This is a genomic window from Mucilaginibacter sp. (genome assembly GCF_025359345.1).
GTDB lineage: Bacteria > Bacteroidota > Bacteroidia > Sphingobacteriales > Sphingobacteriaceae > Mucilaginibacter.
Genome location: NZ_JANYGQ010000030.1, coordinates 1 through 52342 on the forward strand (window position 1 = coordinate 1; position 52342 = coordinate 52342).

Below are 52342 nucleotides of genomic sequence, written 5' to 3' on the forward strand. Positions count from 1 at the left end.
TTTCCTTTGACCTTAATCTCATATTGCAAAGAATACTTTTATTTCCTTTCGCAAAAAAGCCGCCACTCATCGTGGCGGCTTTTAAATATAATAAATTATCGACTATACTTTCTTATCCATCTTAATTGTATGCACATTCATCGATTGCACTTTAATCTGCTTCTGGATACTGCTGCTAGTTTGAACGGCCTGGTTCAAATGCGGAGCGATAACCAACGAAACGATCGACATTAATTTAATCAAAATGTTCATCGACGGGCCCGAAGTATCTTTAAACGGATCGCCTACGGTATCACCGGTTACCGATGCCTTGTGCGGTTCAGATTTTTTGTAATAGATCTCGCCGTTTATTTCTACCCCTTTTTCAAAGGATTTTTTGGCATTATCCCATGCACCCCCTGCGTTACTCTGGAAAATCCCCATCAACACGCCCGACACGGTTACACCGGCCAGCATGCCGCCCAAAACTTCAGGGCCAAATATAAAGCCTACAAGTATCGGGCTGATCAGGGCTATTAAACCCGGTGCTACCATTTCGCGTAAGGAAGCCTTTGTAGATATGGCCACGCATTTTTCATACTCGGGTTGTGCCTTGTATTCCATAATGCCCGGTATCTCGCGGAACTGGCGCCTAACTTCTTCAACCATGGCCATTGCTGCACGGCCTACTGCCGAAATACACAATGCTGAGAAGATGAAAGGTATCATACCGCCAACAAATAAACCGGCTAACACATCTGCTTTATAAATGTCGATGTGCTCGATACCGGCAACACCTACGAAAGCTGCAAATAATGCAAGTGATGTTAACGCTGCTGATGCAATTGCGAAACCTTTACCTGTTGCTGCTGTAGTGTTACCTACGGCGTCGAGGTTATCTGTACGGTGACGAACTTCTTCCGGTAAGCGGCTCATTTCGGCAATACCGCCTGCGTTATCGGCAATTGGGCCGAATGCGTCGATAGCCAGCTGCATAGCAGTTGTTGCCATCATACCTGCGGCTGCAATAGCCACCCCGTATAAACCTGCAAAGTGATACGAACCGTAAATACCTGATGCTAGTACTAATATCGGCAATACTGTTGATTCCATACCTACAGCCAAACCACCGATGATGTTGGTAGCGTGACCTGTTGATGATTGACGGATAATGCTCAGCACCGGGCGTTTACCCATTGCAGTGTAATACTCGGTAATCATCGACATTAAAGTACCTACTACCAAGCCAACCACAATCGACATAAATACGCCGTTTTTGGTAAACACCAGCGAACCGGCTTTTACAGCGCCTGCTGCATCCTCGTCGCGCACCATGTGGAACGAATCGTTTGGCAACATCCACTGCACCAAAAAGTAAGTTGCAATTGCTGTTAAAATAATAGAAGCCCAGTTGCCTATGTTTAATGCATTTTGTACGCTATCGGTCTCATTTTTAATTCTTACCATGGCTGCGCCTACTATCGAGAAGATAAGGCCCATGCCCGCAATTACCATTGGTAATAAAATAGGTGCAATACCACCGAAAGCATCATGCGATACAATTTCGCGGCCCAAAACCATGGTTGCAAGCATAGTTGCTACATACGATCCGAACAAATCGGCGCCCATACCGGCAACATCGCCCACGTTATCGCCTACGTTATCGGCAATGGTTGCAGGGTTACGCACGTCATCTTCAGGGATGCCTGCTTCAACTTTACCTACAAGGTCGGCGCCAACGTCGGCAGCTTTGGTATAGATACCACCACCAACACGTGCAAACAATGCGATTGACTCAGCACCTAACGAAAAGCCGGCCAAAACATCAAGTGCTTTTGCCATAGCTTCGCCGTTAACGCTTCCGCCAGTATTTTTAACATACATGGTATAAAACACAATGAACAACGACCCAAGGCCGATGATTGCCAAACCGGCAACACCTAAACCCATTACTGTACCGCCTGTAAACGACACCTTTAATGCCTGCGCCAAACTGGTGCGTGCAGCCTGTGTGGTGCGCACATTTGCTTTGGTTGCAATACGCATACCCAGGAAACCTGCAAATGCCGATAAAAAGGCACCGCAAACAAAAGAGATTGCAATAACCGGGCTCGATGTAGCAACCGTTGTGCCCGACCATGCCAAAAGGATGCCTGCAACTACCACAAAGTAGCTCAGTATTTTCCACTCGGCACGTAAAAAGGCCATCGCGCCATCGGCAATGTAGCCTGCTAATTGGGCCATATCGCCGTCGCCGGCATCTTGTTTAACCACCCAGGCAGACTTAATGGCCATAAAAAGAATCCCGACCAGTCCGAATACAGGAATTAAATAAATTAAGTAATTGTTCAAAAAATCCATATTTAAAATTTAGTAAATAGTCCAGTTTATTATTTCAGCGTGCAAATATAATTGGTTGCGCAAAATAGCAAATTAATTTCTTTACAATAGCGTGAGAATTATAAAGTTTTTTGAATAGTTTAGAACCTTTAAACTTAAACTAATTGATGGCAAGGACACCTTCACAACCAAAACTAAAACACGAGCTGGGTTTGCTCGACGGCACAATGCTTGTAGCGGGCTCAATGATAGGCTCAGGTATTTTTATTGTAGGCGCTGATATTACCCGCAATGTAGGCTCAGCAGGCTGGCTGATAGCCGTTTGGCTGATTACCGGTTTTATGACCATAACCGCCGCAGTTAGCTACGGCGAGCTGAGCGCTATGTTCCCAAAAGCAGGAGGACAGTACGTTTACCTTAAAGAGTCGTACAATAAATTGATAGCCTTTTTATACGGCTGGAGCTTTTTCGCTGTGATACAGACGGGAACTATTGCAGCGGTAGGCGTGGCTTTCTCGAAGTTTACTGCTTATATCATCCCGGCAGTGAGTGAGGATAATATATTATTTGGTACGATGATCGGCAGCTGGCACTTTACCATCAGCGCGGCGCAATGCGTATCGATAGTAGTTATTTTGCTGCTAACCTTTATTAACACCAAAGGTGTGCAAAGTGGCAAGTTAATACAAAACACTTTTACCATAACCAAGCTGCTTAGTTTATTTGGGCTGATAATTTTTGGATTATTAGCGATTAAAGGTGATATATGGCACGCCAACTGGACCAATGCCTGGGATATGCACAACCTAAATAAAGATGGCAGTATTGTGCCAGGCGGTTTAGGTATGGCAGCGGCGCTCGGCGCAATAGCGGCTGCAATGGTGGGTTCGATATTCAGCAGCGACAGTTGGAACAATGTGACATTTATTGCAGGAGAAATGCATAACCCTAAACGCAATGTAGGGCTTAGCCTATTTTTGGGTACGCTGATAGTTACTGTTATTTATGTATTGGCTAACGTAATGTATACAGGCGTATTGTCTTTGCATGATATTGCCACTGCCGATAAAGACAGGGTAGCGGTAGCTGCATCGCACGTAATTTTCGGTAATGCCGGTACTTACGTTATCGCTATAATGATAATGATTTCAACTTTTGGGTGTAATAACGGATTGATTATGGCAGGTGCAAGGGTTTATTATACCATGGCAAAAGACGGTTTATTTTTCAAAAAAACCGGTACGCTTAATAAATATTCTGTGCCTGAATTTGGTTTATGGATACAGGCTATTGTTGCCTCGATACTTTGTATGAGCGGCAAGTATGGCGATTTGCTGGATATGATATCATTTGTAGTGGTAATATTTTATGTGCTTACCATAATCGGAATTTATAAGTTGAGGATTACCCGCCCGGATGCTGAAAGGCCGTATAAAGCATTTGGCTACCCGGTTCTGCCTGCTATTTATATCTTAATGGGTATTGCGTTTTGTGTATTACTTTTTATATACAAAAGAACGTACACCGAATATGGTTTGATAATCGTTTTATTGGGGGTACCTATTTATTATATAACAAAATACTTCTCAAAGGATGAGGATACACACGAAGTGCCTGCTTAGCCTTCTTTTTATAACCGGGCAGGCTGCTGCCCAAACATTGGAACAAAAACTGCAATCGGCGTTTAACCGGTTGCAGGCTGATAGCCAGTGTAAATATGCGTCACTATCGCTTACCGTACTCGATGCCAAAACGGGTGAAACGGTTTTTACCGCTAACCCCAACATGGGCCTGGCAACAGCCTCAACCTTAAAAACTATTACCACCATTACCGCGTTTAATTTATTGGGGAAAGATTTTCAATACCAAACCCAATTCGGCTACAGCGGTACTATTACTGCTGATGGCACACTAAACGGCGATGTTATTATCAAAGGTGCCGGTGATCCCACCCTTGGCAGCTGGCGGTATGAGAATACCCACGAAGGGCATGTGCTCAGCTTAATGGTTGATGCTTTGCAAAAGGCAGGCATCAAAAAAATAAACGGCCGTATTATTGGCGACGACTCGGTATTTGGCTCACAATCTATTCCCGAAGGATGGATCTGGATGGACCTCGGCAATTATTACGGCGCAGGAACATCAGGCCTTACATGGCGCGAAAACCAGTTTGATATTAAATTTCATACCGGCAGGGTTGATTCGCCGATCAGCATAACGCACGAGGTGCCTGCCATGCCTTACCTCAATTTTAAAAGCGAGCTGGTTAATGCGCCATCGGGCACCGGCGACAATGCCTATGCCTTTTTACCTGTCGGCGGCAAAACCATGTACCTCCGCGGCACTTATGCGCAGGATCAAAGCAAAAAAAGTATCTCCGCCGCCCTCCCCGATCCCGCTTATGACGCTGCATTTCGTTTAATGGACACGCTTAAACGATTGGGCATTTTGGTAAGCAACGACCCGGAATCGACTACTACATTAACTGCCAAAGGATTGACCTCGCCGCAAGTGATAACAAATTTAACCACCATCCTGTCGCCGCGTTTAAGCCAGATAGTATATTGGCTCAACCAAAAAAGCATTAACCTGTATGCCGAGCAACTGTTAAAAACCATAGCCTGGAAAGCCGGTAAAACACCAAGCACCGGCAACGGCGTTGAGGTTGAACAAGAATTTTGGAAAGCCCGTGGAATTGACCCGCATTCGTTGAACATTGTCGATGGCAGCGGCCTGTCCCCCGGCGACAGGGTGACTACCTTAACGCTGGCAACTATCCTGCAATCGGCCAAAAAGGAAGCCTGGTTTCCTGATTTTTATGCCAGTCTGCCAACGTATAACGATATGAAGATGAAAAGTGGCAGCATATTAAATGTGCTTACCTACGCCGGCTACCACACTTACCACGGGCGGGAGCTTTGCTTTTCGATAATGGTAAATAATTATAACGGAGGCAGTAAAGCGATTAAGGAGAAGATGTTTAGGGTTTTGGATGAGTTGAAGTAGAGGCCCCTTGAACGTGGGGCAGTACCGGTTAGCATCCAAATGCTGTATCGCTGTGGTGACTCACTTGATGATACGGGTGATACAAAAAAGCTCTAAACTTGTCATTGCGAGGAACGAAGCAATCGCTAACTCTACAGGGCGAACTACAAGATGCAGAAATTTTATTATCGGCTAGCATGGCGTGCGGTTGCCGCGCTGCGCTCGCAATGACAAAATGGTAAAAATGCTGTATCGCCTGTATCGCTGTAGCGACTCCCCAGGTGATACACGATACAAAAACCTTTCTATGTGTTTGTCATCAATGAATAAGATAGCTGACGATTTTGACTTGCTGTATCGCCTGTATTGCCAGGTTGAACAATACAGTGATACAGTACAGTAATTAGCTATATCTGTATTTAAAGGATTTATATTGAGTAAATTATATATAAATTAAGATTAAGCTATCTTCAATAAGGTTATGGTGATTATCAATTGTATATATATAATTACCTATAAATTATGATAATATATATATTAATTGAATGTACATAGGGTATCTATATAAACATCCATATCCACTGACATTGATTAAAACTGTTCTGTATCATTGTGTCATTCAGTGTAGCGATACAAGCGATACAATAAGCAAATCTATTCCAGGATTAAGAATAAAATGTAAATTCATATCAGGATTATTATTCAACAAGTGTAAACTCTTTTAGGATGGGATACACCTTCTCAATTATTTAAGCTTTTACCTGGTAATTTAAGCTGTTCTGTATCGCCGTATCATTCAATGTAGTAATACAGGCGATACAGAAACTAACGAAATTTAAAAAAGGCACGAGCCTTTTGTCTCCCCATGGTTTCTCACAGAGTATCCTGTTTGTTTATATTAAATAATTCGTAAATTTGATTATGAACTTACAGGCCGAAAAACTTGAAGTAGTGCGAATGATACTGGATACTGATGATAAAAATATTATCAGTGAGGTAAAATCTTTGTTTAAAAAAAGTCTCAAATCAAATAATAAAACTGCAGAATTAGATAAGTTCTACGATGGGTTTAGGGACGGCATTCGTGATGTAAAGCTATCGTTAGAAGGAAAAATCGAATTAAAAGACGCTGATACCTGGCTTAATGAGCTTTAAGATAATAATTACGAGGAACTTTGAGAAAGAAGCAAAACCTCTTGCCAAAAAATATCCTTCCTTCAAAAAAGACATAACAAAATTAATTAAAGCGCTTAAAATCAACCCCGAAGAAGGAACGCCATTAGGAAACAACCTGTACAAAGTCCGGGTAGCAATTGAAAGTAAAAATCGCGGCAAGTCGGGAGGTGCAAGGGTTATTACCCATCTCATTTTCGAAAACGAAAGAGTGTATTTAGTTTCTATTTACGACAAAGCCGAATACGACACTTCCGACACAAGCCTGTTGCTGAAAATATTGAAAGAGGAAGGCCTTAGATGATGCTGTAGCAATAGACGGAAAGCGTCGTGCATCTCCACGAAAAAAACAACTATATACCCGCCTTTATACTATTAAACGGCACACCCAAACCATCATTGGCAAACTGGGTAAGCACGCTGTCTTTCAGCATCATATAATCGCCGTGCTGCGTTACTATCCATTTTTCTATATTGCCGTCCTTAACTTTTTGTGGGATAGTTTTGGATACCACCTTTGCTGCGGAATCCAGTTCGATAATGTAAACTTCCCTTTTTTCATCCAGCGGGTCATCAAATGGGATGATGACGGTGTGGTTATAGTCGTCAATAAAGCGGCCGAGCACATTTTTAGCAATAATTTCATTGGGTTTAAGTCCTAACAAGTGCTTTGCCTTTTCCTGGTTTAAGCCAAATATTTTTAAGCGAACAACGTTGCCCTCATCATCTTTCAAAGTATCAAATGATGCCACCTGGTTTGCGTTGATGAATTTAGCCGAAGCATAATAACTATGCTCACCGGCGCTGGTTTCGGTATTGCCGGGCAGCAGGAAGCTAATATGCAGATTTTGTATCTGGGCGCTGTCTTTTTTTACTTTGCCGGCTATAAGAATCAGTTGTGCCTGTGTCATCCGGTTGGCGATGTGCACGTTTACAGTTGTAGCGGTATCATTTTTAAAGATTTTTGATACGGTATAATGGGGTATATCCTGCGGTTTTTTGCAGGAGAAAAAAAATGGCAGTGAGCAACAGGCAATTATAATTTTTAATTTATTCATAATTAATTTTTCGTACATTATTATCGTCTTTCTTAGCCCTTTTCATGCCGTCAATAGTAATGCTATTCATAAAATATGTCAAAGGTAATATCTGTCGGTTAAATATTATTTCGGTTTCAAGCAACGGATCCTTAAGCTTGAACAGGTGTATATTAACCTGATAGTTTCCAGCTTTTTCAATTTTTATTTTTTTATCGATAAAACGAGAATCTTCCGATACGCTGGGCCAGGACATCATCGAGAAATCCAAATTTAGTTCTAAAGGGAATATGTTTTTTTTTAAACCCATTAAAGGATGATCGTTGTCAATTTCCCTTCCATTCACCGTCACTGAGGTATAAAAATTTTTTGGGGGATTTGCGCTATCATCAACAGAATTAGTGAAATAAATATGGAATTTTAAAAACACACTATCAGTTGCGTTTGATTTTTCGTCATTAATGCCTAACTCCCGGTACATCGCCGGTATAATGTCAACTTTATTTACGTCGCGTATTTTATAGCTGAAATTTAAAATTAAATTTTTTCCATTTAGCGCAAACTTGCCCTTGCCCACTGCATCATGGATTCTGATCTCGTCGGGAGGAACTACGGTTGCCTTAAAATCACTGTATTCAAATGTACTATCCTTTTTTAATACAAGAGATCTTTTAACTGTTGCTCCCCGAGCCCCACCAACGTAAACATACGAACCAATAAGATTTTTTCTGGAACAGGCGCTAATAAGCATTATCAAACATATACCCGGACAAAAAAATTTATATAATCCCATTTAAACTACCTCCCTTCTCCCCCATCTTATCTACTAATTTCTCAACTTCCGGGTCTTTCACCAACACCGGCGCGTGGTGCGGCTTAATGCGCGCATCAATAATCAGCGGGCCGTTGCAGCCCCAATGCTTATGTTCGGTGTAGGCTTTAATTCCATAAATATCGTGCGAGGGGTTGCTGCGGGTAAAGGTTACCCATACAAAGTTATTGATGCTTTGTGCTGTAAAATCTGCATCATCACAAAGTACCATTAGCGGCAGGCTGTTAAGTTCTGCATCCTGCAAATGCTCATCCAGGATCTCCAGCATCAATGGCATATCGCTGGTGCGGATGTTTTTGGGCACTTCGACAGCCAATACGCCAGGCATTACCATTTTGTATTTTTCGAAAGGTCGCGGTAAGCTGAAATCTGCAGGCAATTCGCTCCATAGTTCCCTCTTTACTTCACCTGCTACTGCTACTGCCACCTTACTTCCGGTGTTTAAGCCGCTGCCACTGTAATCTAAAGTATCAATGGTAGTATTGGTGTAAAAGTGCAGGTCGCGGGTAAGGTGTATCCGTTGCAGGATATGTTTTAAAAATCCGCCGATGTCATTTACATTTAGCGTTGGGTCGTCTTCCTGTGCGGCAATAAACAGGTATTTGGCAAGGCTTAGCTGTCCTTTACCTAATATATGGTTGGCAATGGTTAAGATCTCCTGCGGGCGGCGCTCATTGCTATATGGCGTATAACGTTCGCTGCCAATGGCGAAGAGCAAAGGGTGCACTCCGGCAGCATCAACCGCGTTTACCGCATGTAGTCCCGGTATTTCCTTCGGGATAGCCGAGCCCGTAATCTCGTGGATCAGCGCCCCAAAACTGGTATCCTCCTGCGGCGGACGGCCAACCACGGTAAATGACCAAATGGCATCCTTGCGGTGATAAACATTATGCACTTTTAACAATGGAAACGGGTGCTTTAAACTGTAATAACCCAAGTGATCGCCAAAAGGGCCTTCAGGTTTATTGTCGTGCGGCATAACGGTACCGGTTATCACAAAATCAGCATCCGCCGAAATGCAGAAACCTTCATCATCATAAAAATAACGGAAACGGCGATTGCCCAGCGCCCCGGCGAAAGTCATTTCAGACAGGCCCTCGGGCAATGGCATCACCGCAGCAACCGGGTGCGATGGCGGGCCACCTACAAATATGCTTACCTTTAGCGGCTGCCCTTTCGCGTTTGCTTTGGTCTGATGAACGCCAATCCCCCTGTGCAACTGGTAATGCAGGCCGATTTCTTCGTTCATGATATAATCGTTCCCACCCAGCTGGATGCGGTACATGCCCAGGTTGGCATTCATGATGCCGGGCTTGTCAATATCTTCGGTATATACCTGCGGCATGGTAACAAAGGGACCACCGTCCTTGGGCCAGTTTACTATCTGCGGTATATCGCTTATTTTACATTTAGCAAAGTTAACAGGCGCGCTGCGGCCCACTTTCATAGGTAATGCCGACAGTGCCGTTAACCCCACCCCGGCATATTTAAATGGATTCTTTATTGCTTTTAAAGGGTCAGACTTTAAATCGACTAGCGTTTTAATTTTGTCCAGCGTGTCTCTGAAAATAAACTTCGACCTGTCCAGCGTGCCAAACAGGTTGGACACCGCCGGGAATTTACTGCCTTTTACATTTTCGAACAGGATAGCCGGGCCCTCATGCTCAAACACACGCAGGTGGATGGCGGCCATTTGCAGGTAAGGGTCAACCTCTTCCTTAATACGAATTAAGCGGCCGTGTTTTTCAAGGTCGGTAACGCAGGCTTGTAAACTTTTATAGCTCATGTTTGTGGGTGCAAATGTACAAAATGCGACGGGGATTTACCCTGCCGGCCCTTCCCTATTACTGCCGGCTTTCCTTCATTTTCATGTCATTAAATCAACATATCTTCAAATCGTGTCCTCCAGTAAATCTATAGACAAACATTAAAGTAAGTGCTTAAAAAAAGTTATTATTACTTTAGCGGCGTCCTATTTTTTCAATGGTATGTCGGTAATTTTATTTACAGTAATTATCCTAATTGGCTCCTATTTTGCAGGTTTGCTGGGCTCATTAACCGGGCTTGGCGGCGGTGTTGTAATTATACCATTGCTTACCCTTTTGCTCAATGTCGATATTCATTATGCCATCGGCGCCTCATTGGTGTCGGTTATCGCTACGTCATCGGGTTCGGCGGCAGCTTATGTAAAAGAGGGAATTACCAATATGCGGCTGGGCATGTTTTTAGAAATTGCCACCACCGCCGGGGCTATGGTTGGCGCTATATTGGCGACGCATATCCCAACCCATTATATCGCCATATTATTTGGTGTGATACTAACCGCATCTGCCATATTATCGCTGCGCAAAAAAGCGGAGCACATCGTCACCCAAAAAAGCTACCTGGCCGAAAAGCTGAAACTTAACAGCAGCTACCCTAACGGCGGTGGCACAGTTGAGTATAGTGTTACCAATGTTGCAGGCGGTTTTTTTATGATGATTTTCGCCGGCACCATATCCGGGTTAATCGGTATAGGTTCAGGGGCACTTAAGGTGATAGCGATGGATACTATTATGCGAATACCTTTCAAGGTATCAACCACTACCAGCAATTTTATGATAGGCGTTACCGCATCGGCAAGTGCAGTTGTTTATTTGCAACGGGGATACATCCACCCGGCGTTGGTTATGCCTGTTGTTATCGGGGTGCTGATTGGTGCGTTTACGGGCTCTAAAATATTGGTAAAAACAAAATCGTCGGGCTGGCTAAGGTGGGTGTTTGCCATTGTGGTAACCTTTTTGGCCGGGCAAATGATTTATAACGGAATAACGGGGAAAATTTAACGGGAAAAGTCCATGGACCATAGACGATAGACCATGGCAGGAAGGAAAGTCCATGGACCATAAACGATAGACCATGGCAGGAAGATTGAGATATACTATCAACAATAAAAACACAATATTTACTATGGTCTATGGACCATAGACTATGGACTAAAAAATGAAATTCAAAGACACCGACATACAATCACTCATAGGCAAGGTGCTGTGCGGCGGCATGATTGTATCCATGAGTATAGTTTTTTTCGGGGGGATATTTTATGTTGTACGGCATGGGCATTCTATTCCCGATTATAAAACATTCACCGGCATCCCGTCTTTTATGGGCAGCCTTATAGTCGCGGCAACTAATTTAAAAGGACAGGCAATTATTCAACTGGGTATTGTTTTGTTAATTGCAACGCCAATTTTAAGGGTTATATGCTCAACTATCGGCTTTGTGCTTGAGAAAGATTACCTGTATGTAGGTATCAGTTTGCTGGTGTTGCTGATTATTTTCGCCAGTATGATGGGTGGCCGTGTTGGTTAGTCTGTTTCATATCATATTCGCCCGACTTAAGACTCAGGACTACCGACTCAAGACTTAGAACTCCCCACTAATTTCCTCCCCCGTTACCAATCCTCTTTTGTTCTTCCTCGTTACCTGTACGGTGATCGGCAGCTGCTTTTACAGTGGTTTTGCCAAAGCGGTAACTAAACGTAAGGCGGGCTACCTGGCTCTCCTTTTTATCAACAATGGTTTGATTAATGTTTTGATAGTTAGTTTGCGCTCTGTCTTTCAGCGTGTTAAACACATCAACAACATTTAACCTCAGGGTTCCGTGTTTATTAAATAATTGGGTGCCCAGGCCCGCATCAACCCTGTATTGGGCTTTATTTTGGTTGATGCCATAAAAGTTGGGCGATTCATACACACCTGTAATTGAAGCGTTTACTCCTTTCCCAAGCTTAAAGCTTTGGATAGTGTTAAAAATAATATCCTGCGCCCCTTTGTTAAGGTTGCCGTTTTGCGGGTAAGCCACGTAGCGCTGATACGACGCGTCTATATGGAAATAAGCGTTCCACCAGGCGTTAACTGTTACCGGTGCCGAAAATCTAATACCGTAGTTGTATATCCTGCCGAAATTGGTGTGCGTTAGTATACTCACTTTCGAAGTGTCGTTTTGCTCATAAAAGCCAAAATCGTAAGCATCGCTGATTATCGTAGCATACAATGATGTAGTAATAATTTTTTTGTAGGTATGGCTAAGCTCGATGTTATTCGAATATTCCGGCTTTAAGTTGGGGTTACCGCTGCGGTAATCGTATAAATCAATATAATATAAAAAAGGGTTTATCTCCTCGTAAGCGGGCCGGCCAATACCGCGGTTGTAGCTTAACGAAAGTTCATTTTTATCATTAATATGGTAAGTTACCAGCGTTTGGGGGAACACGCTGAAATAATCCCTGCTTATTTTTGAATTCATGGTGACGGAGTTACCATTACTGGTGGTTTGCTCGCCCCTTACGCCTATTGTTAGGTCAACCTTGTTAAACTTATTTTGATAGTTTAGATAGGCTACGTTTATGTTTTCGGTGTAGTAAAAATGGTTGCTCAAATTTGGGTTGGATAAATACTCATCACCCACCTTAGGGCCAAAAATCAAATCGTTATTACTACTTACGTGACTGTTTTTAATACCGGTTTCCAGCGTAGACGTTTTTGAAAGCGGCGTAGAAAAGTCAAGCTTTGAAAGCCAGATATGGATTGTTGACGGCGAAAGATTTTCTAACAACAGGTCGGCACGATAGGGGCTCCAGTCGGCCTTAAAAAACTGGTTGGTAATATACTCAGACGAACTGCGGTTAAAGGTAGTATAGTTCAGGTCGGCCATTAAAGTTGTGCCGGCTTTGTCGAGCTTGCCGCTGTAGTTTATATTGTAATTTATTTTGGTAACATGCCTGCTTAAAGCAGAATTGGCTGTAATAATTGAGTCGAGGCTGCCCTGGTTACTAATGTTAAGACCGTTATTTTTGGTAAAATCGTCATGCCGCGACATCCCGTTTATCAAAAAACCGATGGTATGTTTGGGCGATATAAAAAAATCAGTCCCCAGGTTAAAACCGCTGTTGGTGCTTTGCTGAACATTCCTGTAGTTAACATCGTAATTGCTTAATACACCATCAAAGTTGATAAACCTGTTGGTCATGATGTTGCGGAAAGTCTTATCTGCCGTAAAGTTGTAACTGCCAAAAACGTTAAACTTGTCCATACGGTCGTTAAACGCAATGCCAATATTGCCTTTGTAGTATTTACCATAGCCGGCTGTGGCGGTTATTGAGCCATTGGCGCCTACGTTAGTGCCTTTTTTAAGCACAATATTCACTATACCCCCGCTGGATGCATCATATTTTGCCGACCCTGCAGTAATCAGTTCAATCCTGTCAATTGCGCTCGATTGCAAACTGCGGAGGTAGGTGGCCAGGTCGTCGCCGGTTAAACTGGTGGCTTTACCGTCGATGGTTACCAATGCATTTTGCCTGCCTATAATGTTTATGTTGTTACTGTTATCAACCCTTACTCCCGGCGATTGCCTTAAGATTTCGAGCACCGAACTTCCTTCGGCAGTTAAGCTATTGGGAATATTGATCGTTATCTTTCCGGGCCGTACTTCAATTTCGGGCCGGGTGCTTGATATGGTAACTTCTTTGAGCTGATTGGAGGATGGCTTTAATACAATCTCCGAAACTCTAAACGTTTTGTCTTCCTCAAGTTCGTAGGGGCCGGCATAGACTTTGTTAAAACCTATCATAGTTGCCAGCAGCAGGTAGCTATCGGCGGGTACATCATCAAACCGGTAACGACCGTTTTTGCCGATAATGGTGGAGCTTACTATCGATGAGTCGCGGGCTTTTAATAAAATTATGGTTGCTGATTCGGCGGGAACTCTGGCGTCTGTTAAAACCTTACCCTGTATAGATGAAAGCGCCACTTGCGCGTGTGCATTATCAAAAGTAACGGCCAGAAGTATAGCCCATAAAAGGCACACCGTGATAAGCTTCATTAACAGTTTTTATACAAGTTTACTATAAATTTACCTTTAAATTAAATTGACTACAATATAGCAACATTAATTAACCCGGTAAACAAAAAAGGCTTTTTACGTATAGGTGGTGATAAAAGTTCGTTACAAATATATCAAAATATTTGTTTTACAGGTTAACATATTACATAAATGTTAATTTAAAATAATTATTTAAGCGTACAGGTTAAATAATTGTATTTCAAACACTTTAAATACCCGTAGGTTATTATTAAAGAATGAATATCCGGCGCAATAAGCGCTGCCATAAATTATGTGTATTAATAATACTTGTAAATTGAGCTCCCTCAAAAGCCGGATTTCGCGAATTTGATTAGCGCAATTGGATTAAATTCGTGTAATTCGTATTAATTATTAATTATGGATTTAAAACCACAGCTGCGTACAGTAAACGTTACCCGTTACGTTACGCCCCTGCGCGAGGGCGGCTCGCTGCCTGCTATTGCCGAGGCCGATGACGGCTTTTTATACGTGTTAAAATTTCGCGGTGCGGGCCAGGGAGCAAAAGCATTGGTTGCCGAATTAATTGGGTGCGAAATTGCCCGTGCCTGCGGTTTAAAAGTGCCTGAAGTGGTATTTGCCAACCTGGATGAAGCCTTTGGCCGTACCGAGCCTGACGAAGAAATACAGGATTTATTAAAGGCCAGTGTTGGCCTTAACCTCGCCTTGCATTACCTGTCGGGGGCAATAACCTTTGACCCTGCTATTTCGCCCATTGATGCAACGCTGGCATCGCAGATTGTTTGGCTTGATTGCCTGCTGACAAACGTTGATCGCACACCACGCAATACTAATATGCTGATATGGCACCGCGAATTATGGCTGATTGACCATGGTGCGGCTTTATATTTCCATCACTCGTGGCACAATTGGCTCGAGGCCGCTAAAAAACCATTTTTACAGGTAAAAGACCATGTATTATTATCACGCGCAACGCAGTTGACCGAAGTTGACGCTGCATTTAAGCAAATACTTACCGCCGAACGCATACGGGCTATTGTGGAGGTGATACCTGATGAATGGCTCACCGGTGAATCCACGTTTGAAACTCCCGCACAATACCGCGAGGCTTATATTGAATTTTTAACTACGAGATTGGAGCATTCATCAATTTTTGTAAACGAAGCACAACATGCAGCAGAAAACATTATTTGAGTATGCCGTAATACGCGTTGTGCCCAGGGTAGAACGCGAGGAGTTTTTAAATATTGGGGTGATAGTATATTGCGCCAAACAAAAATTTTTGCAGGCCCGCTACCATTTAGATGAGGCCAGGCTGCAGTCGTGCCATAAAGATTTGGATATTGAAGAGCTGAAGCAACACCTTTGCTCATTTGAGCGCATTTGCAATGCCGATAAAGATGCCGGGCCAATTGGTAAGCTTGACATGGCCTCGCGCTTCAGGTGGTTAACCGCCACGCGCAGCACAGTGCTGCAAACGTCAAAAGTGCACCCCGGAATGACCGATGATGCTTTGGCGACTTTGGAAAGGTTATTCGCACAGCTGGTATTGTAACGATGTTAATTTGAAGATGTGTTGATTCGATGATTTGAAAATAGGAAAAGAGGCTACTGCCAACTGAAAACTGCCTCCTGCCCACTATTTCTTCTGCTCCTCATGTTCAGCTTCCAGGCGCACTTTCTTTAAGTCAACGCGTACCAAGGCAAAAAGGCTCATGTACACATTGGCTACAAATACCAGGGCAAAACCAGCTATAAGGTAGCCACGCCAATCAGTAAACCACAATTTGTATTGGGTGATGAACAGCATGATAACAGTTACATAATGGCTGAAACAATACTCGCAGGTAAACAGGTAAAAAAACTTACGCTCGGCTATGGATTTGCCGTTGTGGCAGCGTTTAAGGCAATACTCCCTCGGCTCGCGAAAAACCTCTTCGTGGGTAACCGTCCATGCTATACAGGCAATGGGGATAGCCAGTAAAAACAACCATGCAACCTGCGTGCTTAATTCCATGGTGTTATAAGTGCCGAAGCCGTAAAAAAGTTTTATCTAAATTCCGGATTTAGTGGCCCTTTATAAAAATTTCAATCATCACCTGATTGCCGTTAGTGGGGAACTTGCGTCGGTCCTATCGTATTCTTCACCCTCATTCATTTTCCACTCCGAATTCTTTTTTTAAAGTTGCTATCAAAGCTATTGCATGATTCTTTAAAGTGTCCGCCCCCGCTACCTGGTTTTTCAGGAACCGCGACCGCACGGCCTCGATATATTGATTAAAGAGCACCTTATCATATGATAGCAATGGCGGATTGGTTTTCATAAATGAATCAATTAACGACCGCCGGTATTTGACATAAATTTGCTGAGTAACTGCATTGGCTGCCTCGTTATATTTAAAATTAAACAATAGTGAACGGCTCTTCCGCACTTCGTTGTAAATACCCTGCTGGTGTTCGTCGTTTGTCTTAAACACCTGCAGCAGTTGGTCGTATCCGGCTACCATGCGGTTAACATACGATTTTGAGAAAAAACGCAGAGAGCCCGAGCTTTTCATCTCAAGCAAGGTGGCATCGTGCGGGACAAAGGTGCTGGGGATGCCACCGAAAAGTCCGTACCAGTATAATTTACCTGAGGGTATATGTTCAGCATCGTTGGCCGACAATAGTTGCATCAAGGTATCTACATTATTGGCAGCAAACTTAACGCGGGTAATATACTTTGCCAGGCTTGCCGTGTCCTCCTTTAAATCGACATACATTGATGCCGCAAACTCTTTTGAACGTTGGTGCTCACTGATATTCTCCCGCAGGCTTTCGGCAAAAAAACCCATAGTTACTGCCAAAAAGATCATCAGGCCTTCAAGCAGGTATTCTTTGAAATTCTTTTTTTCTACATTGGGGTGATGGTGTACTTCCATAGTTTCGGTTTGCAATTGTAAATCAGGGTGATTAGCAGAAGTTGCGGGTAGTTCTTTCGTTTCTCTCAACGGTGTGTTAACAACCACGCCTGACCGGGCCTTTGGTTTTCGGGCAGCTGTTGGTTGTTTTATTGCTTTGGCTGGCGGCAAGGGACCGCTTTGAGGCTTTTTGCTCATCTGTTCGGCTTACACAATACGAATGTGTTAATCGTTATGTTCTGGAAAGATTTGGAAACACAAAATTGTGGGGTTGTACTATAGGTAAACACTTGTAATTTACCCAGGGGTTGCGGGGAAATATTCATTAAAGATCGGATAATATTTTAATCCCTAAATATATTTAAAAATCTAAAGACTAATTACTTAAATAATCAGTTATTCATTTTTCGGTATCGCACCAAAAGTGATTTTATTAAACCCGGCAAACTGTGCCCTATTTTTACTAATTTCGAAACTGCAAGTTTTTATTCCTGAAAATCCTTAAATGAAGAAAACAATATTTTTTGTGGTTACCCTGCTTTTAGCTGTAAAGGCTATTGCGCAGGCCGAACCTGCCAACTATTTGGCTGCTGTTACCCGGTTTACCCAATATTATAACCATGACCAGCCCGACAGCATTTTTGCCATGTTTAGCACCGAGATGAAGGCATCGCTGCCACTCGAGACTTTTAAGCCCACTACCATCCAACTAAAATCGCAATATGGCAACCTGCTTAAAACCGAGTTTGTAAAAGTCACGTCGCAATTGGTGGTGTATAAGGCTACGTTTCAAAACAGCACATTTTTGCTGAACCTGGCCCTTAATCCACAAAATAAGTTGACCGGCCTGCTGCTAGGACCCTACAAACCCGAAGATAATGCAAAGACCGGTGTAACGCTCGACCCATCGCTTGATGAAACACCTATTGTACTAAAGACTTTAACCGGCACCATTTCGGGCTCGCTGGTGATGCCAAAAAATCCATCTGGCAAGATACCGCTGGTACTGATTTTAGCTGATTCAGGACCCACCGACAGGGACGGCAATAACGCTAAAACAGGCGCAGCCGGCAACACCTACAAAATGCTTGCCAACGATCTGGGCAAAAACGGCATAGCAACGGTACGTTATGACAAGCGCCTGGTTGGCGCCAGCGTTACCAAAAGCAAGGAGTCGGAATTACGGTTGGAGGATTATGGCGATGATGCACTGGGCCTCACCAATATGCTGAACGACGACCAGCGTTTCTCGAAAATTATATTGTTTGGCCATGGCGAAGGCGCACTGGTTACTTCGCTTATTACAAACGACGTGCCGGCAAAAGGCGTTATTGCCGCCGAATGGGCAGCCGACCCGGGCGACAAATTATTAAGGGATCAATTAAAAGGTAAAGCCGGCTTTTTACAGGACGAGTTTAAAGCTTTTATGGATAGCCTGCGTAAAGGCAAGCTAACGCCAAACATCGACCCGGCATTGTATTACATTGCCAGGCCAAGCATACAGAACTTTATAATGAGCTATTGCCGCTACGACCCTTTACGCGGGGTAAAACGGATAAAAGTGCCGCTGCTGCTGATACAGGGAACTACCGACAAAATGGTTAACGTTGAAAATGGCCGCAGGTTTAAAAAATCAAAATCAGACGCTACACTGGTGGAGATAAAGGGCATGAACCATATTTTAAAAGATGCCCCCGACGATGACGAACAAAACGTTGCTACCTACAGCAAACCCGACCTGCCATTAAGCCCCGGACTGGTGCCGGCAATTGTAGAGTTTGTGAATAAGGTGAGGTAAAAACATCAGTTATCGTCATTGCGAGGAACGAAGCAATCTTTACGCGTGCTGATCAAGGAGCAAAAGCTTTGTGGCGACCTGTCAGCCGCATTTTGATCTTCACAAACATAACGGTTCATTGATTGTCCTGTGCAGAGATTGCTTCGTTCCTCGCAATGACGAATGTCGCTTACTTCCAATCTCCCAGCAATCTTCGTATCACTATAATCTCACCGATATGATAGGCATTATGGTCGGCAATTTGCAGGGCTTCGCGCAGGATGGATTGGCCTTCGCCATGTTCAAGGGGTTGGTAAATATCGCTGTGCTCAAGCAATTCAATAAACTCGTCTAAATCATCATCGATCTGTTTAAGGGCCCCATTCCAGGCATCATCATCTTCGGGGGCAACTTCGTTCGGCCAGTATTCGTCGGGCCACTTTGGCGATTGGTGATCGGCATCCTTACAAAAACGCATCATGTCCCACTGGGCAATGCGGATATGCTCAACCAGTTGCCATATGGTGTAAGGCATGTTGTCGGGCTTAACGCCGCGCAATTTGGGGTTTAATCCCTTTATTGCTTCGTGAAACGAGGCGTGGGCACTGCCGCCCTGCAGCAGCTTTGAGATTTCGTTGATTAATATTTTATGCTGATTTTCCATCGGGGTTGTTTAAGAGGTTAACAAATATAGGAGGATTTGGTTGGGGCGTTTGGAAAAGACTGAAAGCTCGCCAGATCACGGGCATCATCCCAGTCCGGCCAGTTTAATATTTGGCCTGGTACGGCCATTAAACAATTATTTTGCGTTAGTTTAGCGGTGCAAAGGCCTTCACAAATGAAAAACCAGGTAATTTATATTTTGATGCTTTTGATACTTGTTGCTTGCGGGCAGACAGGCAGCAAAGTGGTTAAAAAAGAAAACATCCGCCTTAAAAATGATACCAGCCACGTTATTGCGGGGAGTATCTCGCCGGCAAGCGATACGCTGGCAATCCCGGGTGATACCATTCCTAAAGTGGCAGTCCCGGCGGATGCTATACAAGTGGTAACCAATGCCAATGCCATTACCGATACTACTGATGGAATAAAAACCGTACAATGTGCCAGTTACGGCGCGGATGATGTTGATGCAAATATTGCCAAACTAAAATGGAAGGGCCTGTTTGAAACTAAAGGCAACTATTTTATAAATGATACCCGGGTAAAGTTTACACAACAACATTCTGACTTAGATACCGGCAATGCCAATACCGGCTGGCGGATTAACAGCAATATTAAAGCTAACAATGTAATTTTAATATCGGGCGCAAAAGGCCTTGTGAATGGCCCTGTTAAAATGGCCCTGCTGTCGAAAAGATTACCTGCGGCTGGCCAAAAGCTCCAGTTTACATACAACGGCGTTTCTTATGTGCTTTACACAACAGGGCGAAAGACCGGCGGGTTAGTTTACAATTACAAGTTACACCTGCTGGCAAATGTTAAGGGCAAGTGTTTTAACCAGGTGCTGAAAGCATTACCGGCCGACGTATCGTTTGGTGGCGTGGGCGACATGTCGGAAGATATAGCGATTGATTTTGCGGGCGATATCGACGGAGATAATATTCCTGATTTTATCATCAGCCGTTCGGGTTATTCTTATGGTTATACCGAATTGTATTTATCGCGACCGGCCGGGAGCAAGGCCATTTTAAAGTTGGTCTCCGAGTCGGGGGTTTCTGATTAACAACGCGTAGTCTGTCAACAAATACCATTTTCTCCATAGCTAAAAAAGCTAATGCTGCCGTTTTTCCCAATATTTTTAGTACATTGTAACTTTTACGGTTATTATTTGTTAAGCAACAGTTAATAAACCGTTTTATTTAAAAATTCATTTATCAAATGGCAGCCAAAAACTCTACCCCGGCTACGGCAGTAAAAAAGGAAAATTTCGTTACAAAATTTGGCGAAATTGTAAAAGACAACGAAAAACTAAGGGATAATTATAAAATCCAGTTTTTTGATACAGCAGCAAAAAGCAACTATGTTATCAACGGACTCAACGGAAAATCAATGAACGTGCTTGAGGCTTTAACGCTGGAAGAACGCGAGGAATACAAGGTTTTGAAGAGCAGTTGGCAGGATTGACCTGGATTAAGCAGATTTGTGGGATTTATGGGATGCCTTATTGATGTCCGTTTGTCCGTCCGTTTTTCGGGATGACAGTATGCGGACAAGTTTCCGGACACTGCTCGCTTAACTGCTGCCTCATTTCTGATTTTGGTACCCTATTGGGGTTCAGACACTGACAGCCGTAAGTAATCTTGAAAATCTTTTAATCAGCCAAATTATGGTTCAAACAATTAGGATGCCTGGTTGCATTTTCTACGGATCGTGTTACACAGGCATTTGCAACAGCGCAAAAGTCCCATCTTTATAATGCGCCGGCAGGTCGGGGGTGTAGTCGATACCTGTGTTCCCGGTATGGGTAAAACCGCTGCTCACATAGTAGCTAATCAGGCGGTCGTTGCCGCCGCCGGTATCCATCCGGATGTATGACAAATCATTAGCTTTCGCATACTCCCTTGCCCAATCTACAATATGCTTCAGCAGGTTGTGCCCCCGAAAAAACTGGCTGGTGGCTATGCGGTGAATATAAACGGCAGCAACGGTACCTGAGTCTTTCCAAATAAGCGGGTCGCTGAGCGTGATGCAAAAAGTAGCGACAATTTCGCCTTCAGCAATAACTTTGTAATGCCGGTGCTCGTCAATTTCTTTCGCTATTAGCGCCGGTTCAAAGCCCAGCCAATGGTTATTGCCCACTTTTTTCTGATAGGCGATAGCATCATCATAGAGCTTAAAAATGATTCCAGAGTCGGTATGTTGGGTGTTTTGTATTTCGATCTGCATAGGTCGTATAGTGCTCAAATTTAGCAATAAAGCCCTTCTTGTTTAACTTAAAGTGTTATGTGCGGCAATATTTGTTTTATTACAACCTGTTGCATTAAGACGGGCTCGGTAACCGGCACCAGGTGCCCCGATTTGTAGAACCAGAAAATGTTCTTTTTTGGCGCAGCCAGTTGTTTGTAATACTTTTCTGAAAGCAGGTAATTGGTTTGATGGTCATTACGGCCCACAAAAAAATAAACCGGGCAATTAACTTTGGGCATCGAAACCGTTAGATCAATATAGTTAGCCTCTTTAAAAAGCGCCGTCATTTCCGAGTTTTCGGTGAAATACTTTTTAAATTCCGTGGTGTCGCCAATGTCCTCACCATTCAAAACCGACAGCCATTTGCGGTCGTAATAATTTTGCAATCCGTTTTCAAACGGGATCTTCACTTTTGCAAGCTCAGCAATAGCCCTTTTATTTTTTTGTTGCACGGCCTTCTGCTTTAATTCGTTTAACGATATCCGCTCACTTTCCCACTGATTTACCGCCGGACTTACCGCCATGTAAGCGTACACTTGTTCGGGATGTTTATCGGCCATGTAAAAACCCAGCACGGTGCCCCACGACCAACCCATAATAAACAGCTTTTTTTGGTGGAACTGCTTCAGCAGGGCCGTTACCAATTGGTGGGTATCATTTTCATACAGCTTAACCGTTAATTTTACCGGCGAAGGGTTAAGCTTCAGTGTTTTCCCGCAGTTACGCTGGTCCCAGGCGACAACGACGAAGTGTTTCTTTAATTCATCGAGGTAAAACTTATTTTCATCATATATCCCCTCCGAACCAGGTCCGCCGGTTATAAACAGGAACAACGGTTTCGAGCGGTCCTTTCCTTCAATTTTAACTACCTGCTTAATGCCGCCTGCGGGGATAGCTTCGGTGGTATCAATTTTGGTTTGGGCGAGGCATTGACTGCCCAAAAGGATGGTTACAGAGAAAAGGAAGATGCTGCAGAATGCTTTTATCATTATTAAATATTAAACAGATTTTGATTAGATGACGTTTGGTACCAGGAGTATGTTACAGTGGTGAACCTTGATTTGTTTGATTAAAGATTACCTCCCCCTGTCTGCCCGTAAGTTACAATGAAAATCTGTTAATCGTGTGAACGGCGACGCCCTCTTGAACGCCACTAAAAAACAATTAACAGGTGAAAAATCAAGGTTCAAACAAATGGGCGATGGTTTTGTCCGTCCGTTTTCCGGGACGGGTGGTAGCGGACGGTTTCGGACAGGTATTAAAACTAAGACATTTTGAGCGCTGTACACGCACGGATAGCCGGCTTATTAACCACGAATAATCCATCAAAATTATTTATAATTTAGCTTCAGTTAGCCGGGTGTTCATAGCTAAACAGCTGACCGCTTTAAAAAAACATTTTATGACTATTAAACGAAGAGATTTTATCGGCCTCACTACTGCAACCCTGGCAGCCGGTATGTTAACAGGCATGGCCTCATGTACCGAAAGCCCGAAAAACGAAGCTGCCGGTGCAACGGCTACCCTGCAATCTATCACCGGCGATGTGGTGCCGATATCGCCGGCTGAAAGGCAGGCCAGGATTGCAAAGGCCCAGCGCCTGCTATCCGAAAACAAAATGGATGCTTTGGTGCTTGATGCGGGCACCGGGTTGCATTATTTTACCGGTATTACCTGGTGGCCCAGCGAGCGCACTATGGTGGCCATTATCCCTGCCAAAGGGGAGGTAAAATACGTGTGCCCCGGCTTTGAAGAAGCCCGCCTGCGCGAGCAGGTAATTATTGGAAAAGATGTGTACGCCTGGCAGGAAGACGAGAGCCCCTACCGGCTTATTGCCAATGCCATTAAAGATGCCGGTATTGTTTACCGGGCTGTTGCCATAGAAGAAAGCACCCGGTTTTTTATAGTTAATGGCATAAAGAAAGAGTCCCCGGATTTAAACTATTTAAGCGGCGACCCGGTAACCATCCCCTGCCGTTTAATAAAATCAGCCGCGGAAATTAAGCTTTTGCAAAAGGCAAATGATATTACCCTTGCTGCCATCAAACACGCTGCGGGCCAGTTAAAGGAAGGCATGTCGCAGGGCGAACTTTCGTCGATAATTATGTCGGCACAAGGCCAGCTGGGCGGCGCACCCGATTTTGCTTTATGCCTGTTCGGTAAGGCTTCGGCTTTTCCGCATGGATTGAAAGAGCCGCACCAGCTTAAAAAAGGGGATATGGTGCTGATGGATTGCGGCTGCGTGATTGAGGGGTATAATTCAGACATTACCCGTACCATTGTTTTTGGCGAACCAACCAAACGGCAGCAGGAAATATGGTCGCTCGAAAAACAGGCGCAGGCCGCCGGGTTTGCCGCCGCAAAGATCGGGACGCCCTGCGAAGCCGTGGATGCCGCTGCCCGTAAAGTAATTACCGATGCAGGTTTCGGACCGGGCTACAAATTACCGGGACTGCCACACCGCACCGGTCACGGCATTGGTATGGACGGGCACGAATGGGGCAATATGGTAAAAGGCAACAAGCTATTGCTGCAGCCGGGCATGTGCTTCAGTATAGAACCAAACATTTCAATTGTAGGCGAATTTGGCGTGCGCTTAGAGGACTGTGTGTATATGACCGAACAAGGCCCGAGATGGTTTTCGCAGCCAAGTAAATCAATTAGTGAGCCGTTTGGGTAGGGGCTTAAAGTTAATTATTTGTGCGGTATAACGGTATCGGTGTGGGTTCTATCCGTCCGTTTTGTGGGACGGGTGGATGCGGACAAGTTTGCGGACAAAGACGGACGGGGGTTTAAACAACAGTATTTATTTACATAGCATGCTGGCTACCTAAACGCGGACACCCCGATAAATCGGGGCGGTCGCGGGGAAGGCTGTTCAATTTGCACACTGCCACATTAATTATAAATTTATGAGGAACTATTATTATTTATTTTGGAGTGATGCTACACAACGTTTTATTAAGCATAATCCTAAAGAAAGAGGTTGGGAACAGAAACCATTAATTCTAATTTCCTGGGTATTTACACTAGCTGTGCTTAGCACGATGCTTTGGCTGAAATATTTCCATATTTATCACAGTAAAATTGGAACATTTGGAATTTTTACGACAGTCGGAGAAAACATATCTTCCATTTTAGATATGGCCCTGGTATTCGTATTAATTTATATCATAAACTATGTTTTGATATTTTGGCGGAATAGATATCTTTTGCTCATTGAAAAGTATCCTTTGGGGCTATTTAAACACAGCGTGTTTGTTCCAATGATTATGTTGGCATATTTTTTATTTACTATTTTCTTATATGGCTATTTAACTGGTCAGATGTAGGGCCTCATTTGGCTTAAGCATTTTCTATCACAAATGCGTGTGTTCTCGCGCGAGTATAAGGTTTGTCCGTCCGTTTTGTGGGACGCGGGAATGCGGACAAGTTTGCGGACAGTGGCGGACGGGGGTTTAAACAATAGCATTTGTCTACATAGCGTGCTGGCTACCTAAACGCGAGGGCACGAGAACTCCACCTCCTTGGGCCTTTGGCTGCATTCTCGCGCCAGATGAGGAAGAACGCTTACGGCAGCTGGGGCATTAATTACAACAACTTATTCTTACATTAGGCCACCTAATAAGTACCTTTATTCATGAAGAAAATTTACTTTGTCTTTTTAGTTGGGTTATTATCTTGCAATAGTACACCTCAAAAAATTGCTGATAAAAACATAGAAAATTATATCAAAAGCAAATTAAATGATCCGAATTCGTTTGAGTTGGTTTCAGTAGATACAATAATCAAATCAAGAACGAAAGTCATGTTGGACAGCATGCTTTACCCCGAAAATATTAAAAATGAATTTGATTTTCATGGTTATGAAAAGTATGTTGACAGCGAAAACCGTGTAAGGCCGGAGCTTAAAGAGGAAAACCTCAGCAACTTACGTAAAATAAAAAGTGGCGAACTTGTTTTTTATTATACCAAATGCACTTTTAGAATTGAAGAAAATAACCGAAAAAAGCTTGTTAGGTATTATTTTGAATTAGATACCAACTATCAAGTGAAGAATTTTAGGAACATATCAGATGAAAATAGTATAATTAAATAAATTTCAAGTCGAGACAGGACATTTTTTATTGTTGACATCGATGCCATTGCAATTATTGCAGTGCGGCTAGCATTTCAAACGTAAAATGTTACCGATGGTGGATTTAGTAATGGAATGCAAAAAATAGCTTTTGGTTATGGATGAATTAATAAACTACTTTAGTGTAAACGCTTGGCGAGATAATAATGATGGTTCTTTCGTGCGAGGCAGATCAGATGGTCGTTATATGATTATCAAAATTGATTTAGACTCTGCAACTGCCCAAAGTGTCATCTATGGGCGCCATCATGCTACTATAGTCCCCCCTAGCAACTGGCTCACTGCGAAATATATGCTACAATACGCACAAATGTTTGACGCAGGCGATTAAATTCCCCGCTGCCCCAAGCCTCCCTGCTTGTGGCCCGCCGACAGGTAATAACGCGCAGATAGCCCGCGTGCTAAGCACGTCGTACCGGCCACTGCGCTGATGCCTCGAGTGCCTCAGCATGACACCCTTTTTTTCATTTCCTTTTAAGATGCCAGATAATTTTATGCCTCAGCATCACACCCGACCAGTTGGCAGACAGCTTTACAGTCTTTTAAAATCAATCGACCATAATCAGTGTATCAAAGGCCTCGCTTCGGTACTTTATAATAGTATCCACACTGCAGTCTTTCGACTTATACACACTATCCGGGCCGATTGGGCTACCGGTTTCTTTGTATATCCCTATAATCCGGTTGCTGATTGCAGTGTCCCCGTGTTGGTAGATCTTGCATAAACAAAGGGCGAAGTTGTTTTGAGCCGCCCGGTAAATGTCATAGTCGGGTGAATAACCATTGTGGTAATTAAAATGAACCGTGCAGGACCTGAACTGTAAAGTCTGCGTTTTCCGCTCGTTGATATAAGGGATGATCACCGTAAAAATTACCACCGCCAGGGCAAGTATGCCCAGTACTATTGCAGCTGTTTTGCGTTCTTCCATAATTGTGAGATTGTTTTAGTTTAATACGTTTTTTTGGGGAAAGGTGACCCTTCCACGCCGCTGCCGCAAGCCTCCCCGGTCTTCTCGCGCGAGTATGACGCGCAGGCCCCAGGCGAAAAGGCTACTCGTGCGCCGCTGACAGGTAGCCAACTTGCACGCGGCGCCTTACCCCACAAAATCATTCCGGTTCATTGATTGTCCTGTGCAGTCCGCCAGCTGGCGGATCGTTCCTCGCAATGACGCGCGGAGAGGGCGCTCGTTCCTCAATGGCGCGCGGAGAGGGTTTGCCGCCTACACATTACCAACGTCGTCATTGCGAGGAACGAAGCAATCTTTACGCGTGCAAATCAAGGAGCAAAAGCTTTGTGGTGACCTGTCAGCCGCATTTTTGATCTTCACAAATATTACGGTTCCTGATTGTCCTGTGCAGGGATTGCTTCGTTCCTCGCAACGACGGGTGGAGAAGGTTTGTACGTAATTTAAGATAATTTTATAATTTGCGCAATGGTATTTATACAAGGTGGCTGCGTTTACATAATGACCAATAAGCGGCATACTGTTTTATACGTAGGTGTTACTTCTGACCTCACAGGGCGGGTTTGGGAACATAAAACGCATTTTTACCCGGATAGCTTTACTGCAAAATATCAATGCGAAAAGTTGGTTTATTATTGTTTCTACCCACGTATTGAAGAGGCAATTGCTGTTGAAAAAGCCGTTAAAGGTGGTAACAGGAAAGCTAAAATTAAATTGATTAACGAGTTAAATCCTGACTGGATTGATTTGTATGATAAGTTAATTGAGGAATAAAAAACAATCACAACCACCAACACCGTCATTGCGAGGCTGGCTGCTTGCAGACGGCTTCGAAGCAATCTCTGCGCCGTGCTGCATTGGGATAAAAAGCTTCGTGGTTACCTGCAGGCGGATGCAAGGTCTCCATTGGCTTCGCGGTTCGTTGATTGTCCTGTGCAGAGTTTGCTTCGTTCCTCGCAATGACGCGTGGTGAGGGCGTTTCGTTCCTCGCAATGAAGCGCGGGGAATGGCGCTTCGATACCTTCTTTACCTCCCCCCTTCCACCTCCCATTCCAACAACTTATTATCAATCCATTTATCAGCAATATCAACGCCGCGCTGCTTGTCGTAAGCGGTGGGATTTTGGGTTAGAGTATTGTCAATTACGAAGGTGGCGGTTGGTATTCGGGCGTTTAGTTCACGTGCTTTGGTATGCCATTTGGCATAGGCGTTAACATCGGGATAGAGGCGTACGGTGCGGTGTTTTAGTACCTGGCATTTTTCGGCGGTTAGCCCTTCCAGGCTACCGGCTGCTAACCAGATATAATTGGGCAGGTACATGCTGGCTATAATGGCGGTTTTCTCGCTTTCGGCTATAGCCACCGTTTTGAAGGGTTCGAGTTTTAATAAGTGTTCGCCAAACAGGCATTGTTGGAGTTTGTAGTCCGCAATTACAGTGTGCAGGATGCCCTCCGGATGTTTCGTGTAATCTGAAAGCGTATTTTTAGATTCAACGGGGCTGCTTGCACAGCCATTAACGCCAGCCGCAGCGCCTTTCCGACTTTCCGGACTTTTCCGACTTTCGGACTTCCCAACTAACCTGTGCACCCACGCAATATGGTTAAACGGCTCCTTCACTCGCTTACAATCCTTACCATTATAGAGCATTATTTTGCCGGTGCGTACCTTGTCGTCGTAGTCGATCTGCCAGAAGATGGTGGCGCCGGGCCAGTGTTTGGCGCAGCCTATGCGGTATTTTTCAATGAGGTGTATAGCGCCATCGGCACCAAACATGCGGGCCAAAAACATGCTGAAATTGTTTTTATCGTAACCGCGCATGGTGCCGGCGACTATTGATTGGGGGATGGTATCGAAATACTGGGGTTGTGTTGGGGTTTTCATTGTGTTGTTGTTTAGAGGTTTGTGGCCGGGGTTGGCCTTAAAAAATTCGCGGGGCGGATAGTGGTAGCCACATTGGTCGAGCCAGTCGCATTTGCCTACATCGTCGGCAAGGTAGTCGCCGGTTTGTGTGTCGATGTAGCGCTTAAAGGTTTTATGCCTGCTATTACAATTGGGGCAAACATAGCGGGTGCCCGGCCCGCGGTAGGGTTCGAGGGTGTATCTGTGCGGAGAGTTCATGGCTCATGGTTGATAGAAGGAGATGGAGGTAGTCTTGTCTATTGGTGTTTGGAAGATTGTTTTAAAAGCAGTGGCCGGTGCGATTCCTTCCCTGGGGAAGGGAAGGTAGGGGTCTGTTGAACTATGATACCACAGACAACCAAGCGTACAAGCTTGGAGCAGAACCCCTCCCTTCGCCCTCCCAAGGGAGGGAATCGCACATTCCCGCGCTTTTTTTAACCTTCCGAATGTGTAGTCGTGTCCGTCCGTCCGGTTTACCTGTAGTCCCTGCGGACGGACGGACGGGCAGTTACTGTGCTGAGGCTTTAATCAGCCGGTCGACTTTTTGGTGGGTGATGTTCATTTTTTTGCCGATCTCCCTCAGGGATAACCCTTCATTTCGCAATTGCACGGCCTGGTCAATTTCGTCCTGGTTCATGCGGTCGTTTGGTTTTTTCAGGTGGTCGAGTTCGTTGCCGTAGCCTGCAAATTCGTACTTCAAAAAGTTGGATGGCTTGGTAATGCGGCAAAGGCAAACATTGCTATAACCGTATACCTGGTTGGTATTACGCTGTTTTATCTGCTTTAAATAGCGCAAATCTTTATCGACGTTGCTTTGACCAATGGTAAAGGCGCTGTCACAAAAGTTCATCAGCATTTTACTGCCCTGTAAATCGTTAAGGGTTATCTGCTGGCTCAAATCGCGCTTGGGGGTATGGGCAAGTATCAGCATTGATAGGTCGTACTTGTTTTTTAACGCTTTAAGTTGCTTCATTAACGGCAGGGCGTCTTTGGCCTGCTCGGTTTCATTACGCAGGTAAGTAAGGTTATCAACTATTACCACCTTTATTTTTTTCTGCACAATATCACGCTCCAGTGCTGCAATAAGGTATTCGTCGAAGTCGCTAAAACCTGGTGGCACGGCGTTGTCAGGATTTAATTCTGACCGGGAAAAATCCTCCCTGAAATTGTAGTGATTTTCATAGTTTTCGGAGTACCGTGCTTCAAACTGTTTATCGCTCAACTCAAAATCTAAATACAATGTTGGCTGTGCTTTGGCCTCAACCTCAAATGGCTGCATGGCCTTGCCGGTATTTATACAGTTGGCAATTTGAACTGCCAGTATTGATTTGCCCAGGTTACTATCGGCAAACAGTGTGCAGATTTCGCCCTCGTACCAAAGCCTGCCAAACAGCATTTTGGGGATTGGTTTGGCGCTTGCCTTTTTGAGCCAATACCCTGCCGAATGGGTTATGAGCAAGCCCGGCGGTGTTTCGGGTTCGGGCATAACTTTGGCAAGAAAAGTGTCGAGTTGTTCGGGTTTGGTGTAATAGATGGTTTTTGATGGTTGGTTTGTTTCCATGTGTTTATTTATTGTTGAAATGTTGCAGGGTTGGAATGTTGTAAGGTTGTTTGGGTGAATTGAATAGCTGAGTTGTTAACCGCTCACTTGATAAACCAATTCATGAAATGAATTTTAGAAAATACTCCCCTGATAACCCTTTTTAATAAAGGGCCTTGTTTTCCGTTTAATAGGATTACCTGTTTGCTATGGTTTTGCGTGGGTGTCCGTCCGTCCGGGGGGACTGTTGCTCCTGCGGACGGACGGACACTTTGGTTTTATGCTTGAAAAAGCGAGGGGTTTATGTTCACTACAAATGTACAGAAATTTATTTGATAAACAAGAATAATCTGTGATATTTTTTAGTAAAATACTTGAAAATGACCAAATTTACTGTTAATAAGCAAGATAATTTTTATTTCGAGGATAAATAAATTCAAGAATAAAAATAAAGATAAAACAGATTGTTCTGTAAGTTAGTTTAAATCATTTACAGTACAGACTTGTATTAGTGATGGCAGCGGATACCGGCCGGGCGTGGACCTAAAGTTATCAAGCTAAGCTTTTTTAGCCCTCTTTACGCGCAGCGAAGAGGGCGGTCCAGCGTAGCGTCGACCGGGTGAGTCCTCTACAAGCGGCGTTAACGCAAATGATTGGCGTAAATGCACGACGTAAAAGCATGGCGGAGAGGACTCACCCCGACCTCGCTTCGCTGGTCGACCCTCTCTTCGCTGCGCGGAAAGAGGGTAAGCTGCAATTTCCCGATAACTCAATATCCCTACCATACAGCACGGCCCCGGTTTCTACCAACCGGGGAATGCCCTAATTAATCAATATGCGGGTTCCATACGCCCAATTTGTAAAACTTCCATATCCATATTTACAATCGTTCGCTTATTTCGGGTAAATGTTTTAAGTTTATCCATCAAATTATAAATGATACCCCGGTGATAAAAAAACTTTTAATTACATCGTGCCTGGTTTACTGCGTGCTGATTGGCTGCAAAAAAGATGGCTCGTCTGTAGGCGAACAATTGGGCAAGGATGACGGCGCGTTCAGCATCTACGAAAATAACTTTTTGGATGGCTTGTGGAAGCTGAACCCCGACTGGGCCACCAGCGTGGGTTACCACAAATACGACAGCCTGCTGCTTATACCCGATGACAAACTGCGCGACAAGCAGATAACCTTTGCCAAGGTGCAGATCGACTCGATGAGCCGCTTTGAGGTGAACACGCTGAATGAAGGGAACCGGGTTGACTACCGAATGATGCAGAACCAAATGGAAGAAATTGAGTGGCGCCTGCAAACGCTGAAGGACTGGCAATGGGACCCGTCCGGATATAACGTTATCGGCAGTTTCGCTTATATTTTAAATGAGCACTATGCCCCGCTGGATAAGCGCATGCGCAACTTTTACCAGAAAATGGCCAACATACCGGCCTACTACAAAGAAGCCGAAAAGCACATTAAAAACCCGGTTGCCGAACTTACCGCGCTGGCCATAACCCAGCATGAGGGCGGCCTGGGCGTTTTTGAAAAAGACTATGCCGATTCGCTTAAAAAAACGAACATTTCGCAGGCCGAACAAAAACCAATGCTGGAGCGGGCAAGGCTGTCTGCCGAGGCCATAAAGGCACATGTGGCCTGGCTAAAAGCGCTTAAAAACGACAAACCCCGCAGTTTCAGGCTGGGCAAGGAACTTTACGAGGCTAAGTTTAAATATGATATACAGAGCGAAGCCACGGCGCAGCAGCTGTTTAACTCGGCGGTTGAGCGTAAAAAGTACCTGCACCGCGAGATGGCAAAAATAGCCCGCAAAATTTGGCCCAAATATTTTGGCACGACCAAACCACCGGCAGATTCGCTGGATATGATTGCCAAACTAATTGATACCCTGAGCAGTAAACATGCTGCACAGGGCGAGTTCCAGTCGGCCATTGAAAAGGCGATACCGAAGCTAACGGCTTTTGTAAAAACGAAGGAAATGGTGACTATGGATCCGTCAAAACCACTGGTAGTACGTAAGGAGCCGGGCTACATGGCGGGGGTCGCCGGTGCATCGATGAGTGCGCCGGGACCATACGACAAGGGCGGCAACTCGTACTTTAACGTTGGCAGCCTGGCCAATTGGAGCGCCGACAAAGCCGAAAGTTACCTGCGCGAGTATAATAACTACACGCTACAGATATTATGCATGCACGAGGCCATACCGGGCCATTATGTGCAGCTGGTGTATGCCAACAAAGCACCAGGTATAGTTAAAGCGATATTTGGCAATGGCGCCATGGTTGAGGGCTGGGCGGTTTACAGCGAAGAAATGATGCTGGATAACGGCTACGGCGCCGATGAGCCCGAAATGCGCCTGATGTGGTATAAATGGCACCTGCGCTCGGTTTGCAACGCTATATTGGATTATTCGGTGCATATCCAAAACATGCAGAAGCCGGATGCCCTGAAACTGCTTACCCGCGAAGATTTCCAACAACAGGCCGAAGCCGAAGGCAAATGGCAGCGTGTTACGGTTAGCAGCGTACAGCTTTGCAGCTACTACTCCGGCTACCGCGAAATAACCGACCTGCGCGAAAACTGGAAAAAGAAAATGGCCGACAAGTATAAACTGAAGGATTTTAACGAAAAGTTTTTAAGCTATGGCAGCGCGCCTGTAAAATTGATTAAGGACGTGATGATGGCGAAGGGGGTAGTGAGTGGAAGTGGGAATTAGTTGATGGTTCATAGTTGATGGTTCATAGTTCATAGCCGCTGCAATTGCGATGAGTCCATGGTTGATAGTTGATAGTTGATAGTTCACAGCCGCTGTATTTAGCGCTTTGCCTGGCCTTTGATTCACGGCTCGTTGCTCTCTTCACCATGAACCATCAACTATGAACCATGAACTAAAACAAAGCGGTATAACAATTGCTCGGTAACAAGCGCAATGTCGCGGTAATTAAAAACCGAACAGAATTATTAATTCTTGCTAAATTATTAATTTTAGGTTATATTGCAGTAGAAACGGTGGAAATGCCACTTTTTATCAACACCTGTTGATAACCCACTTAATTGGCACGATTTTATTATTAATCAATAGTGTAATTTATTGCCCAATTTGGGTAATTTCTTTCACACATTCCCCAATCATGCAATCCCCATTTTTTCTTCATTAGAAAATTATTAATTCGACCAACAAGCAGGGGCCACTTTTAATGAAATAGGTACGATTTTTGCAATTCTAATGGTACAATATCATACATTTCCCGTTCACTCTCAAATTAGTATTATCATGAGCACACTTGCATATATCGGCATTGCCATACAAGCTATCCCGGTATTTTTTATTATCAAAACAAGCATCAACATGATAAAAAATAAAACACTGTATTAATTATTAATATAGCCAATATCTTTTATTAGTTGTGGCAAAATACCATAGTTTAACTCCCGCACTCTCAGCGGGAGTTTTTTTTTGACTTTTTTATTTTTTTTGAAACTCTGCCAGCCCCGTTTCCGTATACAACCGTGAGTGAAAATTTAATGATAATGCTAATTTGAGAGTAGCCGGGGTTGAGAGACCGGCTATTCTTGTTTTATCCCCCTTCCCCCCAATTTCTGCTATAATATTAATGCGCCATCAGTGCCGCTACTTTGTTACCTTAGCCTTACAAATAAAACCATGAAACAGCTATTATGTCTTTTGTTTTTGATGGCAGGCACAGTTTATTGCAACGCGCAAAAATTCAAGCCAGCGCTAAATCTTGTAAAAGATAGCAGCTATTATTTAAACTTTACCGTGAACTCGCAGGCAGGCGAAGTAGTGGACGGCCAGCATAATACAATTAACATAGGTTATGTTTACAAAATGGCCTTTAAAGTGCTTGCCGTATCCGATTCGGTTTATAATATGGAAGTGGCTATCCGGTCGGTTAGCATGAAAATAGAAATGGCGGGATTTACCACCGAGATAGATACGAAGAAAAACGATCCGCAGGATACGCTGTCGACCATAATGTCGGGCATAATAAACAAGCATTTTAATGCAGAAATCACCAAAAAAGGCCGGGTAAAATCGGTCACTAATCTTGACAAATTATTAGATATCCTGTTAAATCAGGAACCTACTAATGCAAAACGGCAGCAGGCCAGGGCGTTGTTTACACAATCGTTCGGATTAAACGCTTTCAGGGGTAGCCTGGAGGCGGGCATTGCCATCTTCCCGGATGCACCCATTGCTAAAGATGATAAGTGGGTAATAAACACGGCGTTTGAAAACACGGCCAGGGTAGCCGTGCGCGTAAATTACCAGCTGACCGACATAGCCGCCGGGCTTTATATTATTCACGGCGAAGGCACCTTAACCAGCGATAAGGATGCCGCGCCATCGCAGGTAAACGGCATGCCTGTAAAATATGATCTGAATGGCTCGGTATTATCCGACATCAGGGTTGATAAAAAAACCGGCTGGATACGCGAGGCTAAAATGAAACAGATAATGATGGGCAGCATGCAGATACTTGACAACCCCAAGCTGCCCGGCGGCATGACCGTTCCGATAACTTATACTACCAACGGCATTACAACCAGTAAATAATATCCCCCCTGAAGCCGGAGTTTTCAAGCTCCCCCTTCAGGGGGTTGGGAGGATTGTTATCTCCAATACCCGCCTACCCAAACGTAACCGCGGTGATGGTGCCTCCACCTGCCTGGTACCCAAACGGCACGGCGGCGTGGCGGCTCGGCCCAGTAGCCTTCTTTATAAACATAAGTGCCACCGCTGGGCACCCACTCTTCAGCCACCCAAACATGGCGCGGGGTTGGGCGCACAGGACGTACAACCACAGCTGTGCGCGGACGGCCCAAACGTGCCCTGACAACAATTTGCGCCTGGCTGCTTGCTGCCGCGAACAAGGTTAGCGCCGAAAATAGCATCAAAATTCTTCCGTACTTTTTCATGGTAAAATTTATTTTGTTTTTTTGGTATGACGATCAAGAAGAGCAAGGGTTTAAAAAATATTTGAAACTTCCCCGTTACACACTTTCAAATCTTCAAATTTCCGCATCTTCAAATCTTCAAATTTCCCCATCTTCAAATCATCAAATTATAGCATTTTCAAATTAAAACTTATCTTCGCTTATATGTCACCGGCTGAAGCAAAAACCCGAATAGAATCGTTAACAAGCGAATTAAAGCAGCACAATTACAACTATTATGTGCTGGCAATGCCTACCATTGCCGATTACGATTTCGATAAAAAACTGGAAGAATTAAGCGCACTCGAAAAGCAATACCCCGAGTATGCCGACCCTAACTCCCCTACCCAACAAGTTGGCGGCGATATCACCAAAGATTTTGTGACCGTAACGCACCGCTGGCCAATGCTGTCGTTGGGCAATACGTATAACGAGCAGGAACTGCTTGATTTCGACCAGCGCATCCGCAAGGCTATCGGCGATAATTTTGAATATGTATGCGAGTTGAAGTTCGACGGGCTTTCAATGAGTCTTACCTATGAAGATGGTGTGCTTGTACGTGCCGTTACCCGTGGCGACGGCATACAGGGCGATGATGTAACCACCAACGTGCGCACTATCAATACCATACCTAAGCGCCTTAAACATGGCGATTATCCCGGCCAGTTTGAAATACGGGGCGAGGTTTTTATGCACCTCAAAGCCTTTGAACGCTTAAATAACGAACGCATTGAGGCAGGCGAAGTGCCTTACGCCAACCCGCGCAACTTTGCATCGGGCACTATAAAAATGCAGGACTCGGCCGAGGTGGCACGCCGCCCGCTGGATTGTTTCCTGTACTTCCTGTATACCGAAAGGCTGCTGTTCAGAACACATTGGGAAAGCCTGCAGGCGGTAAAAAACTGGGGCTTCCACACCAACGAACATAGCAAACTTTGCAGCACCATTGACGATGTTTTCAAGTTCATCAGTTACTGGGACAAAAACAGGTTCGACCTCAGTTACGACATCGATGGGATTGTGATCAAAGTAAACAGCTACGCGCAACAGCAGGAACTGGGCTTTACCGCCAAATCACCACGCTGGGCCATAGCCTACAAATTCAAAGCAGAGCAAGTGCAAACTGAGTTACTGGCAGTTACTTACCAGGTTGGTCGCACCGGGGCTGTTACACCTGTTGCCAATTTAAAACCCGTGCTGCTGGCCGGCACCACTGTTAAACGGGCAACGCTGCACAATGCCGACGAAATTGAAAAACGCCTAAAACTGCATGAACATGATTGGGTTTTTGTGGAGAAGGGCGGCGAGATCATCCCGAAGATCATCAGCGTAAACCTTGATAAACGCAGCCCGGATGCCAAACCTATAAAATATTTGACTCACTGCCCCGAGTGCGGGACAGAACTTATCCGTAAGGAGGGCGAGGCTGCCTCCTACTGTCCTAACGACGAGGGTTGCCATCCGCAGATAGTGGGCAAAATGCAGCATTTCATCAGCCGCAAGGCCATGAATATTGATGGGTTGGGTGACGAAACTATCGAGACACTTTATCAAAATAAATTCATCAGTCGCATAAGTGATATTTATGACCTGGAGCAACATAGCGAAGAGTTAAAAAAGATGGGCCGTTTCGGCGAAAAATCCATCAACAACATGCTGGCTGGTATTGAAAAATCGAAAGAAATGCCTTTCGAAAAAGTGCTGTTTGGCCTGGGCATCCGCTATGTTGGCGAAACAGTAGCTAAAAAACTGGCCGTCCATTTTAAAAACATCGACAGGCTGGCGTCCGCTACGTTTGATGAATTAATTACGGCCGAAGAAATAGGCGAACGCATTGCACTAAGTATTATTGAATATTTTAGCGACGAGAAACATAAGCAGGAAATTGAAAAGCTACAAACACAAGGCCTGCAGTTTGTTATCATTGAAAAAGAAGTAAAACTTGCCAGCGAAAAGCTTAGTGGTCAATCATTTATCATCTCCGGTGTATTTGAGAAATTCTCGCGCGATGAGTTGAAGGACATTATCGAGCAAAACGGGGGCAAAATAGTGAGCAGCATATCAGCCAAGCTAAATTTCCTGGTTGCGGGCGATAACATGGGCCCCGCCAAATTGGAGAAAGCCCAAAAGCTAAATATCCCAATAATCAGCGATGCAGAACTGTTTGAAATGATAGCTTAATAGTATATATATTCCACGTTAATTTAACTTTAAGTTATCGATTTAATATATAAATATATTTGTGCAATAAGTTGTGTCATTTTAACACAAAAATTTTTATTCTATTATAGAAACCCCTATATTAGTTGCTTCATATGGTGGGCATCCTGCTCACCTATTGTGATAAGGTTTAGGTTAAAGCCTCCAAGCAGCGAGTGTGAGGAGGCTTTTATTTTTTGCAATATTTCATATAATATTTTTTAATATTTAGAAATGACCTTATCATTCATACTAATTCAATAATAGCATTAGCCAGCGTTAATTTTCCTGATTAAATATCTTTAACAATTATTAACAAAACCAGTCTAACAGGTTCAATAAATTTGTTTCACCTTCGTACAAAAGCCTGTTAAATGAAATTAACCCTACCTTTCGCTTTCTTTATCATCATCAGTTTTAGTGCATTTTCGCAAACGTTTACCGTAAGCGGCAAAATTACCGACGAGCAAAACAAGCCTGTTCCGTTTGCCAGCATCTATATAAAAAATACTACCAGGGGTACGTCGGCAAACAGCGAGGGCGAGTATGGCCTGCTGTTAAAGCCCGGTACTTATGAAGTGCAATACAAGGCTGTCGGCTATAAGCAGCAAAGCCGTAAAGTTGAACTGACAAAAAACCAGGCCATTGATATTGTTTTACAAACCGAAACCTACCAGCTAAATGACGTGGTGGTAAAATCGGGCGGTGAAGACCCTGCTTATGCCATTGTTCGCAAGGCTATTAAAGCCCGTAAGGGCCATCTTAACGAGGTTGATGCTTACACCTGCGAGGTTTATATAAAGGGCCTCCAAAAGCTATTGGCTGCCCCTAAAAGATTTTTGGGATTTGATGTGCAGAAAGCTACCCGCGAAATGGGCCTGGATTCGAACCGCAGGGGCATTGTCTACCTGTCGGAGTCGGAATCGAAATACAGCTTTAAGCGACCAGATAACGTACATGAGGAATTGATATCATCAAAAGTATCGGGCAGTAACCAGGTATTTAGCTATAACCGGGCATCGGATATACAGGTTAATTTTTATGAGAATATTCAAAATTGGGGTGGCTTAAGCCTGCGCCCGCTGGTATCGCCAATTGCCGACAACGCGATGTTTTACTACAACTACAAATACATTGGCTTTACTACCGAAAATGGCGAAACGGTTGACAAGATAAAGGTGATGCCAAAGCGTGGCTATGACGCCTGTTTCCAGGGGTATATTTATATTTTGGAGGATAGCTGGCGCCTTTACGGGCTCGACCTCTTTATCACCAAAAAGCAAAACATAAACTTTGTTGATACCCTTAAGGTTAGTGAGCAGTTTTTCCCGGTGAGCAGGCAGGCATGGATGCCTTCATCAGTTAAGTTTGAATTTACGGGAGGCCTGCTGGGTTTCAAGATCGGCGGCTATTTTATATCGGTTTATAAGGATTATGACCTTAACCCAACGCTCAATAAAAAAGAGTTTAAAGAAGTGATGCGGGTTACCAAGGGCAGCAATAAAAAAGATTCGACCTACTGGGCAAATGAACGGCCGGTACCATTAACAGATGAGGAAAAAACGGATTACGAGAAAAAAGCTATACTGGCCAAAAAACGGGAGTCAAAGCCATACCTCGACTCGCTGGATAAAGTGAACAACAAATTCAGCCTGCTTGATTTGACTTATAAGAACTATCGTCACGTCAATCGTTATGAGCATGAATATTATAACCTTGATGCTATTTTACCTTCGATAAGGTTTAATACGGCACAAGGGTTTAACCTTAATTACGGTGCATCATTCAGTAAATTGGTCGACAGCACCAATAATAAGTATTTAACGGTTGGCGCAAGGGCAGGTTATGGCTTTAGCAATAAGAAATTTACCGGCAGTATTTATGCCGGTATACCTGCCGGTGAATACAACCTGGGTTTTAGCGCAGGCTCTGAAGTTGTTGATTTGAATTATTATACGCCCATGTCGCCGTTGATTAATACGGTTTACAGTTTGTTCGAAAGGCAGAATTATGAAAAGCTTTATCAAAAGCAATACCTTTCGGCATCGGCAAGCAGGCGCATAACCGGTGGATGGATGGCCAGCGGATATGTTGAATGGGCCGACAGGAAAGCGCTCACCAATACATCAAATTACAGCTTTTTCAGCCCTGGCAACCACAACTATACCTCGAACAATCCTTTTACGCCAAATTTAGATGTACCGATGTTTGCTGACAATCAATCGTTTAAAATTGGTTTGCGTACAACTTATGATTTTAGCGACAAATACGAGACCTACCCTACCGGGCGCCGTTATTTGCCATCAAAATATCCAACAATCGGCCTAAGCTATACCAAAGGCATCAAAAGCATATTTGGCTCCGATGTTGATTACGATTTGCTTACTGCTGATGTATCCAAATCGAATATTAACGCTGGTGTTTTAGGGCAAACGTCGTTCTTTATTGGCGCAGGCAAGTTTTTGAACAATAACAGCCTCTTTTACCCAGATTATAAACAATTCCAGGGTAACCAGGTATTATTTTCGCATACCGGCATCAACAGCTTTTTATTGCTAAACTACTATACCAACAGCACCTATACCAAATATATCGAAGGCCATATCGAGCAAAATTTTTCCGGCTTTTTCCTCAACAAAATACCGCTGATCAGGAAGCTTAAACTGCAGGAAATACTGGATATTAATTACATCTCTACCCCTGCCCTTAAAAACTATACTGAGCTGGGCATTGGGATACAGTATTTAAACTTCAGGCTGATGTATGGCAAATCGTACAATAGCGGCAGCAATACAAATTCGGCGGTGCGGATTGGGGTGAGTTTTTAGCGTTTGCAGTTCATGGTTGATGGTTCATACCTTATTTTTCTTAATAGTACCATAACATGGCAAATGCTATCTTAGCAGTGCCATGAAAGCAACGCCGCTTAAAGAAATTGCCTTATTGTTTTTGAAACTAGGCACTACCGCCTTTGGTGGCCCGGCCGCCCATATTGCAATGATGCGCCAGGAGGTAGTTGTTAAACGTGAATGGTTAAAAGAACAACACTTTCTTGACCTGATTGGAGCGACAAACCTTATCCCGGGCCCAAACAGCACCGAGATGGCTATACATATTGGCCATGAGAAAGGCGGGTGGAAGGGCTTAATAATAGCAGGTTTGTGTTTTATTATGCCGGCAGTATTAATTACCGGTACCCTGGCATGGCTTTATAAAAAGTATGGCCAGCTGCCTCAAATTCAACCATTTGTTTATGGCATTAAGCCTGCAATAATAGCCGTTATCCTGGCCGCAATTTATCCGCTGGCAAAAAAATCGCTACAAACATTTGAGCTGGGTGCCATTGGCATTGTTGCATTAGTGCTAAGCTTATTGGGATATTCAGAAGTGCTTATTTTGTTTGGTTCGGGCTTTTTGGCAATGGCGTTGTATGCTATTCGCTTAAAACCCAAAGACAAATCATTTAGTTTATTACCTCTTTTTATCTTAGGCGGCGATGACTTTTTCAGCCGGACCAATATCAGTTTATTTTTGTCGTTTTTAAAAATCGGCGCCATACTGTATGGCAGTGGCTATGTGCTATTTGCCTTTCTTGATTCTGAACTGGTGGCACATGGCGTTATAACCCGGCAGCAATTGGTTGATGCTATTGCAGTCGGACAATTTACACCCGGTCCTGTTTTTTCATCAGTAACATTTATAGGTTTCCAGGTTAACGGCATTAACGGGGCCATTATATCAACCATCGGCATTTTCCTGCCGTCGTTTGTATTTGTGGCGCTGCTTAACCCGCTTGTGAACAAAATGAGGGGTTCCAAACTATTTGGCGCGTTTTTAAATGCTGTTAATGTTGCATCAATAGCGCTAATAGTGGTTGTTTGTTATCAATTGGGGAAAGATAGTATAAACAATTGGCGCGGCATGCTTATTGCAATCGTCAGTATCTGCATACTCTTAAAATTCAAAAGTATCAATAGTGCATTCATCGTGTTAGGCGGGTCAATTGCCGGCTATATTTTACTGCTCATTTAAGTTCGACAATTGACTTCTTCTAAATGCCAGTAGGTCATCCGCAAAAAAACCATGAACTATCAACCATGAACTATGAACTATTCTTATCTTAGCGCCTTTTAATACTAACATGAACAAATTTTATGGAACCGGGGTTGCAATTATAACTCCTTTTCAAACAGACGGGCAGGTTGATTACGAGGCTTTAGGAAAGCTCATCAACCATTTAATTGACGGAGGTGTGGAATACATCGTTTCATTGGGTACAACCGGTGAAAGTGCCACCCTGAGCAGTGATGAACGAAAGCAAGTTTGGGAATTTACTTCAAAAAGTGTTAATGGCCGTGTTGGATTGATTGCAGGCCTTGGTGGTAACAATACGCACGAACTGGTTGAGCAAATAAAACAATTTGACACAACCGGTTACGATGCTATTTTGTCGGCAAGCCCACATTATAACAAACCAACCCAGGAAGGTATTTACCAGCATTATAAAGCAATAGCGGCAGTTTCGCCGTTGCCAATAATATTATACAACGTACCCAGCCGTACCGGCAGCAACATAAGCGCCGAGACAACCGTAAGGCTGGCACATGATTTTAAAAACATCATCGGCATAAAAGAAGCTTCGGGCAATTTCGACCAGCTTAACCAGATAGCGCGTGATAAGCCGGAAGACTTTTTATTAATTTCGGGCGATGACCCTATCAGTTTGCCAATGATCGCTTTAGGCGGTGTTGGGGTGATATCGGTTGTGGGCAATGCATTGCCTCGGCGAATGTCGGATATGATAAGGACCTGCCTCGCAGGAGATTTTAAATCGGCACAAAAAGGCCATTCAGATTTAATCGATTTTACCCGCCTGATGTTTATTGAAGGCAGTCCCGCCGGTGTAAAAACTGCTTTGAAGCAACTGGGTATTTGTGGTGATACCATACGTTTGCCACTGGTGCAGGTAAGCAGTGAAATTGCCGATAAAATTATAGCGGAGACGAAGAAGTTGTCATAGCTTTCTTCATTCAGTAAGATAAAATAACAAGTACGGGCTGTCATGATGATGATAGCCCGTTTTTATTTATACCCTGATAATCTTAAGTTTGTAAACAAACCATTTACGAACTATGAAACGCTTACTACACCTCTTATTGCTACTTCCATTTGCCGTTCAGGCGCAAAACCCGGTAACCAATCAACGGGTGTACGATACCATACCATTTATCCCTGAGCATACCACAGACAAGCTGGCACAATTTCAGAAGGAACCGATAGTGACCGGTCACATTATTTTCCTCGGCAACAGTATTACCGAAATGGGTAACTGGAAAAAGGTGCTGAATGATACAACCGTGATAAATCGCGGCATTGGCGGCGACATAACCTACGGAATTTTAAGGCGATTGAAGGATGTTACCGACCGGCAGCCATCCAAACTCTTTATTTTATGCGGTATAAACGACATTGGCAAAGATATACCGGATGCGGTAATTGCTGATAACATGTTAAAGATTGTAAACCGGGTGCATGCAGCCTGCCCGCAAACAAAAATTTATGTGCAAAGCGTGTTGCCGCTAAACCCAACTATGCCCAATTTCCCACAGCACTACGATAAAGAGGAACATGTTTTGGCCGTAAACAAACTGTATAAAGCAAATGCAGCCGCGGGTAATTACACTTTCATTGATATCTTCCCCCTGTTTTTGGATAAGGACAAGCGCCTTGATGCGCAGTACAGCTATGAGGGACTGCACCTTAAACCGCCTGCTTATGATATTTGGGTAGCCTTCCTTAAGAAACAAGGGTACCTTTAGGCCAATAAAAAACCCGTACCTGAGATGTGGGTACGGGTTTTAATGATAAAGTAAAGAATATGCTTCTCTCTTACTTATGCTTTGTTTTTCGCATCCTGTACTTCAAGGCGAATTGCTTGCGCTAAGTTTTTAAGGTCTTGCATCCCTTTTCTAACGCGGGTGCCAGCAGCGCTGTTACCCTTGTTATAAAATTTGTCAGCATCTGCTTCCAACGATGCTACCAGTTCTTTTACTTCAGTAAATTTTTTCATTTCAGTTACTCCTTTTTTAAATAATTATGAGGTTTATTGTTTTATGAAGCTAATCTAAAATGTTTTTTCTTAATTAAAAACTTTTGGTAAAGAAAAATAATGCCTTTAAAGTGGTTTTTTTCAACATTTTTAGCTTAAATAGGATATTAAAAAACTATTAAATATCCCATTTAATATATTTAATAAAATGTTGATATTATTACAATCGACACTTAATTTTACGGTATTTTAATACATAGTTCACAATTATTGAAAACACTAAAACAATACGGCTGTTTTGTGCTAAATATTTCAATTCGCTTCCGCTGGAAATATTACAACTAACATTTTAGTGTGTCATTATTACAATAATTCCGGGTGATATTTATGCACTTTAATTATTAATTCACCGAATAAAGTATTTGCCCACGCAAACCATTTACGCGTAAAATCTGCTGCATTATCCTTATTAAACGACTCGTGCATAAAGCCTGTTCCGGCATGCGTATTTTTTAGCCACTTAATACATTTCGCAATTTCAGCTTTGTCTATAGATGTTAAGGCGCGCATAATAATACTCATCGGCCATATATAATTCAGCCCCACGTGTGGTCCGCCAATACCTTCAGCTGCCTTGCCTTTAAAAAAGTAAGGATTGGCTGTGCTCAACACCATTTTACGGGTGTTTTGATACAGCGGATCGTGTTCGGATAAGGCGTTTAAGTATGGTAAGGCCAACAGGCTTGGTACATTGCTGTCGTCCATAAACAATTGGTTACCATAGCCGTCAACCTCGTAAGCCAGCACCTTACCGTAAACCGGGTGTTGTGCCGTGGCATATTTTTGCAGGGCATGGGCAACCTCAGCGGCTAATGCTTTACAATCTATCGCAGTAGCTGAGTCGTTTGCTATCTTTTGATACATCTCAGCCATTTGGTAAAGGCTTACCACAGCAAAATAGTTTGAGGGCACCAGGAACGGATAAATGGTAGCATCATCACTCGGCCTGAAGATAGAGCAGATCAAACCTACAGGCTTTACGGGGTTACCATACCCGCTTAATGGCGCGGTATCTGTAGACACCTCGGTTTTACGCTGAAAATGGTAAGGTCCCTTATTATCTTTACGCTGTTGCTCTTTGAAGGTATTTACTATTGATTTACCTGCTTTTTGCCAGTTAGCATCGAAAAAGCTACTGTCGCCGCTTATTTTCCAATAATTATAAGCCAGTCGAACGGGATAACAAAGCGAGTCAACCTCCCATTTGCGTTCATGCAGTTCGGGTTTCATATCGGTGCGATCGCTGTCCCATTCACTACCGGTCGGGCCTGCGTTGAAAGCATTTGCATAAGGATCGATCAAAATACAGGCAGCCTGCCTGTTAAGTACGCCTTTTATTACGTTTTTTAATTCAGGATCATTTTTTATCAAAGGCAAATACGGCCAAACTTGTGCCGATGAATCACGCATCCACATAGCGTCGATGTCGCCGGTTATTACAAACGTATCCGGGCGACCGCCTTTTTCGGAGTAATGCACGGTGGTATCAAGAGTGTTGGGATAGCAATTTTCAAACAACCATGCTAATTCGGGATCTTTAATAGCAGCCTTTACACTTTTTATAGTGGCCTCAACGGCTTTGCTGGTAAATTTGCGATCGGCCAGCTTTGGTCGATTGCTTTCAAAAGCTGTTGCAGTTGCAAACCAGGCGGGCCTTAAGCCCAGGCCGATACCGGCAGTTGTAACACCATTAATTTTGATAAAGTTTCTTCGGGATAGCATGTTGTTTTCAATTGGTGAGCGGTAAAAATAAAAAAGCCCTTCGGATAAATGAAGAGCTTCTTAAATTAATTTAAAAACAATGAAAAACTTTGTCATTGCGAGGAACGAAGCAACCGCGAACTATGCAGATTCGCCCTGTAAAGTTCGCGGTTGCCTCGCTCGTTCCTCGCTCGCAATGACAAAGTTTAATATTAAGATGCAGCCTATTATGCCACCACCAATTTATTCTCTTTATAAAAACCGGCCTTCAATTTCTCAGCCATTTCGCTGTAGGCATCCAGCGTGCGCTGTACATCTTCCAATGAATGTGTCGCGGTTGGTATTAACCTTAGCAGGATTAATCCTTTAGGGATAACGGGGTAGATAACTATAGAGCAAAATATGCCGTAGTTCTCGCGTAAATCGCGGGTTAGGGCGGTTGCTTCGGTTAACTCACCTTCCAGTATCACCGGGGTAACCATGGTATTGGTAACGCCCAGGTTAAAGCCACGCTCGCGCAGGCCTTTTTGCAGGGTGTTTGATATTTCCCAAAGCTTTTCGCGCAGTTCCGGTTTTGATTTTAATAGTTCGAAACGTTTTTTCAATCCTATTACCATCGGCATGGGCAATGCTTTGGCAAATATCTGCGACCGCATGTTGTAGCGCAGGTAGTCAACAATAACTTTATCGGCTGCCACAAAAGCACCTATGCCTGCCATTGATTTGGCAAACGTACCGAAGTACACATCAACCCCGTCCACACAATCCTGTTCTTCGTGAGTCCCGGCTCCGGTTTTGCCCATGGTACCAAAACCATGCGCATCATCAACCAATATGCGGAAGTTAAATTTCTTTTTAAGGTCGATAATTTCTTTCAGCTTACCCTGCGCACCCGACATACCAAAAACGCCTTCGGTTATGAGTAATATACCTCCACCGGTTTCGCCGGCAAGTTTGGTGGCACGCTCCAGCTGTTTTTCGCAGCTTTCAATATCATTATGCTGGTAAACGTAGCGTTTACCCATGTGCATCCGCAGACCGTCTATTATACAGGCGTGCGATTCGGCATCATAAACAATAACATCGTTCCTGTCAACCAGCGTATCTATTATAGATACCATTCCCTGGTAACCGTAGTTCAATAAAAATGCGTCTTCTTTGCCTACAAAAGTGCCGAGGTTTTGTTCCAATTCCTCGTGATGGATAGAATTACCCGACATCATCCTGGCACCCATCGGGTAAGCCATACCATAGTCGGCTGCTGCCTGCGCGTCTGCTGCTCTTACTTCGGGGTGATTAGCCAGGCCCAGATAGTTGTTAAGGCTCCAAACCAAATGCTCTTTGCCATTAAACATCATATGTGGCCCGATTTCGCCTTCCAGCTTTGGATAAGAGAAATATCCGTGCGACCATTTTTGGTGCTGCCCAAGCGGGCCGCCCATGTTTTTCGATATTTTGTTAAATATATCCAAACTGCTATTTTTTATTGTGTTTAAAAATACAAATATAGCCGTTAAAACGCGCAGAAACAACCATTATTACTTTTTATAATAGGCTATAAATTAGTGATTGGAGATTAGTTAATTGGAGGTTAGGAAAACTGTTCTACAGCACAAAAGCCCCTACTTTCGCGGGGGCTTCATTATCTAAATGTAATTAGGAATTATTCTACATTATCATCGGAGACTTACCGCCAACCAACTAATCTCTAACCTCTGGTCTCTAATCAACTAACTCAATCCACATTATCATGCAGGAACGAGTTGTTATTCCTTATCTCGGTGTTGCCTTCATTGTCTGGCAATAACGAGAAACGAGATACATGGCTTTCGTCGGAGGCAGGGGTTTGCTGAAGGGCAATTTCCTTGCGTTTGTAAGCAGGCACACTCTCCAGTTCCTGGATGTTGCCGCTACGCAGTTTCATACTCAGGTCCTTCAGTCTCATAATGCGCTCGCGCGATTTGCGTAACTGCTCTTCAATCGACTCATTAGTTTTATTATCGTCGGCACCAACCACAATTTCCGGTTCCTTTACTGGCTCAGGCTCAGGCAGTCTTTCTTCTTTTGGCTGCATGAATGTTGTAACCGGCTCAGAAATTTTGAAAGTCATTTCAGGCACGTCAGATGGCTCTGCTTCAGCAACAGGCTCTTCCTCGGCCGAAAGGTCGTATTTTATCACGGCCGGCTCTTCAACCCGCGGCGCAAATAAATCAAACAAACCGGTTTGCTTAGGTTCCTCCTTAGCCGATTTCATGTAGGGCTCTGTAACCGCATCAGGCTTAACTGCAGTTATAAATTCATTTACAACTTTAGTTTTCGGCTCAACTTCGGGCACCAGCATCGATACGATCTTCTTGGTGCTTTGCTCTTTTTCGCGCTCATCCTTGGTTTGGAAACCGGTAGCTATTATAGTTACCGATATTTTCTCGCCCAGGTTTTCGTCAATACAGTTACCCCAAATCAGGTCGGCAGCCAAACCGGCTTCTTCCTGTATGTAGTCGGTAATTACGCTTACCTCATCCATGGTAACTTCTTTACTTCCTGAGCTGATATTCAGCAGGATATAACGCGCACCTTCAATCTCGTTATCCTTTAACAACGGCGACGATAAAGCACCTTCGACAGCTTTCAAAGCACGATTTTCGCCTTCGGCAGCCGAACTGCCCATTATACATACACCGCTTTCTTTCATTACGGTGCGCACATCTTTAAAGTCGACGTTTATATAGCCGGGTAGTGTGATTATTTCGGCAATGCCTTTTGCGGCAGTGGTCAAAATATTATCGGCCTGTGCAAATGCCGACCCTAATGTTAAGTTGCCGAATATCTGGCGCAGCCTGTCGTTACTGATTACCAGAAACGAGTCGACGTGCTTTTTAAGTTCTTCCATACCGGCATCGGCCTGTAACTTACGGCGCTTGCCTTCAAATGCAAACGGGGTGGTTATAATGCCAACGGTAAGTATATCCAGCTCGCGGGCAGCTTTGGCAATAATCGGGCTTGCGCCAGTGCCTGTGCCACCACCCATACCTGCTGTAATAAACAGCATTTTGGTATTTGAGCCCAACATTTGTTTGATATCATCAATATTCTCGATAGCCGAGTTTTTACCAACTTCAGGTATTGACCCTGCTCCCATCCCCTCGGTAAGGCTTGCACCCAGTTGTACCTTGTTAGGTATCGGGCTAAGCTCAAGTGCTTGCGCATCGGTGTTACAAATAATAAAGTCGACACCCGTGATGCCTTGCCTGTACATGTGGTTTACCGCGTTACCACCACCGCCGCCAACACCAATTACTTTTATGATGGACGACTTTTCTTTTAACATCTCAAACTGCATAATCCTTATAGTGAGTTATATGTGATTGACGAATAAACAGATTTCTCTATCGTAATATTAGCACTTTTTAAACAACACTTATCCACAATTGTCAATATGTGGAAAGAACGAACCAATGTGGAAAGTTTACTTTAAAAAATCCTCATCGTTTATATCATCCTTGATAAAACGCTTGCCGCTTTCCAATAATTTTCCTAGTAAACCAAATTTTCTATCCTCGGTGTAGCGTGGTTTTGCCACCTTTACTTCCTCGGTTGCCGGTACAAAATCATTGTATTCCATTTTTTGTATACCCTTTATTAACAGCCCGATACCTGTAGCAAAAGTTGGGCTTTGCAGCTCCTCGTAAACATTTTTAGGCAGCATTTCATTTTTTGCCAAGTGCTCGTTAGGATAGCCTACACGGCAATCCAAACCGGTAACATATTCGACCAATTGCGACAAATGTTTCAATTGTGCGCCACCGCCTGTTATTACTATGCCTGCTATCAGTTTCTTTTCGTAGCCCGATGATTTTATTTCGTAGTACACGTGCTCCACAATCTCTTCCATGCGGGCCTGTATTACAAACGCCAGGTTTTTTACCGATATTTCCTTTGGTTCGCGGCCACGTAATCCGGGTACGCAAACTATCTCGTTCTCCTTATTCTCATCAGCCAGCGCCGAACCAAAACGCACTTTTAACTGCTCCGCTATGTTGCGCATTACCGAGCAACCTTCGCGTATATCTTCGGTTACACTATTACCTCCAAACGGGATAACAGCCGTATGGCGTATAATTCCTTCGTGAAAAATGGCCACATCTGTTGTACCACCACCTATATCAACCAAAACCACACCGGCTTCTTTCTCCTCGTCGCTCAATACCGATTCGGACGATGCCAGCGGCTCCAGTATAAGTTCTTCGCTTTGTAAACCGCCTTTATTAACACACTTCACAATGTTTTTTATAGCAGTAACCTGGCCTGATATGATGTGAAAGTTGGCTTCCAATCTCACTCCTGCCATACCTATAGGGTCTTTTATACCCGGCTCATTATCAACAGTAAACTCCTGTGGCAACACATGGATAATCTCCTCGCCCGGAGGCATTACCAGGTTATACATGTCTTCAACCAGTTTATCGATATCCTTGCGCGATATCTCGTTCGACATATCACGACGGGTTATTAAACCGCGGTGTTGCAAGCTTTTTATATGCTGACCGGCAATACCAACGTTTACTACTTTAATTTCAACGTTTGATTGTGTGCCCGCAATGTCAACAGCCTGCACAATGCCTTGTACTGTTTTATCTATGTTCGAAACCATCCCGCGTGTTACCCCGGCCGATTCGGCCTTGCCGATACCCAACACCTCGATTTTCCCGTTCTTGCTTCTACGTCCAACAATGGCACAGATTTTTGTAGTACCTATGTCCAATCCCACTACAATTGGTGAGGTTTTTTCCTGAGTTGAAGTTTTGTCCATATTAATTCAATTTTATAGATGTATCCCTGATTGTTTTTGTTGAATCGTTACCCCCCGGTTTTGCATTCAACGAATCTATTTTTAAAATTCCGTTCCGTATACCAACCACCTGGTTGGCATATTTTATGTTTATAACTTTATAAGCCTCCCAACCAACTAACGGCAGCGCTTTTTTGTAAAACACCAGCAGGTTATGAAACTTATGCTCCAGCGAGTCGGCAGTACCGAGTAAAATTCGGTTATTACCAACGCGGGGTATCAGTTCAATTTCGTGGTCTTTGTTCACATAAAGCTGTGCTATCTGCGCATCCCAAAGCGAATCGCGCCTGATAAAATCAGCAGTCTTAAACAATTGCATTGCCATTGGCGAATGAAGGCTATCCACATGATTGGCAAAAGCTTCATCGATATAACCATTTGCCACCAATACCCTGGCAGTAAAATTTCCCGACAGCGGGATTTTTAAGCCATGCTGATCGACATAAAAATCCTGGTCGAACCTGTTCATCATTCTTAAAATTGGCTGCCGCTGGCTTATTTCTACACTTATAACGCCATCCATGTCTGTGTACACCTTTGCAAATTCTATAAATGGGTTAGCGCGCAACTTATTTTCCAACTCGTGTATGTTAATACTCGCCATCCGGCGACCAACCAACGCACGGCTGTTTACCTGTATAATATTGTCAACTTCTTCCCGGTCGATAAAGTACTGGTTGCCCGGAATGTATATTTTCACGTCCTTGCAAACCACTTCGTTTTTCTTGCCCTCAATAAAACTCATCAGCACCACCAGGCCGCCAAAGCATATTAACCATGCAAGGCTTATCAGTAATGGTTTCCAGATTCGTTTTTTAAACATTTTGCAAAGCTTGTTTTAATGGTTGCACCAATGTATCTATATCACCGGCCCCTACTGTTAGTAACAGTTCCGGCTTTTTTGCTTTAATTTCGTTCACTACGGTTTGCTTACTGCTCAAACGCTTGTTGGAAAGCTTCATCCGTTGCAATATCATTTCAGCATTTACACCTTCAATTGGCAGTTCGCGCGCCGGGTAAATGTCCAGCATTATCAACTCGTCCGAAAGATCAAGCGCTTCGGCAAAGCCGTCAGCAAAATCGCGGGTGCGGGTAAATAAATGCGGCTGAAAAATGGTAGTCAGCTTTTTATTAGGATATAATCTTTTTACCGATTTAATAGCTGCCTTTAATTCTTCAGGATGATGTGCATAATCATCAATGAATATTTGACTTTCATTTTTGATGATATACTCAAACCTGCGATGCACCCCCCTGAACGAGCCTAAAGCACTTTTTATAGCATCGGCATCAACCTTCAAAATCAAACAGGCCTCGATAGCTGCAACCGCATTTTCAATATTGTGTGTGCCCGCAATACCCATCCTGATATTGGTAATACTGGTGTTGCCGTTTTTAAAATCGAAATAGAAGTCGCCGTTTTCTATTTTTATGTTCGATGCTGTTGCGTCGGCGTCGCCTTCAACCGCGTAGGTATAACCAGTGTCAAGCGGTAATCCTTTTTTGTGTATCAGCGTACCGCCGGGCTTTATCTGCGATGCAAACAATTTAAACGAATCGGTTAAATGTGAGTGGTCGCCGTAAATATCCAAATGGTCAGCGTCCATTGATGTAATGATGGCAACATCAGGGTGTAGCGTTAGAAACGAGCGGTCATACTCATCGGCTTCAACCACTACCACATTATTTTTGCCATAGAGCACATTACTGTTATAGTTTGATGACAGGCCACCAAGGAATGCTGAACAATCATTACCCGAATCCTTTAAAATATGTGCCACCATTGTTGAGGTGGTGGTTTTGCCATGTGTACCTGCAACAGCCACAGTGAACATGCCCTGGCTGATGATACCCAATACCTGCGAACGTTTATACAGCCCAAAACCGTTATCCTTAAAAAAGTTCAGGATAGCCGAATCTTTCGGAATTGCGGGCGTGTATATAATAAGCGTACTGGCATCAGGTGTTTGAAAACTGTAGGGAATCCAATCAATACGGTCATCAAAAATTACCCGTATGCCTTCGTTGTGTAAATCGTTGGTTAAATCGGTGGATGTTTTATCATAACCGCAAACAACACAGCCCAGGTGATGAAAATACCGGGCCAGGCCGCTCATCCCGATGCCGCCGATTCCCACTAAATAAACCCGTTTTATATTGCCTAATTCCATTTT

Annotated in this window: 44 protein-coding genes; 23 read left to right on the forward strand and 21 right to left on the reverse strand. The window is 43.8% G+C overall.

Annotated elements, in window-relative coordinates; all coding sequences use genetic code 11:
• Positions 1-102: 102 nt before the first annotated feature.
• A complete protein-coding gene (locus Q0R52_RS19880; RefSeq protein ID WP_295797501.1) occupies positions 103-2340 on the reverse strand; it encodes a sodium-translocating pyrophosphatase in 2238 nt (745 codons plus the stop codon).
• A gap of 146 nt (positions 2341-2486) precedes the next feature.
• Here Q0R52_RS19880 and Q0R52_RS19885 point away from each other — a divergent pair, with 146 nt between their 5' ends.
• The 4 genes from Q0R52_RS19885 (at position 2487) to Q0R52_RS19900 (ending at position 6781) form a co-directional block, all read left to right on the forward strand.
• Positions 2487-3941: an amino acid permease gene (locus tag Q0R52_RS19885; protein ID WP_295797503.1), complete on the forward strand. Its 1455-nt coding sequence runs from the start codon at positions 2487-2489 to the stop codon at positions 3939-3941.
• Positions 3913-5325, forward strand: a complete 1413-nt coding sequence (gene dacB / locus Q0R52_RS19890) for a D-alanyl-D-alanine carboxypeptidase/D-alanyl-D-alanine-endopeptidase (protein WP_295797505.1) — start codon at positions 3913-3915, stop codon at positions 5323-5325. Before Q0R52_RS19885 ends, dacB begins: the two co-directional genes overlap by 29 nt.
• Before the next feature lie 900 nt (positions 5326-6225).
• Positions 6226-6459: a hypothetical protein gene (locus Q0R52_RS19895; protein WP_295797508.1), complete on the forward strand. Its 234-nt coding sequence runs from the start codon at positions 6226-6228 to the stop codon at positions 6457-6459.
• Positions 6449-6781 (forward strand): addiction module toxin RelE, encoded by a 333-nt coding sequence (locus Q0R52_RS19900; RefSeq protein ID WP_252793973.1) that lies wholly within the window; start codon positions 6449-6451, stop codon positions 6779-6781. The genes Q0R52_RS19895 and Q0R52_RS19900 overlap by 11 nt, the downstream gene beginning before the upstream one ends.
• A gap of 49 nt (positions 6782-6830) precedes the next feature.
• Here Q0R52_RS19900 and Q0R52_RS19905 read toward each other — a convergent pair whose 3' ends face one another.
• From Q0R52_RS19905 to Q0R52_RS19915, 3 genes are read right to left on the reverse strand one after another with little or no spacing between them, the layout of a single operon-like run.
• Positions 6831-7535, reverse strand: a complete 705-nt coding sequence (locus tag Q0R52_RS19905; RefSeq protein ID WP_295797511.1) for a hypothetical protein — start codon at positions 7533-7535, stop codon at positions 6831-6833.
• Positions 7528-8265, reverse strand: a complete 738-nt coding sequence (locus tag Q0R52_RS19910; protein ID WP_295797514.1) for a hypothetical protein — start codon at positions 8263-8265, stop codon at positions 7528-7530. Before Q0R52_RS19910 ends, Q0R52_RS19905 begins: the two co-directional genes overlap by 8 nt.
• Positions 8266-8293: 28 nt before the next feature.
• Positions 8294-10132 carry a UbiD family decarboxylase gene (locus Q0R52_RS19915; protein ID WP_295797518.1) on the reverse strand — a complete coding sequence of 613 codons (1839 nt, stop codon included), beginning with the start codon at positions 10130-10132 and terminating at the stop codon, positions 8294-8296.
• A 202-nt stretch (positions 10133-10334) separates the two neighbouring features.
• Here Q0R52_RS19915 and Q0R52_RS19920 point away from each other — a divergent pair, with 202 nt between their 5' ends.
• Both Q0R52_RS19920 and Q0R52_RS19925 read left to right on the forward strand, forming a co-directional pair.
• Entirely contained in the window at positions 10335-11171 is an 837-nt protein-coding gene (locus Q0R52_RS19920; RefSeq protein WP_295797522.1) for a sulfite exporter TauE/SafE family protein, read from the forward strand.
• A gap of 157 nt (positions 11172-11328) precedes the next feature.
• Positions 11329-11697 carry a DUF1634 domain-containing protein gene (locus tag Q0R52_RS19925; RefSeq protein ID WP_295797524.1) on the forward strand — a complete coding sequence of 123 codons (369 nt, stop codon included), beginning with the start codon at positions 11329-11331 and terminating at the stop codon, positions 11695-11697.
• Between the two features lie 67 nt (positions 11698-11764).
• On the opposite strand, the gene Q0R52_RS19930 is transcribed toward Q0R52_RS19925, so the two are convergent.
• Positions 11765-14212: a TonB-dependent receptor gene (locus Q0R52_RS19930; protein ID WP_295797527.1), complete on the reverse strand. Its 2448-nt coding sequence runs from the start codon at positions 14210-14212 to the stop codon at positions 11765-11767.
• A 399-nt stretch (positions 14213-14611) separates the two neighbouring features.
• On the opposite strand from Q0R52_RS19930, the gene Q0R52_RS19935 reads away from it, so the two are divergent.
• Positions 14612-15406, forward strand: a complete 795-nt coding sequence (locus Q0R52_RS19935; RefSeq protein WP_295797530.1) for a HipA family kinase — start codon at positions 14612-14614, stop codon at positions 15404-15406.
• Complete coding sequence (locus tag Q0R52_RS19940) at positions 15384-15767, forward strand: DUF3037 domain-containing protein (protein ID WP_295797533.1); 384 nt, start codon at positions 15384-15386, stop codon at positions 15765-15767. The genes Q0R52_RS19935 and Q0R52_RS19940 overlap by 23 nt, the downstream gene beginning before the upstream one ends.
• An 84-nt stretch (positions 15768-15851) precedes the next feature.
• On the opposite strand, the gene Q0R52_RS19945 is transcribed toward Q0R52_RS19940, so the two are convergent.
• Positions 15852-16229 (reverse strand): hypothetical protein, encoded by a 378-nt coding sequence (locus tag Q0R52_RS19945; protein WP_295797535.1) that lies wholly within the window; start codon positions 16227-16229, stop codon positions 15852-15854.
• 133 nt (positions 16230-16362) lie between these two features.
• The gene (locus Q0R52_RS19950; protein ID WP_295797537.1) at positions 16363-17310 is read right to left on the reverse strand and encodes a hypothetical protein; all 948 of its coding nucleotides are present in this window, start codon (positions 17308-17310) and stop codon (positions 16363-16365) included.
• A 307-nt stretch (positions 17311-17617) separates the two neighbouring features.
• Between Q0R52_RS19950 and Q0R52_RS19955 the strand changes: the two genes are divergently transcribed.
• Entirely contained in the window at positions 17618-18910 is a 1293-nt protein-coding gene (locus tag Q0R52_RS19955) for an alpha/beta hydrolase (protein ID WP_295797540.1), read from the forward strand.
• 169 nt (positions 18911-19079) lie between these two features.
• Here the strand turns inward: Q0R52_RS19955 and Q0R52_RS19960 are convergent, their stop codons facing one another.
• On the reverse strand, positions 19080-19553 hold the full coding sequence (locus tag Q0R52_RS19960) for a DinB family protein (RefSeq protein ID WP_295797542.1): 474 nt from the start codon (positions 19551-19553) through the stop codon (positions 19080-19082).
• Positions 19554-19727: 174 nt separating this feature from the next.
• Here Q0R52_RS19960 and Q0R52_RS19965 point away from each other — a divergent pair, with 174 nt between their 5' ends.
• Both Q0R52_RS19965 and Q0R52_RS19970 read left to right on the forward strand, forming a co-directional pair.
• Entirely contained in the window at positions 19728-20615 is an 888-nt protein-coding gene (locus Q0R52_RS19965) for a hypothetical protein (RefSeq protein WP_295797546.1), read from the forward strand.
• 155 nt (positions 20616-20770) lie between these two features.
• Positions 20771-21016 (forward strand): hypothetical protein, encoded by a 246-nt coding sequence (locus tag Q0R52_RS19970; protein ID WP_295797549.1) that lies wholly within the window; start codon positions 20771-20773, stop codon positions 21014-21016.
• Between the two features lie 249 nt (positions 21017-21265).
• Here Q0R52_RS19970 and Q0R52_RS19975 read toward each other — a convergent pair whose 3' ends face one another.
• The gene (locus tag Q0R52_RS19975) at positions 21266-21796 is read right to left on the reverse strand and encodes a GNAT family N-acetyltransferase (RefSeq protein WP_295797552.1); all 531 of its coding nucleotides are present in this window, start codon (positions 21794-21796) and stop codon (positions 21266-21268) included.
• A 29-nt stretch (positions 21797-21825) separates the two neighbouring features.
• Complete coding sequence (locus tag Q0R52_RS19980) at positions 21826-22788, reverse strand: alpha/beta hydrolase (protein WP_295797555.1); 963 nt, start codon at positions 22786-22788, stop codon at positions 21826-21828.
• A gap of 413 nt (positions 22789-23201) precedes the next feature.
• On the opposite strand from Q0R52_RS19980, the gene Q0R52_RS19985 reads away from it, so the two are divergent.
• The 3 genes from Q0R52_RS19985 (at position 23202) to Q0R52_RS19995 (ending at position 25898) form a co-directional block, all read left to right on the forward strand.
• Entirely contained in the window at positions 23202-24479 is a 1278-nt protein-coding gene (locus Q0R52_RS19985; protein ID WP_295797558.1) for a Xaa-Pro peptidase family protein, read from the forward strand.
• A 232-nt stretch (positions 24480-24711) separates the two neighbouring features.
• Positions 24712-25131 (forward strand): hypothetical protein, encoded by a 420-nt coding sequence (locus Q0R52_RS19990; RefSeq protein ID WP_295797560.1) that lies wholly within the window; start codon positions 24712-24714, stop codon positions 25129-25131.
• 308 nt (positions 25132-25439) lie between these two features.
• Entirely contained in the window at positions 25440-25898 is a 459-nt protein-coding gene (locus Q0R52_RS19995) for a hypothetical protein (protein ID WP_295797563.1), read from the forward strand.
• Positions 25899-26485: 587 nt separating this feature from the next.
• Here Q0R52_RS19995 and Q0R52_RS20000 read toward each other — a convergent pair.
• Positions 26486-26866, reverse strand: coding sequence for a hypothetical protein (locus Q0R52_RS20000; protein ID WP_252793993.1), 381 nt, complete (start codon positions 26864-26866; stop codon positions 26486-26488).
• A gap of 504 nt (positions 26867-27370) precedes the next feature.
• Here Q0R52_RS20000 and Q0R52_RS20005 point away from each other — a divergent pair.
• On the forward strand, positions 27371-27676 hold the full coding sequence (locus Q0R52_RS20005) for a GIY-YIG nuclease family protein (protein WP_295797568.1): 306 nt from the start codon (positions 27371-27373) through the stop codon (positions 27674-27676).
• 252 nt (positions 27677-27928) lie between these two features.
• Here Q0R52_RS20005 and Q0R52_RS20010 read toward each other — a convergent pair whose 3' ends face one another.
• Together Q0R52_RS20010 and Q0R52_RS20015 are read right to left on the reverse strand one after the other, a co-directional pair.
• Complete coding sequence (locus Q0R52_RS20010; RefSeq protein ID WP_295797570.1) at positions 27929-29020, reverse strand: DUF6371 domain-containing protein; 1092 nt, start codon at positions 29018-29020, stop codon at positions 27929-27931.
• Between the two features lie 289 nt (positions 29021-29309).
• The gene (locus Q0R52_RS20015) at positions 29310-30362 is read right to left on the reverse strand and encodes an AAA family ATPase (protein WP_295797574.1); all 1053 of its coding nucleotides are present in this window, start codon (positions 30360-30362) and stop codon (positions 29310-29312) included.
• A gap of 658 nt (positions 30363-31020) precedes the next feature.
• Here Q0R52_RS20015 and Q0R52_RS20020 point away from each other — a divergent pair.
• The 3 genes from Q0R52_RS20020 to Q0R52_RS20030 all read left to right on the forward strand — a co-directional run bounded on the left by Q0R52_RS20020 (position 31021) and on the right by Q0R52_RS20030 (position 34930).
• The gene (locus Q0R52_RS20020) at positions 31021-31167 is read left to right on the forward strand and encodes a hypothetical protein (RefSeq protein WP_295797577.1); all 147 of its coding nucleotides are present in this window, start codon (positions 31021-31023) and stop codon (positions 31165-31167) included.
• Positions 31168-31288: 121 nt separating this feature from the next.
• The gene (locus Q0R52_RS20025) at positions 31289-33067 is read left to right on the forward strand and encodes a DUF885 domain-containing protein (RefSeq protein WP_295797580.1); all 1779 of its coding nucleotides are present in this window, start codon (positions 31289-31291) and stop codon (positions 33065-33067) included.
• 948 nt (positions 33068-34015) lie between these two features.
• Complete coding sequence (locus Q0R52_RS20030) at positions 34016-34930, forward strand: DUF6263 family protein (RefSeq protein WP_295797582.1); 915 nt, start codon at positions 34016-34018, stop codon at positions 34928-34930.
• 56 nt (positions 34931-34986) lie between these two features.
• On the opposite strand, the gene Q0R52_RS20035 is transcribed toward Q0R52_RS20030, so the two are convergent.
• Positions 34987-35292 (reverse strand): hypothetical protein, encoded by a 306-nt coding sequence (locus Q0R52_RS20035; protein ID WP_295797585.1) that lies wholly within the window; start codon positions 35290-35292, stop codon positions 34987-34989.
• Positions 35293-35475: 183 nt separating this feature from the next.
• Here Q0R52_RS20035 and ligA point away from each other — a divergent pair, with 183 nt between their 5' ends.
• The 5 genes from ligA to Q0R52_RS20060 all read left to right on the forward strand — a co-directional run bounded on the left by ligA (position 35476) and on the right by Q0R52_RS20060 (position 43328).
• A complete protein-coding gene (gene ligA, locus Q0R52_RS20040; RefSeq protein ID WP_295797587.1) occupies positions 35476-37491 on the forward strand; it encodes an NAD-dependent DNA ligase LigA in 2016 nt (671 codons plus the stop codon).
• Positions 37492-37883: 392 nt separating this feature from the next.
• Positions 37884-40337 (forward strand): DUF5686 and carboxypeptidase regulatory-like domain-containing protein, encoded by a 2454-nt coding sequence (locus Q0R52_RS20045; protein WP_295797591.1) that lies wholly within the window; start codon positions 37884-37886, stop codon positions 40335-40337.
• Positions 40338-40419: 82 nt separating this feature from the next.
• Entirely contained in the window at positions 40420-41541 is a 1122-nt protein-coding gene (chrA, locus tag Q0R52_RS20050; protein WP_295797593.1) for a chromate efflux transporter, read from the forward strand.
• Positions 41542-41650: 109 nt separating this feature from the next.
• Positions 41651-42529 carry a 4-hydroxy-tetrahydrodipicolinate synthase gene (dapA, locus tag Q0R52_RS20055; RefSeq protein WP_295797596.1) on the forward strand — a complete coding sequence of 293 codons (879 nt, stop codon included), beginning with the start codon at positions 41651-41653 and terminating at the stop codon, positions 42527-42529.
• Positions 42530-42641: 112 nt separating this feature from the next.
• Positions 42642-43328, forward strand: a complete 687-nt coding sequence (locus Q0R52_RS20060) for a GDSL-type esterase/lipase family protein (protein ID WP_295797599.1) — start codon at positions 42642-42644, stop codon at positions 43326-43328.
• Positions 43329-43402: 74 nt separating this feature from the next.
• Here Q0R52_RS20060 and Q0R52_RS20065 read toward each other — a convergent pair whose 3' ends face one another.
• From Q0R52_RS20065 to murC, 7 genes are all read right to left on the reverse strand, one after another.
• Positions 43403-43579 (reverse strand): histone H1, encoded by a 177-nt coding sequence (locus tag Q0R52_RS20065; RefSeq protein ID WP_252793047.1) that lies wholly within the window; start codon positions 43577-43579, stop codon positions 43403-43405.
• A gap of 342 nt (positions 43580-43921) precedes the next feature.
• Positions 43922-45340 carry a glycoside hydrolase family 125 protein gene (locus Q0R52_RS20070; protein WP_295797602.1) on the reverse strand — a complete coding sequence of 473 codons (1419 nt, stop codon included), beginning with the start codon at positions 45338-45340 and terminating at the stop codon, positions 43922-43924.
• A gap of 206 nt (positions 45341-45546) precedes the next feature.
• Positions 45547-46791 carry an aminotransferase class I/II-fold pyridoxal phosphate-dependent enzyme gene (locus Q0R52_RS20075; RefSeq protein ID WP_295797606.1) on the reverse strand — a complete coding sequence of 415 codons (1245 nt, stop codon included), beginning with the start codon at positions 46789-46791 and terminating at the stop codon, positions 45547-45549.
• Positions 46792-47054: 263 nt separating this feature from the next.
• On the reverse strand, positions 47055-48659 hold the full coding sequence (gene ftsZ, locus Q0R52_RS20080; RefSeq protein ID WP_295797608.1) for a cell division protein FtsZ: 1605 nt from the start codon (positions 48657-48659) through the stop codon (positions 47055-47057).
• 126 nt (positions 48660-48785) lie between these two features.
• Positions 48786-50129 (reverse strand): cell division protein FtsA, encoded by a 1344-nt coding sequence (gene ftsA, locus Q0R52_RS20085; protein ID WP_252793041.1) that lies wholly within the window; start codon positions 50127-50129, stop codon positions 48786-48788.
• 1 nt (position 50130) lies between these two features.
• Complete coding sequence (locus tag Q0R52_RS20090; RefSeq protein ID WP_295797612.1) at positions 50131-50991, reverse strand: cell division protein FtsQ; 861 nt, start codon at positions 50989-50991, stop codon at positions 50131-50133.
• Positions 50984-52342: UDP-N-acetylmuramate--L-alanine ligase (murC, locus tag Q0R52_RS20095; RefSeq protein WP_366520927.1), on the reverse strand; the 1359-nt coding region annotated here is incomplete at its 5' end. The genes Q0R52_RS20090 and murC, both read right to left, overlap by 8 nt.

Bases quoted from the DNA above. Each gene is read 5' to 3' on its own strand.
- Q0R52_RS19880 (WP_295797501.1), bottom strand. From the start codon at position 2,340: ATGGATTTTTTGAACAATTACTTAATTTATTTAATTCCTGTATTCGGA.
- Q0R52_RS19885 (WP_295797503.1), top strand. From the start codon at position 2,487: ATGGCAAGGACACCTTCACAACCAAAACTAAAACACGAGCTGGGTTTG.
- dacB (WP_295797505.1), top strand. From the start codon at position 3,913: ATGAGGATACACACGAAGTGCCTGCTTAGCCTTCTTTTTATAACCGGG.
- Q0R52_RS19895 (WP_295797508.1), top strand. From the start codon at position 6,226: ATGAACTTACAGGCCGAAAAACTTGAAGTAGTGCGAATGATACTGGAT.
- Q0R52_RS19900 (WP_252793973.1), top strand. From the start codon at position 6,449: ATGAGCTTTAAGATAATAATTACGAGGAACTTTGAGAAAGAAGCAAAA.
- Q0R52_RS19905 (WP_295797511.1), bottom strand. From the start codon at position 7,535: ATGAATAAATTAAAAATTATAATTGCCTGTTGCTCACTGCCATTTTTT.
- Q0R52_RS19910 (WP_295797514.1), bottom strand. From the start codon at position 8,265: ATGCTTATTAGCGCCTGTTCCAGAAAAAATCTTATTGGTTCGTATGTT.
- Q0R52_RS19915 (WP_295797518.1), bottom strand. From the start codon at position 10,132: ATGAGCTATAAAAGTTTACAAGCCTGCGTTACCGACCTTGAAAAACAC.
- Q0R52_RS19920 (WP_295797522.1), top strand. From the start codon at position 10,335: ATGTCGGTAATTTTATTTACAGTAATTATCCTAATTGGCTCCTATTTT.
- Q0R52_RS19925 (WP_295797524.1), top strand. From the start codon at position 11,329: ATGAAATTCAAAGACACCGACATACAATCACTCATAGGCAAGGTGCTG.
- Q0R52_RS19930 (WP_295797527.1), bottom strand. From the start codon at position 14,212: ATGAAGCTTATCACGGTGTGCCTTTTATGGGCTATACTTCTGGCCGTT.
- Q0R52_RS19935 (WP_295797530.1), top strand. From the start codon at position 14,612: ATGGATTTAAAACCACAGCTGCGTACAGTAAACGTTACCCGTTACGTT.
- Q0R52_RS19940 (WP_295797533.1), top strand. From the start codon at position 15,384: ATGCAGCAGAAAACATTATTTGAGTATGCCGTAATACGCGTTGTGCCC.
- Q0R52_RS19945 (WP_295797535.1), bottom strand. From the start codon at position 16,229: ATGGAATTAAGCACGCAGGTTGCATGGTTGTTTTTACTGGCTATCCCC.
- Q0R52_RS19950 (WP_295797537.1), bottom strand. From the start codon at position 17,310: ATGAGCAAAAAGCCTCAAAGCGGTCCCTTGCCGCCAGCCAAAGCAATA.
- Q0R52_RS19955 (WP_295797540.1), top strand. From the start codon at position 17,618: ATGAAGAAAACAATATTTTTTGTGGTTACCCTGCTTTTAGCTGTAAAG.
- Q0R52_RS19960 (WP_295797542.1), bottom strand. From the start codon at position 19,553: ATGGAAAATCAGCATAAAATATTAATCAACGAAATCTCAAAGCTGCTG.
- Q0R52_RS19965 (WP_295797546.1), top strand. From the start codon at position 19,728: ATGAAAAACCAGGTAATTTATATTTTGATGCTTTTGATACTTGTTGCT.
- Q0R52_RS19970 (WP_295797549.1), top strand. From the start codon at position 20,771: ATGGCAGCCAAAAACTCTACCCCGGCTACGGCAGTAAAAAAGGAAAAT.
- Q0R52_RS19980 (WP_295797555.1), bottom strand. From the start codon at position 22,788: ATGATAAAAGCATTCTGCAGCATCTTCCTTTTCTCTGTAACCATCCTT.
- Q0R52_RS19985 (WP_295797558.1), top strand. From the start codon at position 23,202: ATGACTATTAAACGAAGAGATTTTATCGGCCTCACTACTGCAACCCTG.
- Q0R52_RS19990 (WP_295797560.1), top strand. From the start codon at position 24,712: ATGAGGAACTATTATTATTTATTTTGGAGTGATGCTACACAACGTTTT.
- Q0R52_RS19995 (WP_295797563.1), top strand. From the start codon at position 25,440: ATGAAGAAAATTTACTTTGTCTTTTTAGTTGGGTTATTATCTTGCAAT.
- Q0R52_RS20000 (WP_252793993.1), bottom strand. From the start codon at position 26,866: ATGGAAGAACGCAAAACAGCTGCAATAGTACTGGGCATACTTGCCCTG.
- Q0R52_RS20005 (WP_295797568.1), top strand. From the start codon at position 27,371: ATGGTATTTATACAAGGTGGCTGCGTTTACATAATGACCAATAAGCGG.
- Q0R52_RS20010 (WP_295797570.1), bottom strand. From the start codon at position 29,020: ATGAACTCTCCGCACAGATACACCCTCGAACCCTACCGCGGGCCGGGC.
- Q0R52_RS20015 (WP_295797574.1), bottom strand. From the start codon at position 30,362: ATGGAAACAAACCAACCATCAAAAACCATCTATTACACCAAACCCGAA.
- Q0R52_RS20020 (WP_295797577.1), top strand. From the start codon at position 31,021: ATGGCGGAGAGGACTCACCCCGACCTCGCTTCGCTGGTCGACCCTCTC.
- Q0R52_RS20030 (WP_295797582.1), top strand. From the start codon at position 34,016: ATGAAACAGCTATTATGTCTTTTGTTTTTGATGGCAGGCACAGTTTAT.
- Q0R52_RS20035 (WP_295797585.1), bottom strand. From the start codon at position 35,292: ATGAAAAAGTACGGAAGAATTTTGATGCTATTTTCGGCGCTAACCTTG.
- ligA (WP_295797587.1), top strand. From the start codon at position 35,476: ATGTCACCGGCTGAAGCAAAAACCCGAATAGAATCGTTAACAAGCGAA.
- Q0R52_RS20045 (WP_295797591.1), top strand. From the start codon at position 37,884: ATGAAATTAACCCTACCTTTCGCTTTCTTTATCATCATCAGTTTTAGT.
- chrA (WP_295797593.1), top strand. From the start codon at position 40,420: ATGAAAGCAACGCCGCTTAAAGAAATTGCCTTATTGTTTTTGAAACTA.
- dapA (WP_295797596.1), top strand. From the start codon at position 41,651: ATGAACAAATTTTATGGAACCGGGGTTGCAATTATAACTCCTTTTCAA.
- Q0R52_RS20060 (WP_295797599.1), top strand. From the start codon at position 42,642: ATGAAACGCTTACTACACCTCTTATTGCTACTTCCATTTGCCGTTCAG.
- Q0R52_RS20065 (WP_252793047.1), bottom strand. From the start codon at position 43,579: ATGAAAAAATTTACTGAAGTAAAAGAACTGGTAGCATCGTTGGAAGCA.
- Q0R52_RS20070 (WP_295797602.1), bottom strand. From the start codon at position 45,340: ATGCTATCCCGAAGAAACTTTATCAAAATTAATGGTGTTACAACTGCC.
- ftsZ (WP_295797608.1), bottom strand. From the start codon at position 48,659: ATGCAGTTTGAGATGTTAAAAGAAAAGTCGTCCATCATAAAAGTAATT.
- ftsA (WP_252793041.1), bottom strand. From the start codon at position 50,129: ATGGACAAAACTTCAACTCAGGAAAAAACCTCACCAATTGTAGTGGGA.
- Q0R52_RS20090 (WP_295797612.1), bottom strand. From the start codon at position 50,991: ATGTTTAAAAAACGAATCTGGAAACCATTACTGATAAGCCTTGCATGG.